The sequence below is a fragment of the Streptomyces sp. BV286 genome, assembly GCF_019090165.1.
Lineage (GTDB): Bacteria > Actinomycetota > Actinomycetes > Streptomycetales > Streptomycetaceae > Streptomyces.
Map to the genome: position 1 here is coordinate 1 of NZ_JAHRIB010000006.1, position 41,904 is coordinate 41,904.

The 41,904-nt window shown below is 71.1% G+C and carries 38 protein-coding genes, 5 tRNA genes and 1 pseudogene; 14 read left to right on the forward strand and 30 right to left on the reverse strand.

The window, feature by feature from the left end:
• The 3 genes from KUF83_RS00830 to KUF83_RS00840 all read right to left on the reverse strand — a co-directional run.
• Window positions 1–2,727 (reverse strand): AAA family ATPase (locus KUF83_RS00830; protein WP_217452531.1); only part of this gene is annotated, 2,727 nt, incomplete at its 3' end.
• A gap of 216 nt (window positions 2,728–2,943) precedes the next feature.
• Window positions 2,944–3,147: a hypothetical protein gene (locus KUF83_RS00835; protein ID WP_107021972.1), complete on the reverse strand. Its 204-nt coding sequence runs from the start codon at window positions 3,145–3,147 to the stop codon at window positions 2,944–2,946.
• Window positions 3,148–3,537: 390 nt separating this feature from the next.
• Window positions 3,538–3,819: an acylphosphatase gene (locus KUF83_RS00840; protein ID WP_217452532.1), complete on the reverse strand. Its 282-nt coding sequence runs from the start codon at window positions 3,817–3,819 to the stop codon at window positions 3,538–3,540.
• A 131-nt stretch (window positions 3,820–3,950) separates the two neighbouring features.
• Between KUF83_RS00840 and KUF83_RS00845 the strand changes: the two genes are divergently transcribed.
• Together KUF83_RS00845 and KUF83_RS00850 are read left to right on the forward strand one after the other, a co-directional pair.
• Window positions 3,951–5,081, forward strand: coding sequence for a CAP domain-containing protein (locus KUF83_RS00845; RefSeq protein WP_217452533.1), 1,131 nt, complete (start codon window positions 3,951–3,953; stop codon window positions 5,079–5,081).
• 150 nt (window positions 5,082–5,231) lie between these two features.
• Window positions 5,232–5,621 (forward strand): helix-turn-helix domain-containing protein, encoded by a 390-nt coding sequence (locus KUF83_RS00850; protein ID WP_217452534.1) that lies wholly within the window; start codon window positions 5,232–5,234, stop codon window positions 5,619–5,621.
• Here KUF83_RS00850 and mutM read toward each other — a convergent pair.
• From mutM to recG, 8 genes and pseudogenes are all read right to left on the reverse strand, one after another.
• Complete coding sequence (mutM, locus tag KUF83_RS00855) at window positions 5,594–6,454, reverse strand: bifunctional DNA-formamidopyrimidine glycosylase/DNA-(apurinic or apyrimidinic site) lyase (protein WP_217452535.1); 861 nt, start codon at window positions 6,452–6,454, stop codon at window positions 5,594–5,596. The two genes, KUF83_RS00850 and mutM, sit on opposite strands and share 28 nt — an antisense overlap.
• Before the next feature lie 262 nt (window positions 6,455–6,716).
• Complete coding sequence (gene rnc / locus KUF83_RS00860) at window positions 6,717–7,607, reverse strand: ribonuclease III (protein WP_217452536.1); 891 nt, start codon at window positions 7,605–7,607, stop codon at window positions 6,717–6,719.
• Window positions 7,608–7,614: 7 nt separating this feature from the next.
• Complete coding sequence (gene rpmF / locus KUF83_RS00865) at window positions 7,615–7,788, reverse strand: 50S ribosomal protein L32 (RefSeq protein WP_006139588.1); 174 nt, start codon at window positions 7,786–7,788, stop codon at window positions 7,615–7,617.
• Window positions 7,789–7,790: 2 nt separating this feature from the next.
• Window positions 7,791–8,438: a DUF177 domain-containing protein gene (locus KUF83_RS00870; protein WP_217452562.1), complete on the reverse strand. Its 648-nt coding sequence runs from the start codon at window positions 8,436–8,438 to the stop codon at window positions 7,791–7,793.
• A 129-nt stretch (window positions 8,439–8,567) separates the two neighbouring features.
• Entirely contained in the window at window positions 8,568–9,647 is a 1,080-nt protein-coding gene (locus KUF83_RS00875) for an ATP synthase F0 subunit B (protein WP_217452537.1), read from the reverse strand.
• 110 nt (window positions 9,648–9,757) lie between these two features.
• Window positions 9,758–10,237, reverse strand: a complete 480-nt coding sequence (gene coaD / locus KUF83_RS00880; protein ID WP_217452563.1) for a pantetheine-phosphate adenylyltransferase — start codon at window positions 10,235–10,237, stop codon at window positions 9,758–9,760.
• Between the two features lie 26 nt (window positions 10,238–10,263).
• Window positions 10,264–10,860 (reverse strand): annotated as a pseudogene (gene rsmD, locus KUF83_RS00885) (16S rRNA (guanine(966)-N(2))-methyltransferase RsmD); the annotation flags it as partial.
• A gap of 159 nt (window positions 10,861–11,019) precedes the next feature.
• The gene (gene recG, locus KUF83_RS00890) at window positions 11,020–13,230 is read right to left on the reverse strand and encodes an ATP-dependent DNA helicase RecG (protein WP_217452539.1); all 2,211 of its coding nucleotides are present in this window, start codon (window positions 13,228–13,230) and stop codon (window positions 11,020–11,022) included.
• Between the two features lie 164 nt (window positions 13,231–13,394).
• Between recG and KUF83_RS00895 the strand changes: the two genes are divergently transcribed.
• Window positions 13,395–15,233, forward strand: coding sequence for an HSP90 family protein (locus KUF83_RS00895; protein ID WP_217452540.1), 1,839 nt, complete (start codon window positions 13,395–13,397; stop codon window positions 15,231–15,233).
• A complete protein-coding gene (locus KUF83_RS00900; RefSeq protein WP_254643181.1) occupies window positions 15,230–18,259 on the forward strand; it encodes a tetratricopeptide repeat protein in 3,030 nt (1,009 codons plus the stop codon). Before KUF83_RS00895 ends, KUF83_RS00900 begins: the two co-directional genes overlap by 4 nt.
• 122 nt (window positions 18,260–18,381) lie before the next feature.
• Here KUF83_RS00900 and KUF83_RS00905 read toward each other — a convergent pair whose 3' ends face one another.
• A complete protein-coding gene (locus tag KUF83_RS00905; protein WP_217452541.1) occupies window positions 18,382–20,166 on the reverse strand; it encodes a DAK2 domain-containing protein in 1,785 nt (594 codons plus the stop codon).
• Window positions 20,167–20,414: 248 nt separating this feature from the next.
• On the opposite strand from KUF83_RS00905, the gene rpmB reads away from it, so the two are divergent.
• Window positions 20,415–20,600: a 50S ribosomal protein L28 gene (gene rpmB, locus KUF83_RS00910; protein ID WP_079164833.1), complete on the forward strand. Its 186-nt coding sequence runs from the start codon at window positions 20,415–20,417 to the stop codon at window positions 20,598–20,600.
• 135 nt (window positions 20,601–20,735) lie between these two features.
• On the opposite strand, the gene thiD is transcribed toward rpmB, so the two are convergent.
• Entirely contained in the window at window positions 20,736–21,554 is an 819-nt protein-coding gene (gene thiD / locus KUF83_RS00915; RefSeq protein WP_217452542.1) for a bifunctional hydroxymethylpyrimidine kinase/phosphomethylpyrimidine kinase, read from the reverse strand.
• The gene (locus tag KUF83_RS00920) at window positions 21,551–22,516 is read right to left on the reverse strand and encodes a thiamine-phosphate kinase (protein WP_217452543.1); all 966 of its coding nucleotides are present in this window, start codon (window positions 22,514–22,516) and stop codon (window positions 21,551–21,553) included. The genes thiD and KUF83_RS00920 overlap by 4 nt, the downstream gene beginning before the upstream one ends.
• Before the next feature lie 233 nt (window positions 22,517–22,749).
• On the opposite strand from KUF83_RS00920, the gene KUF83_RS00925 reads away from it, so the two are divergent.
• Entirely contained in the window at window positions 22,750–22,983 is a 234-nt protein-coding gene (locus tag KUF83_RS00925; protein ID WP_217452544.1) for an Lrp/AsnC family transcriptional regulator, read from the forward strand.
• Window positions 22,984–23,003: 20 nt separating this feature from the next.
• A complete protein-coding gene (locus KUF83_RS00930) occupies window positions 23,004–23,513 on the forward strand; it encodes a DUF3515 domain-containing protein (RefSeq protein ID WP_217452545.1) in 510 nt (169 codons plus the stop codon).
• 79 nt (window positions 23,514–23,592) lie between these two features.
• On the opposite strand, the gene KUF83_RS00935 is transcribed toward KUF83_RS00930, so the two are convergent.
• The 3 genes from KUF83_RS00935 to KUF83_RS00945 all read right to left on the reverse strand — a co-directional run bounded on the left by KUF83_RS00935 (window position 23,593) and on the right by KUF83_RS00945 (window position 26,684).
• Entirely contained in the window at window positions 23,593–24,750 is a 1,158-nt protein-coding gene (locus tag KUF83_RS00935; protein ID WP_217452546.1) for a D-alanine--D-alanine ligase family protein, read from the reverse strand.
• Window positions 24,751–24,852: 102 nt separating this feature from the next.
• Window positions 24,853–25,872, reverse strand: coding sequence for an NAD(P)H-dependent glycerol-3-phosphate dehydrogenase (locus tag KUF83_RS00940; RefSeq protein ID WP_217452547.1), 1,020 nt, complete (start codon window positions 25,870–25,872; stop codon window positions 24,853–24,855).
• Window positions 25,869–26,684, reverse strand: a complete 816-nt coding sequence (locus tag KUF83_RS00945; RefSeq protein WP_217452548.1) for a 1-acyl-sn-glycerol-3-phosphate acyltransferase — start codon at window positions 26,682–26,684, stop codon at window positions 25,869–25,871. The genes KUF83_RS00940 and KUF83_RS00945 overlap by 4 nt, the downstream gene beginning before the upstream one ends.
• Before the next feature lie 146 nt (window positions 26,685–26,830).
• On the opposite strand from KUF83_RS00945, the gene cofC reads away from it, so the two are divergent.
• Both cofC and KUF83_RS00955 read left to right on the forward strand, forming a co-directional pair.
• Complete coding sequence (gene cofC / locus KUF83_RS00950; protein WP_217452549.1) at window positions 26,831–27,463, forward strand: 2-phospho-L-lactate guanylyltransferase; 633 nt, start codon at window positions 26,831–26,833, stop codon at window positions 27,461–27,463.
• A gap of 147 nt (window positions 27,464–27,610) precedes the next feature.
• Window positions 27,611–27,817 (forward strand): hypothetical protein, encoded by a 207-nt coding sequence (locus KUF83_RS00955; RefSeq protein ID WP_217452550.1) that lies wholly within the window; start codon window positions 27,611–27,613, stop codon window positions 27,815–27,817.
• A gap of 66 nt (window positions 27,818–27,883) precedes the next feature.
• On the opposite strand, the gene KUF83_RS00960 is transcribed toward KUF83_RS00955, so the two are convergent.
• The 4 genes from KUF83_RS00960 to leuC all read right to left on the reverse strand — a co-directional run bounded on the left by KUF83_RS00960 (window position 27,884) and on the right by leuC (window position 31,206).
• Window positions 27,884–28,540: an HU family DNA-binding protein gene (locus KUF83_RS00960; protein WP_217452551.1), complete on the reverse strand. Its 657-nt coding sequence runs from the start codon at window positions 28,538–28,540 to the stop codon at window positions 27,884–27,886.
• Window positions 28,541–28,678: 138 nt separating this feature from the next.
• Window positions 28,679–28,909 carry a hypothetical protein gene (locus tag KUF83_RS00965; protein ID WP_217452552.1) on the reverse strand — a complete coding sequence of 77 codons (231 nt, stop codon included), beginning with the start codon at window positions 28,907–28,909 and terminating at the stop codon, window positions 28,679–28,681.
• Between the two features lie 267 nt (window positions 28,910–29,176).
• Window positions 29,177–29,770: a 3-isopropylmalate dehydratase small subunit gene (gene leuD / locus KUF83_RS00970; protein ID WP_217452553.1), complete on the reverse strand. Its 594-nt coding sequence runs from the start codon at window positions 29,768–29,770 to the stop codon at window positions 29,177–29,179.
• 5 nt (window positions 29,771–29,775) lie between these two features.
• Window positions 29,776–31,206: a 3-isopropylmalate dehydratase large subunit gene (leuC, locus tag KUF83_RS00975; RefSeq protein WP_217452554.1), complete on the reverse strand. Its 1,431-nt coding sequence runs from the start codon at window positions 31,204–31,206 to the stop codon at window positions 29,776–29,778.
• Between the two features lie 192 nt (window positions 31,207–31,398).
• Here leuC and ndgR point away from each other — a divergent pair, with 192 nt between their 5' ends.
• Window positions 31,399–32,115 carry an IclR family transcriptional regulator NdgR gene (gene ndgR / locus KUF83_RS00980; protein ID WP_007384919.1) on the forward strand — a complete coding sequence of 239 codons (717 nt, stop codon included), beginning with the start codon at window positions 31,399–31,401 and terminating at the stop codon, window positions 32,113–32,115.
• Between the two features lie 142 nt (window positions 32,116–32,257).
• Here ndgR and KUF83_RS00985 read toward each other — a convergent pair.
• From KUF83_RS00985 to KUF83_RS01025, 9 genes are all read right to left on the reverse strand, one after another.
• Window positions 32,258–32,330 (reverse strand) — tRNA-Glu (locus KUF83_RS00985).
• Between the two features lie 21 nt (window positions 32,331–32,351).
• Window positions 32,352–32,423: transfer RNA gene (locus KUF83_RS00990), tRNA-Gln, on the reverse strand.
• Between the two features lie 21 nt (window positions 32,424–32,444).
• Window positions 32,445–32,517, reverse strand: a tRNA-Glu gene (locus KUF83_RS00995).
• A 62-nt stretch (window positions 32,518–32,579) separates the two neighbouring features.
• Window positions 32,580–32,652 (reverse strand) — tRNA-Glu (locus tag KUF83_RS01000).
• Window positions 32,653–32,693: 41 nt separating this feature from the next.
• Window positions 32,694–32,765: transfer RNA gene (locus tag KUF83_RS01005), tRNA-Gln, on the reverse strand.
• A gap of 90 nt (window positions 32,766–32,855) precedes the next feature.
• On the reverse strand, window positions 32,856–33,623 hold the full coding sequence (locus KUF83_RS01010) for an HAD family hydrolase (RefSeq protein WP_217452555.1): 768 nt from the start codon (window positions 33,621–33,623) through the stop codon (window positions 32,856–32,858).
• Window positions 33,624–33,817: 194 nt separating this feature from the next.
• The gene (gene gltX / locus KUF83_RS01015; protein ID WP_217452556.1) at window positions 33,818–35,293 is read right to left on the reverse strand and encodes a glutamate--tRNA ligase; all 1,476 of its coding nucleotides are present in this window, start codon (window positions 35,291–35,293) and stop codon (window positions 33,818–33,820) included.
• On the reverse strand, window positions 35,286–36,074 hold the full coding sequence (locus tag KUF83_RS01020; protein ID WP_217452557.1) for a fumarylacetoacetate hydrolase family protein: 789 nt from the start codon (window positions 36,072–36,074) through the stop codon (window positions 35,286–35,288). The genes gltX and KUF83_RS01020 overlap by 8 nt, the downstream gene beginning before the upstream one ends.
• 103 nt (window positions 36,075–36,177) lie before the next feature.
• The gene (locus tag KUF83_RS01025; RefSeq protein WP_217452558.1) at window positions 36,178–36,375 is read right to left on the reverse strand and encodes a hypothetical protein; all 198 of its coding nucleotides are present in this window, start codon (window positions 36,373–36,375) and stop codon (window positions 36,178–36,180) included.
• 599 nt (window positions 36,376–36,974) lie between these two features.
• Between KUF83_RS01025 and KUF83_RS01030 the strand changes: the two genes are divergently transcribed.
• The 4 genes from KUF83_RS01030 to KUF83_RS01045 all read left to right on the forward strand — a co-directional run.
• Entirely contained in the window at window positions 36,975–40,784 is a 3,810-nt protein-coding gene (locus KUF83_RS01030) for a nitrate- and nitrite sensing domain-containing protein (protein ID WP_217452559.1), read from the forward strand.
• A gap of 9 nt (window positions 40,785–40,793) precedes the next feature.
• On the forward strand, window positions 40,794–41,207 hold the full coding sequence (locus tag KUF83_RS01035; protein ID WP_044471908.1) for a roadblock/LC7 domain-containing protein: 414 nt from the start codon (window positions 40,794–40,796) through the stop codon (window positions 41,205–41,207).
• 104 nt (window positions 41,208–41,311) lie between these two features.
• A complete protein-coding gene (locus KUF83_RS01040; RefSeq protein ID WP_217452560.1) occupies window positions 41,312–41,710 on the forward strand; it encodes a DUF742 domain-containing protein in 399 nt (132 codons plus the stop codon).
• The coding region (locus KUF83_RS01045; RefSeq protein ID WP_217452561.1) for an ATP/GTP-binding protein at window positions 41,691–41,904 on the forward strand (214 nt) is incomplete at its 3' end. The genes KUF83_RS01040 and KUF83_RS01045, both read left to right, overlap by 20 nt.

Here is a 41,904-nt window from a genome sequence, read left to right on the forward strand (position 1 = left end):
TTCGCGTTCGGCGCGTGCGGCCCGGTCGAGCGAATCGGCCCGCCCGGCAAGGCCCTTGACCCGTTCCTCGTGCGTACGCGCCTGGAGCCGGGCCTCCATCTCGGTCTGCCGCGCGTTGGCGCCGTCGGCCGCGAGCCGGTCCCGTACGGAGGTGTCGGGCTCCTCCTCCACCGGCATCTCCTCGGCGACGGCGAGCCGTTCGGCCAGCTCCTGCGCCTCTTCGACGGCCCGGTCGAGGGCTTCCTGGGCCCGTGCGGCCGCCGCGGCGCTCCGCTCGGCCTCTCCCGCCGCGCCCCGCGCCTGCCCGGCCAGCCGTCCGAGCTGCTGCGCGACCTGGGACCGCTCCCGTTCACCGGCCCGGCGCCGCTCGCCCAACTCCTCGACGAGAGCGACCCGTTCCCCGCGCACCTCCGTGGCGTGACGCTGCGCCTCCGTCAACTGCTCGCACAACACGCTCAGTTCGGCGAGTTCGGCGGCCGCCTCGTCGACGGAGGCCTGCACTTCGAGCAGACTGGGCGCCCCGGCGGAACCGCCCTGTGCGAAGTGCGCCCCGAGCAGATCCCCCTCCGCGGTCACCGCGGTCAGCCAGGGCCGCGCGTAGACGAGATCCTCGGCGTCCTCGAGTGTGCCGACCACGACAATGCCCCGCAGCAGCCGCCGTACGGCAGGCATCAGGTCCGAGGGGCCGCGGACGAGATCGGCGGCGAACGGCGGACCGTCCGCCCGCGCCTGCCCGTGTCCGTCGCCGTCGCCGGTGCCAGTGCCGGTGCCGGTGCCGGTGCCGGTGACGTCGGGAGCGGCCCCCGAGTACCTCTCGTCGGCTCCCTCACCGGACGGCCTTCCGGCTCCTCCGCCACCCCCGGCCCCACGTCCGTCCACGCCGACGGCTCCGGACCCGTGTACGCCACCTGATGTCCGGCTCCCCGCGAGCGTGTCCGGCGCCGGAGCGTGCCCGGTCCCGTCGGCGGTCGAGGAAGCCGGGCCTCCCGGCGCGTCCGTCGGCTCTGGAGCTCCGGCGAGCAGGAGCGCCGCCCGCCCGGCGTCCTGCTTGCGGAGCATGCGGATGGCCTCCGCCGCCGAGGCGGGCGTGGTCACCGCGATCGCGTCCGCCGCCGCGCCGAAGGCGGCCGCCACCGCGACCTCGTGGCCGGGAGTCACCGAGAGCAGCCCGGCCGCGGGGCCGAGGAGGCCCGACAGCCGGTCCTTCGCCGCGAGCAGCGCCCCTGAACCGTCCTTGCGGCGCAGACCCAGGGCCAGGGCCTCGCGGCGGGCGTGCGTGGCGGCGCGCCTGCGCTCGGCCGAGGTGACCGCCTCACGCGCCTCGGTCAGCGCGGACTCGGCGTCGGCGAGGGCGCTCCTGGCCGCCTCGTGCCGTGCGGCGAGTTCCTCGTCGCCCGCGTCCAGACCGTCGACCTCCGCCTTGAGCTGCTCGTACTCCTCCTGGGCGGCGACCGCGCGGTCCTCGGCCCCGTCGCGGGCGGCGGCCAGCCGGTCGATCTCGGACTGCGCGGAGGCGGCGCGCGAACGGGCCGCGTTGACCTGCCCGTTCAGCCGGGCCAGCCCTTCGCGGCGGTCGGCGATGGCCCGGGCCACGTCCTTCAGGCGCCGCTCCTCCACCGCCAGCTCGCGCTCCAGCTCGGCCCGGTGCTCGACCGTGTCCCCCAGCGCGTGCTCGGCCGCCTCCAGAGCCGCTTCGAGCTCGGCCTCCTGCTCCCGCACCCGCGCGGCCTCGCGCTCCATGTCCTCGGGATCGCGTCCGCGCCGCTCCTCCGGCGGCTGGGCGGTGGCGCTCTTCACCCGCGCGTCCGCCAGCGAGATCGTCCCGCGCACCCGCTCGGCCAGCTGCGACAGTTCGTACCAGGTCTGCTGGGCCCGCTGCAGGCGCGGGGCGAGCCGCCGCACCTCGTCCTCCAGCAGCGCCTCCTGCTGCAGGGCCTTCTTCAACTCGGCCTCGGCGGCCTCCTTGCGCTCCTTGAGGGCGGCCTCGTCGGCCACCTCGGCCCGGAGCGCGCCCCTCAGCCGTACGAGGTCGTCGGCGAGCAGCCGGAGGCGGGCGTCCCGCAGGTCGGCCTGGATCACGGCGGCCCGGCGCGCGACGGCCGCCTGCCGTCCGAGCGGCTTCAGCTGGCGGCGCAGCTCGTCCGTGAGGTCCTGCACGCGCGCGAGGTTGGCCTTCATCGCGTCCAGCTTCCGCAGCGCCTTCTCCTTGCGCTTGCGGTGCTTGAGGACGCCCGCGGCCTCCTCGATGAAGGCGCGGCGGCCCATCGGGTCGGCGTGCAGGACGGAGTCGAGCTGGCCCTGCCCGACGATGACGTGCATCTCGCGGCCGATGCCGGAGTCGGACAACAGCTCCTGGATGTCCAGCAAGCGGCACGTGTCACCGTTGATCTGGTACTCGCTGCCGCCGTTGCGGAACATGATCCGCGTGATGGTGACCTCGGCGTACTCGATGGGCAGCGCGCCGTCGGAGTTGTCGATCGTCAGCGAGACCTCGGCACGGCCGAGCGGGGGCCGCCCGGTGGTGCCGGCGAAGATGACGTCCTCCATCTTGCCGCCGCGCAGCGACTTGGCGCCCTGCTCGCCCATGACCCAGCTGAGGGCGTCCACGACGTTGGACTTGCCCGAGCCGTTGGGCCCCACGACACACGTGATGCCCGGCTCGAACCGCAGGGTGGTCGCCGAGGCGAACGATTTGAACCCACGCAGGGTCAGGGCCTTGAGGTGCACGCGGCCGGACTCTACCTTCCGGGTCGGTCTCACTCCATGAACGCGCGGTTTCACCCATGAACGTGCAGGGCACACCAGACGTTAAAGAGAGTGAAGAGCGAGTGAAAGAGCGCGCGGGGACAAGAAAGAAGGGACGCCGAAGCGTCCCTTGCAACTGTGTTAGCGGCTGACACGGGCAGCCTGTTCACTGGTGGTGGTGACTGTGCTGTTCAGTGATCAGGTGAGCGCAGGCTCCGCCTGGGGTACGTCGATGCTCTCGAGAAGCGAGTCGTGAGAAGCGGCAGCCGCGAGCGCGTCGTTCTCGGCCTGGATCCGTCCGAGCTCGGATTCCAGATCCTGGACGCGCTGCTGGAGCCGTCGCATCTCGGCAATGAGTCGCGGGTCGGAACCGCCGACGTAACCGAGAAGCGCCTTTGCCATGATGGATGGTCCTCCACACTGATGACCGACCGAAGCGGTGTGGGTCGTGAGGGAATCGCACCCGCGATGCTTGGCACTGTCGAGTTGTGTTGCCGCTCTTACATGCCAAACAGCTAAGGTGCGCGGGGACTTTCAGCGTCTCACCAAAAAGTTTGACGGTCAACACGATCACGCCCCGTATTGGGGGGCAACCCTGGGCGCGCGGCCTGAGAAGGGGCGGCGCGGCCTCGCTTTCGGGGCCCTGGGGGCGTGGAGATCATTCTTATCGGCGGAGCCTGTCACGGCAAGGGGTTCTTGGCAACCACCAGGTGCTTTCTGCCTCTGGCAGGTGCCCGGCGCACGCCCCGCGCTCACGACCGGGGTGCCGCGAGCGGAGTGGCGGAGTGGATCTCACCGGATGGCGAAGCCCTCGTAGCCGCCCCGGGGCGTGTCCCAGATCTCAGTGACTCCGTCGACCCGGCCCGGCGTGTCGTCTCCGGCCAGCCAGTCGAGCAGCCCCTGGCACCCACTTCGGGGGCCCTCCGCGACCACCTGGACCCGTCCGTCCCCCAAATTGAGAGCAAAACCACTCAGGCCGCCGATCTCCAAAGCCTTGGCTCGCGTGTACCAGCGGAAACCCACACCCTGCACCCGTCCGCGTACCCAGGCGACCAGCCTTGCATCCTCGTTCATGGCTGCACGCTAACCGGCCAATTGCACTCGTAACACTTCCCCCCCTTGCGCCATGGGGTACCGTCCCGACCCAATGAGCCTCACTCGTTCGGGTGAGGAACGTTGACCGCAAGGATGAGGAAGGCCAGGAGATGGGACGCCACCGACGCTCCGCCGCCGGCCGCGCCGCCACAGGCCGCGCCACCGGGGTCACGCAGACGTACGACACATACACGGGCGGCTACGCGACGGACGGCTCGGGCCACGACGCGAGCCTGGGCGACTACGCCACCGCCGGTGACCACCGCACCGCAGGGGACTACCTGACCGGCGGTCCGTACTCGACCGCGGGGATGTACGACTCGCCGGGCGGCATACACGAGACGGGCGACGTCTACGCGAAGAGCGACGCCTACCTCTTCGAGCCGGACGACGCCTCCGCCCACGGTTCGGACGGTTACGCCCCCGACCGCGGCGCCCGGCGCGGCCAGCGCCGGCGCAGGAAGGGTGTGACGCCCGTCCGTACCGGTCTGCTCGGTGTCTCGGCGGCCGTCGCGATGGGCGCCGTCGCCGTGGCCTCCGGGCTGATCCCGGGCAGCGACAGCCTCTCGATCGGCGGCGGCGCGGACAAGGTGCGCGCCCAGGACACTCCGAGCGACGTGGAGACCCAGGGCGGCACGGACGGCACCGCGGACGACCGCGCGGACTCGGGCACGAGCCGCGACCTGGAGCGCTCCGCGTCCCCGTCGGTCTCGCCGACGAAGGCCCCGGAGAAGACCGAGAAGAAGAAGCCCTCGGCGAAGCCGTCGACCAAGGCTCCGGTAAAGGAGTCGAAGACGCAGGCGGCCCCGAAGGCTCCTGCGACGAAGGCACCCGACACCACATCGTCGAAGGCCGCGTCCACGGTCTCCACCGCCGAGGCCCAGGTCCTGACGCTGGTCAACCAGGAGCGGGCCAAGGCCGGCTGCAGCCCGGTGACCGCGTCCGGCCCGCTGGCCGCGCTGGCCGAGGCCTTCAGCGAGGACATGGCCGCGCGGGGCTTCTTCGACCACACGGACCCGGACGGCGCCTCGCCCTGGGACCGCGCGGAGAAGGCCGGCGTCTCGGACCTCGGCGGAGAGAACATCGCCCGCGGCCAGGCCGACGCCGCCGCGGTGATGGAGGCCTGGATGAACAGCCCCGGCCACCGCGCGAACATCCTGAACTGCGACTTCAAGACCCTGGGCGTAGGCGCGCACTTCGCGTCGGGCGGCCCCTGGTGGACGCAGGACTTCGGCTACTAGCCAGGACGTACGGCTGTGCCCCGGCCCGGAAGCCCCGGACCGGGGCACAACCGTGTCCGGCTCCGGCTCCGGTCCGGCTCCGGTGACCGTCGGCCCGATTCTGGTTAGCGCAATCCATGAGACAGCGCTGTCCAGGAGTAGGCTCGGGGCATGGACCTCACGGATCGGCCCGACCTCGCGTTCGACGTGTTCTCCAGGGCGTGCCCGTCCCGGGGCACCCTTGAGCACGTCACGGGGCGCTGGGGCGCGCTCACGCTGGGAGCGCTGTACGAGGGCTCGCTGCGCTTCAACGAACTGCGCCGGCGTGTGGACGGCGTCAGCGAGAAGATGCTCTCCCAGACGCTGCACGCGCTGGAGCGCGACGGGCTGGTGCACCGGGAGGCCCAGCCGACGAACCCGCCGCGGGTGGACTACGAGCTGACGCCGCTCGGCCGCGAGGTCGCCGGGCGGCTGCTGGCCCTCATCCACTTCGTGGAGGGGCGCATGGCGGACGTGCTCGGGGCGCGTGAGCGCTACGACACCGCGCGCGGCGGACGCTGACAGCGCGGGCAGAAGTAGCTGGACCGGTTCATCCAGGGCCTGCGCCGCATCACGGTGCCGCAGCGCCGGCACGGTTCCCCCTCACGGCCGTACGCGTCGAGCGAGCGGTCGAAGTAGCCCGACTCCCCGTTCACGTTGACGTAGAGGCTGTCGAAGCTGGTGCCGCCGACGGCGAGGGCCGCGTTCATCACATCCCGTACGTGGCCCAGGAGTTCGGCCGTGCGCGGGCGCGTGAACCCGGTGGTGAGACGCTCGTAGTGGAGCCGCGCACGCCACAGTGCCTCGTCCGCGTAGATGTTGCCGACACCGCTGATCAACGACTGGTCGAGCAGGGCGCGTTTGACGGTCGTGCGCCGGCGTCGCAGCGCTTCGTGGAACGCGTCGTCGTCGAACAAGGGGTCCAGGGGGTCGCGGGCGATGTGCGCGATGACGTCGGGCAGCCCGTCCGACGACGTCTCGTGCAACGAGAGCCCGCCGAAGGTGCGTTGGTCGACGAAGCGGAGTTCCGTGGCGAGGTCGTCCGCGAACCGGACGCGGATGCGCAGGTGCTTCTCGTCTGCGGCGTCCTGCGGCTGGACGAGGAGTTGTCCGCTCATCCCGAGGTGGGCGAGCACGGCGGTCGCGGAGTCCGCGAGCGGCAGCCAGAGGTACTTGCCGCGGCGCTGGACCAGTCCGACGCGGTGGCCCTTCAGCCGGGCTCCGAAATCCTCACCGCCGGCGATGTGCCGGCGTACCGCGCGGGGGTGCAGCACCTGGACGTCCGCGACGATCCGGCCACTGACCCACCGTTCGAGGCCCCGCCGTACGACCTCGACCTCGGGCAGTTCGGGCACGGTTTCTCCTCCGGAGCGGCAGCCGATTGGGCGGGCGGCATGGTTGCGGCGCGCGCCCGCAGCGTACCTCCGGGGGCGCGGGACAGGGTCGCCCACCCCTGCCCCGCGACGGCGGCGGCGTCGTCGTCGGCGGACCGGTGAGGGCTGGTCGCGCGGCCGACAGGGGCGCGGCGGATCCACCACGGGACCGGCCCGCCGATTTCCGTGCCGGTGAACGACTTCGCCCGCCCCCGGTGACCGGGAGCGGGCGAAGGTCGGTTCGTCAGGCCGAAGCCGGATCGGACGCCGTCGGTGAGGAGGCGTCGACCGCCTCGTCCTCGACCGGCTCGACCGGCTCTGCAACCGTCGGGGCCTGAGCCTCGGCGGCCGCCGCAGCAGCGGCCCGCTCGTCCGCGGCGGAACGGATGGCCCGCCAGGCGGACTCCGCGGCCTGCTGCTCGGCCTCCTTCTTGCTGCGGCCGGTGCCGGTGCCGTACGAGACGCCTCCGACGCGGGCAGCAGCTGTGAAGGTCTTCTCGTGGTCCGGGCCGGTCTCGGTGACCAGGTACTCGGGAACGCCGAGCCCTTCGGTCGCCGTGAGCTCCTGGAGACTGGTCTTCCAGTCCAGGCCCGCGCCCAGATTCGAGGATTTCTCGATCAGCGGGTCGAAGAGACGGTGGACGAGTTCGCCCGCCGATTCCAGACCCTGGTCGAGATAGACAGCGCCGATCACCGCTTCAAGGGTGTCGGCGAGGATGGACGCCTTGTCCCGGCCGCCCGTGCCCTCTTCGCCCCGGCCGAGCCGGATGAAGGAGCCGAGGTCGAGCTCACGGCCCACCTCCGCAAGCGCACGCGAGTTGACCACCGCGGCCCGCAACTTGGCCAGCTGGCCTTCGGGCAGGTCGGGGTGGGTGCGGTACAGCGTGTCCGTGACCACGAGGCCGAGTACGGAGTCCCCGAGGAACTCCAGACGCTCGTTGGTCGGCAGACCGCCGTTCTCGTACGCGTACGAACGGTGGGTCAGTGCACGCACCAGAAGGGCGGACTCGAGCTTGTACCCGAGCCGCCCTTCCAGAAGCGTGTGGGACGAGGCTGTGTTCTCCGCCTTTTTCTTGGCGTTGACGTCCGCCTTGGCGTCGTCTGCCTTCTTGGGGCTGGACACAGTGCCTCTCACCAGCCGCTCAGACCTCGAGGACCTGGCGCTTGTTGTAGGTGCCGCAAGCAGGGCACGCGATGTGCTGCAGCTTGGGCTCGTGGCAGCGCTCGCACGCAACCAGGGTGGGGACCGCAGCCTTCCACTGCGACCGGCGGTGGCGCGTGTTGCTGCGCGACATCTTCCGCTTCGGAACAGCCACGGCTACTTCTCCTGCTTCTCGTCGACGCCTGCTTCGGCGCCGCTGATCTCGTCCTTCTCGCCATCTTCGAGTGAACCGGCGAGTCCCTGCAGTGCCGCCCAACGGATGTCGACGGCGTCATGGTGGTGGTCCGGGTCGTCCGCGAGCCGGGCTCCGCACTGGGAGCACAGGCCGGGGCAGTCGTCCTGGCACACCGGCTGCATCGGCAGTGCGAGCACCACCGCATCACGCAGCACTGGTTCGAGGTCGAACAAGCCGTCCTCGATGAAGAGCGTGTCCTCGTCTTCTGCGGATCCCTCGGCGTCGTCGGCCGGCTCCGCTTTCACACGGCCCCGGTCGTCGGCGTCAGGGTACGAGAACATCTCCTGGAAATCCGTTTCGAGCTGCTGCTCGATCGGCTCCAGACACCTTACGCACTCCCCCTTGGCCAGTGCACGAGCGGTGCCTGTGACAAGCACCCCTTCCATGACCGACTCAAGACGGAGCTCGAGCTTCATCGGCGCGCCTTCCGGCACTCCGATGACTCCCTGGATACCGAAGTCCTTGGGAGCGTCGATCTCACGGGTCAGGCGCTGCAGCGCACCGGGACGCCGCCCCAGCTCGTGTGTGTCGAACACGAGAGGGTTGCGGTGGTCGAGGCGGGCGTTCAGAGCCGTTCCTGCTTTCGATCTAGTAACTCGGGAGACTGCCCCCGACGTTCCAGGGCAGCGGTGATCGCGGACGTACACGCGACCGAAGAGCCAGGATACTGGACCTTTCGCTCTCGGCCCAATCCGGCGTCAGCGCCCCTGTTCGTACGCCCTCAGCTGCTCCGCGCTGATCATGGTGGTGTCGAAGAGGCTGGTCTCGTCGAGCGTGTTCCCCTGCGCCTGGGGCGTCTGGGGGGCCGGCGCGTAGGCCTGCTGCTGGCCCTGGTCGTACGCGGCCTGCTGGTCGTACCCCTGCTGCGGGTAGGCGGCGTACGGGTCGGCCTGCTGGTAGCCGTACCCCTCCTGCTGCGCGTACTGCTGCTGGTAGCCGTAGGGGTCGGTGGCCTGCTGCTGGTAGGCGTAGGCGTCCTGCTGCGCGTACTGCTGCTGGGCCGGGACCGCCGGGGGCTGGGGCTGGGCGGCGGGCCGGCCCCGGGCGGGCTGCTCGGCGATCTCCGCGAGGCCCTCCAGGTACTCGGCGTCGGTGGTGTGCCCCGTCGTCCCGTCCTCCCCGAAAGTGCCGAGCTCGCCCAGGTCGTCGCTGGCGATCCTGCCGTGCAGCTTCTGGCGGCCGCGGCCGACGGCGTCCAGGGTCTTGGCGAGGACGGCCTCGAAGGCGCCGAGCTTGACGTCGACGTACTCGTCGGCGTTGCGGCGCAGGGTCTCCGGGTCGTGGCTGCGCTCGGGGGCGTCCTCGTCCTCGTAGCCCCGCTCGTCGGTGCCGGGTCCGGTGCCGAGGAGCTTCTCGCGGCCCCGGCCGACCGAGCCGAGGGTCTTGGTGAGGACGACCTCGAAGTTGGCGAGCTTGGAGTCGACGTACTCGTCGGCCTCGGCCCGGACGTCCTCGGCCTCCTTGCGGGCCTCGGCGAGGATCCGCTCGGCCTCGCTCTGCGAGCGGCGGGCGACCTCGGTGTCGGAGATCAGCGAACCGCGCTCGGCGTGCGCCGACTCGATGATCCGCTCGGCCTCCAGGCGGGCCTGCTCGACCATCTGCTCGCGGCCGCCGATCAGCTCCTGGGCCTGGGCGAGAGAGCCCGGCAGCGCCTGGCGCACCTCTTCGAGCAGGGAGAGGAGCTCAGCGCGGTTGACCACGCACGAGGCCGACATGGGCATGGAACGGGCGCTGCCGACCGCCGAGACGATCTCATCGAGCTTCTTCTGCACGTCCACCGTGTGCTCGCCACTCTCTACAGCTGTGATGGAGACGGACGGTTCGACTGTACGACCACTCCTGCCCCGCCCGACACCGGATGACGGACTGTCAGGCACACGGGGACTCCTCAGTCCTTCCTGAGGCGCTCGGAGAGCGCTTCGAGGACCAGCGGCGGCACCAGGTGGGAGACGTCTCCGCCCCAGGTCGCGACCTCCTTGACCAGCGAGGAGGAGAGGAAGCTGTAGGTGGGGTTGGTCGGGACGAAGAGGGTCTCGACACCGGAGAGGCCGTTGTTCATCTGGGCCATCTGCAGCTCGTAGTCGAAGTCGCTGACCGCCCGCAGCCCCTTGACGATGGCCGGGATGTCGCGCTCCTTGCAGAAGTCGACGAGCAGGCCGTGGAAGGCCTCCACCTCGACGTTCCCGAATTCGGCGGTGACCTGACGGATCAGGTCGATCCGCTCCTCGATCTCGAAGAGGCCCTTCTTGGACTGGTTGATCATCACCGCGACGTGCACGACGTCGTACAGCTTGGAGGCTCGGGCGATGATGTCGAGATGTCCGTTGGTAATCGGGTCGAACGACCCGGGACAGACGGCGCGGCGCACTTCAGATCCCTCGCTCTCCGGTCCGGTCATCGTGCGTCTTCGCACGTAGAGGCGGCGCGACCGTACCAAAACGTTCCCTCGCCGTAACGACGGGATCGCAGTGCCTCGAAGCCGTCGGGCCACCGGAATTCGCCGCCTCTTGTACTGCGTTCAACGGTGACGAGTGCGTCGCCCGTGAGCCAGCCCCCGGCGCGGAGTGTGAGCAGAATCTCTCGAAGATCGTCATCCGTGACCGCGTACGGCGGATCGAGGAACACCAGGTCGTACGGGGCCGTCGGCTCGCCGGTACGGATGATCTGTTCCGCTTTGCCTGACCTGACCTCGGCGCCGGGCAGACCCAGCGTTTTGACGTTCTCCCGGATGGTGCGGGCCGCTCGGGCGTCGGCCTCCACGAGGAGGGTGTGTCCGGCGCCGCGGCTCAGCGCCTCCAGGCCGACGGCGCCCGAGCCCGCGTACAGGTCGAGGACGCGGTCGCCGTCCAGCGGGCCGCCGAGCAGGGACTGCCAGGTGGAGAAGAGCCCCTCGCGGGCCCGGTCCGAGGTGGGCCTTGTGCCGGTGCCCGGCGGGACTGCCAGGCGTCGTCCGCCGGCGGTGCCGGCGATCACGCGGGTCATCTGGGGTCCTTGGTCGAGGGGGTGGTCACGGGTTCAGTCTGGCAGGTGGGGGACGGTTCGCGTGGTGGGCGGCCGCGGGGCCCTTCCCGATCGCCCGCGCCCGCCGGGAGCCGCACGCGCAGGCGGCCTTTCGCCCGGAGGGGCGCCCCGGACGGCCCGCCCCGTCACTCAGCCCTTTTCCAGGTACTGCTCCCTCTCCTCGTCCAGCAGGGCCTGGAGGGCCGTGCGCAGGCCGGGCAGGTGCTCCAGCTCGGGGTCGGCGGTGACCACCGCGGTCGCCTCCTCGCGGGCCTCGGCGATGATCTCCTCGTCCTCGATGACGGCGAGCATCCGCAGTGAGGTGCGGGCGCCGGACTGGGCCTGGCCGAGGACGTCGCCCTCCCGCCGCTGTTCGAGGTCGATGCGGGAAAGCTCGAAGCCGTCGAGCGTGGACGCCACCGACATCAGCCGTTGGCGGGCCGGGCTCGCCTCCGGCATCTCGGTGACGAGGAGGCACAGGCCCGCGGCGGAACCACGGCCGACGCGGCCGCGCAACTGGTGGAGCTGGGAGACGCCGAACCGGTCGGCGTCCATGATCACCATCGCTGTCGCGTTCGGTACGTTCACTCCGACCTCGATGACCGTCGTGGCGACCAGGACCTGCGTCTGCCCCGCGGCGAAGCGGCGCATCACCGCGTCCTTGTCGTCCGGGGGCATACGGCCGTGGAGCACCTCGACCCCGAGACCCTGGAGCGGGCCCTTCGCTAGCTGCTCGGCGACGTCGAGGACCGCGAGGGGCGGACGCTTCTCGGCCTCGTCCTCGGGAGACGGCTTCTTCCTGGACTTCTTCGGGTCGTCGTCCTCGTCACCGATGCGGGGGCAGACGACGTACGCCTGATGTCCGTTGGAGACCTCCTCCCGGACGCGCTCCCACGCGCGGGAGAGGAAGTGGGGCTTGTCGGCCGCCGGGACGACATGGCTGGCGATGGGTGAGCGCCCGGCGGGGAGCTGGTCCAGGACCGAGGTCTCCAGGTCACCGAAGACGGTCATGGCGACCGTGCGGGGAATGGGCGTGGCGGTCATCACGAGGAGGTGCGGCGGCTGCTTGCCCTTGCCGCGCAGGGCGTCGCGCTGCTCGACGCCGAAGCGGTGCTGTTCGTCCACCACGACCAGCCCCAGGTCGTGGAACTGCACCTTGTCCTCGATCAGCGCGTGCGTGCCGATGACCAGCCCGGCCTCGCCCGTGACCAGGTCCAGCAGCGCCTGACGGCGGGCGGCCGTCCCCATGGAGCCGGTCAGCAGCACCACCTTCGTGGAGTCCTCGGCGCCGCCGAGCATGCCGCCCTCGGCCAGCTCACCCATCATCTCGGTGACCGACCTGTGGTGCTGCTGGGCGAGCACCTCGGTGGGCGCCAGCATCGCCGCCTGCCCGCCCGCGTCGACGACGGCGAGCATGGCGCGGAGGGCCACCAGCGTCTTCCCGCTTCCGACCTCTCCCTGGAGCAGCCGGTGCATCGGGTGGTCCGTGGCCAGGTCGTCGAAGATCTCCTTGGAGACCTTCCGCTGGCCCTCGGTGAGGGTGAAGGGGAGCTTGGCGTCGAAGGCGGACAGCAGTCCGTCCTTCTTGGGCTTTCGTGCCACGGCGGGCAGTTGGGCGTCCGCGTGACGGCGGCGGGCGAGGGCCACCTGGAGGACGAACGCCTCGTCCCACTTGAGGCGGGAACGGGCGTCTTCGATGTCCGCCTTCGTGTGCGGGCGGTGGATCTTCAGCAGGGCCTCGGGAAGGGAGACCAGGCCCCGGCCGGACCGGAGCGGGTCGGGCAGCGGGTCGACGGCCTCCTGGGCGCTCGGCAGTACGGTCTGCACCGCCTTGGCGATCTTCCAGGACTCCAGCTTGGCCGTCGCGGGATAGAGCGGGATCAGAGCTCCGGCCCAGGTGTCCACCGTCTCCGACTCGTCGTCGCCGCGCAGCAGCTCGTACGCGGGATGGGCCAGCTGGAGGCGGCGGTTGAAGACGGAGACCTTGCCCGCGAACAGCGCGCGGGTGCCGGGCAGGAGCTCCTTGTGGGGCTTGTGCACGCCGTTGCCGAAGAAGACCAGCTTGAGCTGGCCGCTGCCGTCCGTGATGGTCACTTCGAGGCGCTGGCCCTTGCCGCGGGGGGCCTTGGGCGAGGCGAACGTGAGCAGGCGGGCGTCGGCGACCTGGGCGACCACCGTCGCGTGCTCGTCCAGAGGGAGGTCGGCGAGGTGGGTGAGCTGTCCCCGCTCCTCGTACCTGCGCGGATAGTGGTGCAGCAGGTCGCCGACGGTGTGCAGGCCGAGATGCTCGGCCATCACCTTCGCGGTGGCGGGTCCGAGCACCTTCTTCAGTGGTTCTTCGAGCACGGGCACGAGATCCATTGCACACCACGGCACTGACAATGCCGTATACGTCCCGGAAATCCGCTGGTCAGACGGCTCGTTCGGGGCCTAGGATGTCCCGCTCCGGCCCTGTTCGCGGTCATCTCGTCCCGGGACCGCCCGACCCCGCGCCGTCGCACGTCCCCCCACCGGCGCAGCGACGTATGGACTCCCAGACCTCACAGTCATCTCAGGCATCCCAGTCACCTCGTACGTTCCAGGTCGACCTGCGCGGCCTCGTGGACCTTCTCTCCCATCACCTCTACTCCAGCCCCAAGGTCTACCTGCGGGAGCTGCTGCAGAACGCCGTGGACGCGATCACCGCCCGCCGCGCCGAGCAGCCGGACGCGCCTGCCCTGGTGCGGCTGTTCGCCGGGGGCGGCACCCTGCGCGTGGAGGACTCCGGGATCGGGCTCACCGAGACCGACGTGCACAGCCTCCTGGCGACCATCGGCCGCAGCTCCAAGCGGGCCGACGGCCTGGAGTCGGCCCGTTCCGACTTCCTCGGCCAGTTCGGCATCGGCCTGCTCGCCTGCTTCGTGGTCGCCGAGCGCATCCGCGTGGTGAGCCGCAGCGCGCGCACGCCCGACGCGCCGCCCGTCGAGTGGACGGCGACCGACGACGGCTCCTACACGGTCCGTACGCTGCCGCACGCGGCCCGCGCCGAACCGGGCACCACCGTGTACCTGGAGGCCCGCCCGGGCGCCGCGGACTGGCTGGCCGAGGAGCGGGTGCTGTCGCTGGCCCGGGACTTCGGGTCGCTGCTGCCGTACGACGTCCGGGTGGGCGACGAGACGGTGACGGACCTTCCGGCGCCCTGGGACCGCTCCTACCCCAGTCCCGCCACCCGGAGGGTGGCCCTGGCCCGGCACTGCCACGACCTGTTCGGGTTCACGCCGCTGGACTCGATCGAGCTGAACGTACCGCTGGCCGGGATCCGCGGGACGGCGTACGTGCTGCCGTCCGCGGTCAGCCCCGCCCAGCGCGCCGGTCATCGTGTGCACCTGAAGGGCATGCTGCTCACCGAGCGGGCCGAACAGCTGCTGCCCGACTGGGCGTTCTTCGTGCGCTGTGTCCTCGACACGGACAGCCTGCGGCCCACCGCGTCGAGGGAGTCGCTGTACGAGGACGAGACCCTGGCGGGAGTGCGGGAGGCGCTGGGCGAGCGGATCCGGGCCTGGCTGACGGGGCTCGCGGCGGGTGATCCGGAGCGGCTGGCCGCCTTCCTGTCGGTGCACCACCTGGGGGTCAAGTCCCTGGCGCGGCACGACAGCGAGATGCTGCGCACGATGCTGCCGTGGCTGCCCTTCGAGACCACCGACGGGCGTCTGTCGCTGGAGGAGTTCGCCCAGCGGCACCCGGTGGTGCACTTCACGCGGACCGTGGAGGAGTACCGCCAGGTCGCGCCGATCGCGTCCGCGCAGGGCGTGGGCGTGGTCAACGGCGGCTACACGTACGACAGCGAGCTCGTCGAGGCGCTGCCCTCGGTGCGCCCGGGGACGGTCGTGGCGGAGCTGGACGCCGACACGGTGACCGCGCATCTGGACGCGGTGGATCCCGCCGAGGAACTGGCTCTGTCGGCCTTCCTGGGAGCCGCGCGGGCCAAACTCGACCCCCTTGGGTGCGATGTCGTCCTGCGGGCCTTCCATCCGCTGTCCGTGCCCGCCCTGCACCTGGACGACCGGTCGGCCCGCCACGAGCAGGCCCGCGCGGACGCCGAGGAGCAGGCCGAAGACCTGTGGGCGGGCATCCTCGGCTCCCTGCGCGGCAGCGCCCCGCGCGCGCGGCTGGTGCTCAACCACCTGAACCCGCTGATCCGGCGGATCAGTTCGCTCGACGACCGCGAACTGATCGGCACGGCCACGGAGTCGCTCTACGGGCAGGCCCTGCTGATGGCGCAGCGCCCGCTGCGGCCGGCGGACTCGGCGCTCCTGAACCGGGCGTTCATCGGGCTCCTGGAGTGGGCCACCCACAGCAACCCCCCGGAGGAGGGCCCCCGATGAGCCGCCCCATGGACACAGGCATGGACTTCGAGACGCTGCGCCGGGCGATGCAGGACAACTACGAGCAGCCGGAGGGGCCCGCCCGCAACGCGCGCGCGGAGCAGTTGCTCGCCGAGGCCGAGAAGCTGAACATCCCGCTGGCCGTGATCGAGGCGCTCGGCCACCAGCTGAAGGTCTACAACTACAGCTCCGAGAAGGACAGGATGTTCGTCCCCTTCGCGCGCCTGCTGCGCATGTGGGACGAACGGCCCGAGGACTTCGACGAGTACGAGACCCACTCCCTGCACTGGGTCTTCAAGTGGGTGTCCTCCGGCATGCTCGGCCAGCCGCACATCCCGCTCGCCTCCATCGAGAAGTGGCTCGGCGAGATGGAGCACCGCTACCGGCTCGCCGGGCATTCGGAACGGGCGGTCCGCAGTACCGAGTTCACGGTGGCGCGGTCCATCGGGGACATGGCGCGGGCCGAGCGGGCGTACACCGCGTGGCTGGCCGCGGACCGGGACCGGATGGCCGACTGCCACGCCTGTGAACTGCACGACCAGGGCTGGTGGCGGGCCGAGCGGGGCGCCGACGCCGAGGCCCTGGAGCTGTGGCGGCCCGTCCTGGAGGGCGAGTACACGTGCGCCCACGAACCGCACGCGGTCCTCGCTTCCTCTCTGCTGCCCCTGCTGCGGCTCGGCCGCCTGGACGAGGCGCGGGCCCACCACCTGCGCGGTTTCCGGCTCGTGCGCCCCATGGAGAGCATGCGCGGCGCGTACGCGGACCACGTGGAGTTCTGCACGCTCACCGGGAACGAGGCACGTGCCCTGGAGCTGCTCGCGGAGCGTCCCGCGTACTTCACGGACAGTGGGGAGCCGCGCAGCCGGATGGACTTCCTGGCCGTGGTCGCCCTGCTGGCGGACCGCCTGACCGCCCTCGGGCTCGGTGCTCAGAACGTGCCGGGTCCGGCCGGCCGCACCTGGACCGCGGGCGAACTCGCCGCCCACGCGCGCGTGGAGGCCCTTTCCCTGGCCGGGCGCTTCGACGAGCGCAACGGCACGGCGTACGTGAGCGGGCGGGTCCGCCGGCGCATGGACCAGCGGCCTCTGGTGGAGCGCCTGCCGCTGGGTGTCCGTGCGGCACGGACCGTGACCGCTGCCGTCAGGCCCGTGCCGGCTCCCGCGGCCGCCACCGGGCCGGATCTGCCCGCGCTGCTCACCGAGGCCCGCCGGCTGTCGGAGGCCCTGCACCCGGAGTCCGTCACGGCGTGGGCGGCGGTGGCCGAGGCGCTGGGGGACGAGGAACTGTCCGCGCGCGACCGCGCCGAGATGACCGACCACCAGGCGATGGGCCTCGGCCCCGAGGGCGTGGAGCTGTTCGCCCGCGCCGCCGAGCTGTACGAGGAGGCGGGCGACCCGGGCGAGGCGCTGGCCACGCGCGCGCGTGGCGCGTACGTACTGGCCCTGTCCGGCCGGAGCAAGGAGGCGCTGGCCGCGGTCTCGGAGCCGTACGAGCTGGTTCTCGCGCTCTTCGCGGAGGGCGGCACCGGGGTGCGGCAGGCCGCTTCCGTGCTGGTGGGACGGGCCCGCATCCTGCTGCAGCGGGTGCAGGAGGCGGCCGGGACGAACGGGGCGGGGGACGGTTCCAGGGCCCTGGCCGCCGCGGAGACGGCCGCCCGGGAGCTGCTGGCCCTCGCCGAGCCCGAAGCGGGGAACGATCTCCTGGTGGCCTCACGCGCCGCCGAGGCCCAGGCCATGCTCGGGATGCTCGCGGCCCACTCCCAGGACGCGGAGAGGGCCGCGGAGCTGCTCACGCGGGCCTCTGAGGCGTTCGTCGCGGCCGGGCTGCCGTGGTTCGCGGTGGAGTACGAGGCGCGGCTCGCCGGGCTCGCGCGCCATCTGGGCGACGCCGAGGCGGCCGAGCGGGCGGCCCGGGCGGCGCTGGCGCACGGGGCGCCCTACATGGAGGCGGCCGGCCAGGCACAGCTGCACCTCCAGCTGGCCGAGACGCTGGGCGCCACCGGACGGTTCGGGCCTGCCGCGGACCACGCGCTGGAGGCGTCGCACTGGGCCGACGAGGGTGGCGAGGGGGCCACCCTGGGCGCCTGGGCCAGGCATCAGCTCGGTGGCTTCCTGCTGCGTCAGGGGCGATGGGCGGAGGCCGCCGTGGTACTGGAGTCGGTGCTGCCGGAACTGGACGCGCGGACGCACGGCGACGGGGCCCTCGTGCAGACCCGGTGGTGGCTCGGCGACTGCCTCACCGAGCTCGGCGAGCACCGTGAGGCCGCCGAACACTGGCTGCGGGCCGCCGAGATCGCGCGGCGGTGGCCCGAGCAGCACGACCACGCGATGCTCGCCCATCTCGCCGCCGAGGCCCTGGGCCACGCCGGGCTGGATTCCGAGGCGGAGCAGGCGTACGAGCGCGCCGGTGACCTGTGGCGGTCCCTCGGCCACGTCCACGGACTGATCCGCTCGCTGCGGGCCCGCGCCTGGATCGTGGTGAGGGCGGACCGCTCGAACGGCGCCGACGACGCCGACCACTCCGACGACACGGACAGCACGGACAGCACGGACAGCACGGACGACGGAGGTGACAGGGAGGCCGCCGGGCTCGACGCGGCAAGGGAGTTGATGAGCGCGGCCGTCCGCGCGTGCGAGGCCGCGGTGCCCGAGGACGACGGCGCGCGCGAGCTGCTGGTGACCGAACTCGCCCACACGCACAGGCAGTTCGGCGACCTGGTCGCCCGTTCCGTACCCGGCGACGCCGACGACGACGCGATCCGCGCCCTGTTCGAGGAGGCGCTGGGCCACATCGCCCTGGCCGTCTCCGGCTTCCTCTCGCTCGGCGAGGACGCGCTCCACAGCCGTACGGGTGCCGAACTCGCCGCCGGCCGGCTGGAGGCCGACCTGGAGCATCCCGGCCGGGCGGCGGCACGCGCGCGTGCGGTACTCACCGCGTACGCCGGGCACGACGACGCGGACGAGACGGTGGCGGCCCGCCGGGCCGAGGCGGAGCGGCTGCTGCGGGAGACTGAGCCGGCCGCGTAGCACTCGGCCGCAGGGGCCGGTCGCCGGTCGCAGGGCCGGTCGCAAGGGCCTCGCGGCCGGGGCCGTTCCCCGGCCTCGGGTCGGCGTGGCCGGGCGCGCGGCTCCGCGCGCCCCTCGCGGGCCTACTCCACGCCGATCAGCAGCAGTGCTCCCTGGCGTCCGCCCCGGTACACGACCGTGTCCACCGCCAGGTAGGACTCCCGGACGCGGGCTTCGAGGTGGGCCGCGATGGTGTCCGGGGCCTCGTCGCCGAGGACCAGGGTGACCATCTCGCCGCCCGCCGAGAGCATCCGGTTCAGGACCGCCTCGGCGGTGGCCGTGACGTCGGAGCCGATCACGGCCACGTCCCCGTCGATGAGGCCGAGGACGTCACCGGCCTGGCAGATGCCGGCCATGGTCCAGGACTGCCGTTCCGCGACCTCCACCTCGGCGTGCCGGGTCGCTCCGGCGGCCGAGGTCATCGCGACCACGTCCTCGTCGAAGCGCCTCCCGGGCTCGTGCACCGCGAGTGCGGCGATGCCCTGCACCGCGGAGCGGGTGGGGATCAGCGCGACCCTGACGCCCTCGGCCCGGGCCTGCTCGGCCGCCGCGGCAGCGGTGTGGCGCAGCTCGGCGTCGTTCGGCAGGAGCACCACCTCGACCGCGTGGGCCCGCCGTACCGCCTCGACGAGCTCCCCGCTCGCCGGCGGCTCCCCCGGCCGGGCGAGGACGGTGGTGGCCCCGGCCTCGGCGTAGAGCCGCGCGAGACCCTCGCCGGGGACGACGGCCACGACCGCGCGCTGGGTCCTCTCCCGGACCGGCCGGGTGGTCGAACCCGTCGTGTGCGCGTCGTCCAGGCCGAAGTGCGTGATCCGGATCCGGTACGGCCGGCCGGCCTCGACGCCCGCCTCCACGGCCGCGCCCGCGTCGTCGACATGCACGTGGATGTTCCACAGGCCGTCGCCGCCGACCACGACGAGCGAGTCCCCGAGCGCGTCGAGCCGGCCGCGCAGCCGGGCCACGGCAGCGTCGTCCGCCTCCAGAAGGTAGATCACCTCGAACGCGGGGCCGCTCTCCTTCTGTTCGGGGCCGGCCGCGCACTCCCCCGCGTCGCCCGGCTCTGCGGGCGGCTCCGTCACGGCAGCGTCCACGCGCGCGTGCGGTGCGGTCCCGTCCGGTGCGCTGCCCACGCGCGCGGGGGACGCCAGCACGGGCACCGCTCCGGCCGCGGGGGCCTCGCCGGTGAACGTTTCCACCAGTGCCGCGAGCACGGCCACGAGTCCGCGTCCGCCGGCGTCGACCACCCCGGCCCGCTCCAGGACCGCCAGCTGCCCGGGGGTCGCCGCGAGGGCCGCCCGTGCGCCCTCGTAGGCGGCCCGCGCGACCACCGCGCAGTCCCCGTCCGCGCCGGAGGCCGCGTCGGCGGCGGCCGAGGCGACGGTGAGGACCGTGCCCTCGACCGGGCGCGCGACGGCCAGCCGGGCCGCGTCGGCGGCGTGCCGCAGGGCGAGCCCCAGGCCCGGGCCGTCGGCGTGGGCGGCGTCACTGTCGGCGGCGAGCACCTGGGACATGCCCCTCAGGAGCTGCGCGAGGATCGTCCCGGAGTTCCCCCGGGCCCCGATGAGCGCGCCGTGCGCCATGGCGTGCACGGCGTCGGCGAGCGAGGGCCGATCGGCCGCCGGCACCCCGGGGACGGCGCCGGACGCCGGGCGGGCGGCGGAAACGGTGGCGTGGCCCGCGAAGACGGCCTCGACCGCCGCGGCCGCCGATTCCACGGTCAGATAGAGGTTGGTTCCGGTGTCCCCGTCCGCGACGGGATAGACGTTGATCGCGTCGATCTCCTCGCGCGCGCGGCCGAGGGCCGCCAGCGCGAATCCGCACCAGGCACGTACCGCGGATGCGTCCAATGTCTGCGGCACCTGCGGCACCTGCGCCTCCTTGAGCAGCCGAATCCCGGACGCAGCGTAGACCCGGAGCGGGTTTCCGCCGGAAGAGGGCCGGGGCGGTCGCCCACCCCGGCCATGGTAGTTTCGTTGTACGGACGCAGTCGTTGTATGCTGCTCCGGTTGCCCGATCTCATCGGGCCTTCCCCCTGGCACCGCCACTCAGATCCTAGATCTTGATCTCGGCATGCCGGGATCAACCGTAAGAGCATCTGAAGTCTTTGGAGTGACCCGTGGCTGCCAACTGCGACGTCTGTGGCAAGGGGCCGAGCTTCGGCAACAACATCTCGCACTCTCACCGCCGTACGTCCCGTCGCTGGAACCCGAACATCCAGCGCGTCCGTACCGTGATGGGCGGGACGCCGAAGCGCGTGAACGCTTGCACCTCTTGCATCAAGGCCGGCAAGGTTTCGCGCTGACGTTCTGCCAGCGCGCGGCCACTGCTGGTTCGCTGCTCAAAGCCGGTCCACCTCGCGGTGTGCCGGCTTTTTGCTGTGCTCGGACGCGGGGACGACCGCAGTCGCGTCCCGGCACGCGAGCGGGCGCGTAAACGCTTACGTGCCCTTGGTCCCGGAGCTGCGGGCCGCCCTGAACCGCCACCCGTGATCCACCGGCCCGATCCCGCCCCCGAGGGCGAATCCGGCCTCGATCGCCCCGGTGACGTACTCCTTCGCCGCCACGACCGCCTCCGGCACCGCCGCTCCCTTCGCGAGCTGCGAAGCGATCGCGCTCGCGAGCGTGCACCCCGTGCCGTGGGTGTGGCGGTTGTCGAGCCGGGGCGCTCGCAGCCAGAGCTCCTCGGAGCCGTCGGTGAGGAAGTCCACGGCGTCCCCGCGCAGGTGACCGCCCTTGATCAGCACCCAGGCGGGCCCGTACGCGAGCACGGCCGCCGCCGCCCGCCGCATCCCGTCCTCCGACTCGACCCGTACGCCCGTCAGCTGGGCCACCTCGTCGAGGTTCGGCGTCGCCACCGTGGCCACGGGCAGCAGCTTGGTCCGTACGGAGTCCAGCGCGGACGGGGCGAGCAGGGAGTCGCCGTGCTTGGAGACACCGACCGGGTCGACGACGGCGGGCGCGTCGGTGCCGCCGATCAACTCGGCGACGGTCTCGGCGAGTTCGGCGGAGGAGAGCATGCCGGTCTTGACCGCCTGCACGCCGATGTCGTCCACCACACTGCGGTACTGGGCGCGCACCGCCTCCACCGGCAGCTCCCAGGCACCCTGCACACCGAGGGAGTTCTGCGCGGTGACGGCGGTGAGCACACTCATGCCGTGCACGCCCAGCGCGAGCATGGTCTTCAGGTCTGCCTGGATCCCGGCCCCACCACCGGAGTCGGAACCCGCGACCGTCAGCACCCGGGGCGGGGCGCTCATGACTCGATGTCCCCGAAGTGGTCCCAGCCGCCCTTGCTGGTCCACGGCGCTCCGTCGACCGTGACCTGCGGCAGCGCCGAGGGGTTGAGGACCTCGCCGATCACCTTCCACCGGGCGGGCAGCTTCACGTCGGCCGGGAAGGTCGCGACGATCGCGTGGTCCTCGCCGCCGGTGAGCACCCACTGGATCGGGTCGACGCCGACGGCCTGCCCGATGTCGTTCATCTGCGTGGGGATGTCGACGGCACCCGAGCGGACGTCGATGCGCACCTTGCTGGCCTCCGCGATGTGCCCGAGGTCGGCGATCAGCCCGTCGCTGACGTCCGTCATGGAGGTCGCGCCGAGTCCGGCGGCCGCGGGACCCGCGTGGTACGGCGGTTCCGGGCGCCGGTGGGCCTCGACGAAGGCCCGCGGTGAGCGGAAGCCCCGGGAGAGCACGGCGTGCCCGGCCGCGGACCAGCCCAGCCAGCCCGTCACGGCCACCACGTCGCCGGGCTGCGCGCCGGCGCGGGTCACCGGCTCGTGGTTGCGCAGATCGCCGAGCGCGGTGATCGCCACGGTGATCGTGTCGCCGCGTACGACGTCGCCGCCGACCACGGCCGCACCGGCGACCTGGCACTCGTCGCGGATGCCGTCCATCAGCTCGGAGGGCCAGGTGGCGGGCAGCTCGGCCGGCACGACCAGGCCGAGCAGCAGCGCGGTCGGCACGGCGCCCATGGCGGCGATGTCCGCGAGGTTCTGCGCGGCCGCCTTGCGCCCGACGTCGTACGCCGTGGACCAGTCGCGCCGGAAGTGCCGCCCCTCCAGGAGGATGTCAGTGCTGGCCACGACCCTGCGGTCGGGGGCGGCCACCACTGCGGCGTCGTCGCCCGGCCCGACGCGTACCGCCGGGGTGGTGGTGAGCCGTGAGGTGAGCTCCTTGATGAGCCCGAACTCCCCCAACTCGCCCACGGTTCCCTTCACCGAGTCTCACCTGTTCCCTTCGTGCACATGAACCGAGTCGTCTCCTGCTGTTCCTGCGCCCGGTCGCGGGCGGTCCCCGACCTCGGTACGGTCGAGTCGACCGTCAACCAGCGCGCTCCGTATACCCCAACGCGTAAGCCCCGCCCCCCGCGGGTCTCCCCGCGGTACGCGGCGACGCGATACCGTGGCGTTCCTTTTCCCCACATGATCCTCGTGGCCGCCCTGGAGGTTCCGTGGTACAGGCGTACATCCTGATCCAGACGGAGGTCGGCAAGGCGTCGACCGTCGCCGACACGATCAGCAAGATTTCGGGGGTGATCCAGGCCGAGGACGTGACAGGGCCCTACGACGTGATCGTGCGGGCCCAGGCCGACACGGTGGACGAGCTCGGCCGCCTGGTGGTCGCGAAGGTCCAGCAAGTGGACGGCATCACCCGTACCCTGACCTGCCCGGTCGTGCACCTGTAGCCCCCGTCTACCCTGGGCCGGTGGACTTCTTCCGTCACCGGCGTGCTTCTTTCATCGGGTCGCCCGCCCTCGTCCTGCTGATCGCTGCCACGGGCTGCTCCCCAGCAGACGACAACGCATCGGCTGCGGTTCCCAGTCCGGGCACCAGGGCCACCAAGCTGTGTCAGAACCTGGACAAGTCGTTGCCACGGAAGGTGGACGGCCTCGACCGGGAGGATCCCGAGCCCCGGTCGGCGCTGACCGCGGGCTGGGGAAGCCCGGCGATCATACTGCGCTGCGGCGTGTCGCGGCCCGCGAAGATGGTCGACCCCAAGGTGGCCGTCGGGAGCGATCCCGATGCCATCGGGGGTGGCGTGAACGGGGTCGGGTGGCTGATGGAGGAGCAGGGGGACGGAGTGACTCGCTTCACCTCCGCCCGGCGGAGCGTGTACGTCGAGGTGACCGTGCCCTCCGGGCGGGACACGTCCTCCGTGCTGGTCGATCTGGCCGGGGCCATCAAGAAGGCGGTCCCTGTGGGGATCGCGGACTGATGGCCGCGGCCGGACCGTTGCCGGGTGCGGGAGCGCCGTGGCTGGTCGCGCAGTTCCCGGCGCCCCTGCGGGGCACGTCCTACCGCAGGCCCGTCCGCCTGCGCAGCGCCGCCTGGATCAGGCGGTCCACCAGCTCCGGGTAGGACACTCCCGTCGCCTCCCACATCTTGGGGTACATGGAGATCGGCGTGAAGCCGGGCATCGTGTTGATCTCGTTGATCACGAACTCGCCGTCCTCGGTGAGGAAGAAGTCCGCGCGGACGAGACCTTCGCAGGAGGCGGCCTCGAAGGCGTCGACGGCGAGGCGCCTGACCTCGGCGGTCTGCTCGGGCGTCAGCGGGGCGGGCACGATGCCCGGGGTCGAGTCGATGTACTTCGCCTCGAAGTCGTAGTACGCGTGCGACTGCACCGGCGGGATCTCGGCCGGTACCGAGGCCCGGGGGCCGTCCTCGAACTCCAGGACCCCGCACTCGATCTCCCGGCCGCGCAGCAGCGCCTCCACGAGGATCTTCGGGTCGTGGTGCCGGGCCGCCGCGATCGCCTCGTCGAGACCGGACAGGTCGTCGACCTTGGTGATGCCGATCGACGAGCCCGCGCGCGCGGGCTTCACGAAGAGCGGCCAGCCGTGCTCCCCGGCGAAGTCGATGATCTTCTTCCGGGACGCCGACTCGTCCTGCTCCCACTCACGGGGACGGATCACCACGTACGGGCCGACGGGCAGCCCGAAGGAGGTGAACACCCGCTTCATGTACTCCTTGTCCTGGCCGACCGCCGAGGCGAGCACACCGGACCCGACGTACGGGACGCCGGAGAGCTCCAGCAGGCCCTGGAGGGTGCCGTCCTCGCCGTACGGGCCGTGCAGCACCGGGAAGACGACGTCGACCTCGCCGAGCGCCTTGGGCACCGAACCGGGCTCGCTGTAGACCACTTCACGGTTGGCGGGGTCGACGGGCAGGATCACGCCGCCCTCGTCCGACTCCGCGAGCTGCTCGACGTTCGGCTGGCGCCGGTCGACGATCGCCATCCGCTCCGGGTCGTCCGCGGTGAGCGCCCAGCGGCCGTCCTGAGTGATGCCGATCGGCAGTACGTCGTACTTCGTACGGTCGATGGCACGCAGGACCGCGCCGGCGGTGACCACGGAGATTCCGTGTTCGGAGCTGCGGCCGCCGAACACGACGGCCACGCGCGGCTTGCGGAGCTGCTGCTCGGTGTTCTGGGGGAGGTTCTCGGTGCTCATATCGGGTTGAGAGTACCCGTTGGTACGGCGCTGAGTCAGCGTCCGTGGGCCCCCGTCGCTGAGCGTCGCGCGGCCGGTCGCTCAGCGTCGCCCGGGCCCCGCTCAGCGCCGTTCGGGCTTGGCGCTGCGGGACATCATCTCCTTGAGGGCGACGACCGGCGGCTTGCCGTCGTGGACGATGTCGACGACGGTCTCCGTGATGGGCATGTCGACGCCGTGCCGGCGCCCCAAGTCCAGCACGGACTCACAGGACTTGACGCCCTCGGCGGTCTGCTTGGTGACGGCGATGGTCTCCTGGAGGGTCATGCCCCTGCCGAGGTTGGTGCCGAAGGTGTGGTTGCGCGAGAGCGGCGAGGAGCAGGTCGCCACGAGGTCACCGAGGCCCGCGAGCCCGGAGAACGTCAGAGGGTCGGCGCCCATCGCGAGGCCGAGCCGGGTCGTCTCCGCCAACCCCCGTGTGATGAGGGACCCCTTGGCGTTGTCGCCGAGGCCCATGCCGTCCGCGATGCCGACGGCGAGACCGATGACGTTCTTGACGGCGCCGCCGAGTTCGCAGCCGACCACGTCGGTGTTGGTGTACGGGCGGAAGTACGGGGTGTGGCAGGCGGCCTGCAGTCGCTGGGCCACGGCCTCGTCGGTGCACGCGACGACGGCGGCGGCCGGCATGCGGGCGGCGATCTCACGGGCCAGGTTGGGGCCGGTGACCACGGCGATCCGGTCGGCGCCGACCTTGGCGACGTCCTCGACGACCTCGCTCATCCGCATCGCCGAACCGAGTTCGACGCCCTTCATGAGGGAGACGAGGACCGTGCCGGGAGCAAGAAGTGACGTCCACTGCGCCAGGTTCCCGCGCAGCGTCTGCGAAGGCACCGCCAGCACCGTGAAGTCGGCGTCATGGGCGGCCTCGGCGGCGTCCGTGGTGGCCCGCAGGTTCTCCGGGAGTTCGATGCCCGGCAGGTAGTCGGGGTTCGTGTGTGTGGAGTTGACCGCTTCGGCGAGTTCGGCCCGCCGTCCCCACAGCGTCACGTCGCACCCGGCGTCGGCGAGGACCATGCCGAAGGCCGTTCCCCACGATCCGGTCCCGAAGACGGCCGCCTTGACGGGCTTGCCGGATGTCGTCACTTGCCGTGCCCCTTTTCGTGCTCTGTCCTGGTCATTTCCCGCACGCCGACGTCCTGCGCGGCCTGTTCCTGTTCCTCCTGCGCCGGCGACCTGCGCCGCTGGTCGACGCGCACCTGACGCGGGTCGTACCGCGTCCCGGGCGCCTTCTCACCGCGGATCAGCTCGAGCTGCGCGGTGACCGCGGCCATGATGGCCTCGGTCGCCTCCTTCAGGAGGTCGGGAGTCATCTCCTTGTCGTAGAAACGCGACAGGTCCACGGGCGGGCCCGCGAGCACGTGGTGCGTCTTGCGCGGCAGGAGGTCGGGCTTCTTCGCGTACGGGGCCAGCAGCAGGTTGGCGCCCCACTGGGCCACCGGGATCACCGGGCACCTGGTCTGCAGCGCCACCCGCGCGGCACCCGTCTTGCCGACCATGGGCCACAGATCGGGGTCGCGGGTGAGAGTGGCCTCGGGATAGAACGCGACGCACTCGCCGCGCTCCACGGCGTCGATCGCGGCCCGGTAGGCGCTGAGCGCGTCGGTGCTCTCGCGGTACACCGGGATCTGCCCGGTGCCGCGCATCGCCGCCCCCACGAAACCGCTCTTGAAAAGCCCGCTCTTGGCCAGGAAACGCGGAACGCGGCCTGTGTTGTACTGAAAGTGCCCGTACGCGAACGGATCCGCATGTGAATTGTGGTTCACCGCGGTGATGAATCCGCCCTCGGCGGGAATGTTCTCGATTCCGCGCCAGTCCCGCTTGAGAAGAACCACCAGCGGCGGTTTGCAGAGGAACGCTGCGAAGCGGTACCAGAAGCCGATTCTGCGGCGGGACACGCGGTACACCTTCCTCTTGGGCCTGGGGGGCCGCACAAGTGTCGCCCCGGGCCGCCTGTCTGTCGAGAACACCGTACGCCCCGGCCTCGGGCCCGTTCCGGTGGCCGGGTGACAATGGGGCGCGACAGGAGAGGGACGGAGCGCTCGTGCAGTGGACCTTGGTCATACCCCTCAAAGCCCTTGCGCGGGCGAAGAGCAGGCTCTCGGACACGGCGGCCGACGGCCTGCGCCCGGGACTGGCCCTCGCCTTCGCGCAGGACACGGTGACCGCGGCTCTGGCCTGCCCCGGAGTCGCAGATGTGGCCGTAGTCACGGGCGATGTGCGAGCCGGGCGGGCGCTGGCCGCCCTGGGCGCCCGGATCGTCCCGGACGAACCCGGTGGTGGTCTGAACGCCGCACTGCGGCACGCGGCGGCAGCCGTACGCACCGCGAACCCCCACACCCCGCTGGCCGCCCTGAACGCCGATCTGCCCGCCCTGCGCCCGACGGAATTGGCGCGCGTCCTGTCCGCGGCGGCCGAATTCCCCCGCGCTTTCCTGCCGGACGCGGCCGGACCGGGAACAACTCTCCTGGCCGCATCGCCCGGCCGAGAATTGCTCCCCGCATTCGGTACGGATTCCCGCGCCCGCCACCGTGCCTCGGGCGCCGTGGAACTCCTCCTGCCGGGCGTGCCCTCCGTGCGCCAGGACGTGGACACGGGCGCGGACCTGCGAGCGGCACTGGCCCTGGGCGTGGGCCCGCGCACGGCGGCGGCCGTGGAGCGCCTCAAAGCGGCCTGAGCCGCCCGGCCCACCGCGGACGCGCGCTTCCTCCGGAGGCCGGTCCCGTTCCCGGTGCACTGGGCGGCAGCCCGGCCGCCTCCGGCCCGCACATCGTCCACCGGCCGCGAGGACCCCTCCTGCGGACGGACCGCATACGCTTCCCCCATGCAGGCGACCGCGTACACATACGACCCCGAGACCCGCACCGGCCAAGTGCTGCTGGACGACGGCACCCCCGTGCCCTTCGACGCCCCGGCGTTCGACAAAGGCGGCCTCAGACTGCTCCGTCCGGGTCAGCGCGTACGGATCGAGGTCGAGGCCGAGGGCGGCGACCGGAACCGCATCACCCTGGTGACCCTGCAGACCTTCTGAAAACGCCGCGGGCCGGGCTCCCCCGTGGGAGCCCGGCCCGGCGCGTGTGTGCCTCTGCGCCCTTGTCTACCTGCGGGCGGTGGCCTTCTTGGCGGTGGTCTTGCGGGCCGCCGACTTCTTGGCCGGCGCCTTCTTCGCCGCCGCCTTCTTCGCGGGGGCCTTCTTCGCCGCCGCCTTCTTGGCGGTGGTCTTCTTGGCCGTGGTCTTCTTGGCGGCCGCCGAGGTCTTCTTGGCGGTCGTCTTCTTGGCCGTGGCCGTGGTCTTCTTCGCGGCCGGCGTCGTCTTCTTCGCCGTGGTCTTCTTGGCCGTGGTCTTCTTCGCGGCCGCGGTCGCCTTCCTGGCGGTGGTGGCCTTCTTCGCGGCGGCCTTCTTGACCGTGGCGGAGGAACCGCCGGTCAGGCTGCCCTTGGGTGCCTTCTTGACCGCGACGTCGTTCTTCGGGAGCTTCTTCGAACCGCTCACCAGGTCCTTGAAGCCCTGACCCGCACGGAAGCGGGGCACGGAGGTCTTCTTGACCCGAACGCGCTCCCCGGTCTGCGGGTTGCGGGCGTAACGGGCCGGACGGTCCACCTTCTCGAAGGATCCGAAGCCGGTGACCGAGACCCGGTCCCCGCCGACAACTGCACGGACGATGGCGTCCAGTACGGCGTCGACCGCGTCGGCGGCCTGCTGACGCCCGCCGACCTTGTCGGCAATCGCTTCTACGAGCTGCGCCTTGTTCACGTCTTCCCCTTCGGAGACATTGCCAGAACGAAAGTGTTCAAGCTTTTTCGCACGTTAGGCAGATATATACCGCAAATCAAACACGAAACGGGCTAATCACCCTTGTGCCGCAACGAACTAGAGCTGGCGCGAAGTTCCTCAGCGTTCCTCTTCGGGGATTCGGCCCTCGTCGAGGTCCGCCGTGAACCGCTCCAGACGCCTTGTCGCATCGGCGAGATCGTGCTTGGCCACGGCCGTAATGACCAGCAGCTTCCGGGTCAGCGCCATTCGTACGCCCTCCGGGACTTGCAGTGCGCGCACCCTTGTGTGCGCTTCCTTGAGTTGGGACGCGACCGCCGCATAGAGCTCGAGTTGGCCGTCGTGTTCCATGCACAGATTGTGCCATCTGGGGCGAGTTGTCGCCTGCGCAGGGGGTAACTACCGCCTCCCGAGGGCCTCCTGCACATCTCCCCACAAGGCTCTGCCGAGGTTCGGCTACCCCAGCAAGGTCCCTTGAAACAAGGGCAGTTGAGGCCAATCACAAAGGCCGGAACCCCTCTTCCGGCGGCAGACACAGATGTACCCCCAACCGTGCACGATTGGGGGTACAGGGGCCTGTTGTCCTGGCCGGAATCAGCCTTGCGGACCGGGGTCCGCTCAGACCTGAACGGTCCGCGGCTTGTAGGAGGGCCTCTTGGCCTCGTACGCGGAGATGTCCGCCTCGTTCTGCAGGGTGATGGAGATGTCGTCCAGCCCGTTCAGCAGACGCCAGCGGGCGTTCTCGTCGAGCTCGAAGGCGGCCGTGATGCCCTCGGCACGCACCTCACGGGCCTCCAGGTCGACCGTGACCTCGGCCTCGGGGTCCTTCTCGGTGAGCTCCCACAGCGCGTCCACGATCTTCTGCTCCAGAACCACTGTGAGCAGGCCGTTCTTGAGAGAGTTGCCGCGGAAGATGTCCGCGAAGCGGGACGAGACGACGGCCTTGAAGCCGTAGTTCTGCAGGGCCCACACGGCGTGCTCGCGCGAGGAGCCCGTCCCGAAGTCGGGTCCGGCGACCAGGACCGTGGCGCCCGTGCGCTCGGGCTGGTTGAGGATGAAGGACGGATCCTTGCGCCAGGCCTCGAAGAGCCCGTCCTCGAAGCCGTCCCTGGTCACCTTCTTGAGCCAGTGGGCGGGGATGATCTGGTCGGTGTCGACGTTGCTGCGCCGCAGCGGGACCGCCCGGCCGGTGTGCTTGGTGAATGCTTCCATGGCTCTCAGACTCCAGCGGGCGTACGGGCGTCGGTGTCGGACAGGTCGGCGGGCGACGCCAGATGGCCCAGCACCGCCGTGGCCGCGGCGACCTGCGGCGACACCAGGTGCGTACGGCCGCCCTTGCCCTGCCTGCCCTCGAAGTTGCGGTTGGAGGTGGACGCGGAGCGCTCACCGGGTGCCAGCTGGTCGGGGTTCATGCCCAGACACATCGAGCAGCCCGCGTGCCGCCATTCGGCGCCGGCCTCCTTGAAGACCACGTCCAGACCCTCGGAAACGGCCTGCAGACCGACACGCGCGGAGCCGGGGACCACCAGCATCCGTACGCCGTCGGCGACTTTGCGGCCCTCGACGATCGCCGCGACGGCGCGCAGGTCCTCGATGCGGCCGTTGGTGCACGAACCTACGAAGACGGTGTCGACGTTGATGTCGCGCAGCGGCTGTCCGGCGGTCAACCCCATGTATTCCAGGGCCTTTTCGGCGGCGTGGCGCTCCGATGCGTCTTCGTACGAAGCAGGGTCGGGGACCGTTGCCGAAAGCGGCGCGCCCTGGCCGGGGTTGGTGCCCCAGGTGACGAACGGCGCGAGGGAGGCGGCGTCGATGACGACCTCCGCGTCGAATTCCGCGTCCTCGTCCGACTTCAGGGTCTTCCAGTACGCGACGGCCGCGTCCCAGTCCTCGCCCTCGGGAGCGTGGGCGCGGCCCTTGATGTACTCGAAGGTGGTCTCGTCGGGGGCGATCATGCCCGCGCGGGCACCGGCCTCGATCGACATGTTGCAGATGGTCATCCGGGCCTCCATCGAGAGTTTCTCGATGGCGGAGCCGCGGTATTCCAGGATGTACCCCTGCCCGCCGCCCGTGCCGATCTTGGTGATGATCGCCAGGATCAGGTCCTTGGCCGTGACGTCCTCGGGCAGATCGCCGTCGACGGTGATGGCCATGGTCCTGGGGCGGGCCAGCGGCAGCGTCTGGGTGGCCAGCACGTGCTCGACCTGCGAGGTGCCGATGCCGAACGCCAGCGCGCCGAAGGCACCGTGCGTGGAGGTGTGGGAGTCACCGCACACGACCGTGGTGCCGGGCTGGGTCAGACCCAGCTGCGGTCCCACGACGTGGACGACACCCTGCTCGACGTCGCCCAGCGAGTGCAGGCGCACACCGAACTCGGCGGCGTTCTTCCGCAGCGTCTCCAGCTGGACGCGCGAGACCGGGTCCGCGATGGGCTTGTCGATGTCGAGGGTGGGGGTGTTGTGATCCTCGGTCGCGATGGTGAGGTCGAGACGACGCACGGGGCGCCCCGCCTGACGGAGGCCGTCGAAGGCCTGGGGGCTGGTCACCTCGTGCAGCAGGTGCAGATCGATGAAGAGAAGGTCGGGCTCGCCCTCCGCGCGCCGGACGACGTGGTCGTCCCAGACCTTCTCCGCGAGTGTCCTACCCATCGCTTTCCCTCCGGCCGGCCTGTGTGGCGCCGGCCCAACTAGAGATCTCCTGTGCGGGACGTCGTCCGTTACCCCTCGTACCGGACGTCTTCCGCCGGGCCCGTTGGTCCGCGGGCCGCTGTACTACCAGAGTGGCGCGTTCCACGGAAAATTGAACTTGCGTTTCACAGAGTGAGACGCGAGTATCGTTTCATGGACAACAGTAGCGGCGTCGGCGTTCTGGACAAGGCAGCCCTTGTCCTGAGCGCACTGGAGTCCGGTCCGGCCACCCTCGCGGGCCTGGTCGCGGCGACCGGACTGGCACGGCCCACGGCACATCGCCTCGCCGTGGCACTTGAACACCACCGGATGGTGGCGCGCGACATGCAGGGGCGTTTCATTCTCGGCCCTCGGCTGGCCGAGCTGGCCGCGGCCGCGGGCGAGGACCGTCTCCTCGCGACGGCGGGGCCGGTGCTCACCCACCTCCGCGACATCACGGGCGAGAGCGCCCAGCTCTACCGCCGCCAGGGCGACATGCGCATCTGTGTCGCCGCGGCGGAGCGCCTGTCGGGCCTCAGGGACACGGTCCCGGTCGGCTCGACGCTCACGATGAAGGCCGGCTCGTCGGCCCAGATCCTGATGGCCTGGGAGGAGCCGGAGCGTCTGCACCGCGGCCTCCAGGGCGCCCGCTTCACGGCGACGGCCCTGTCGGGGGTACGGCGCCGCGGCTGGGCCCAGTCGATCGGTGAGCGCGAGCCGGGCGTCGCGTCGGTCTCGGCGCCGGTGCGCGGCCCCTCGAACCGCGTGGTCGCCGCCGTCTCGGTCTCGGGACCGATCGAGCGTCTGACGCGCCACCCCGGCCGGATGCACGCCCAGGCGGTCATCGACGCGGCCGCGCGCCTGTCGGAGGCGCTGCGCCGGACAGGCTGACACCCGTCTCGACTCCCCGGCCGGTCGCTTCAACGCCGCAGCGAACGGCCCGAGTTGATGTCCTCATGGTGCGCAGCACGGAGCCGGCGGGAATCCGGCACGAAAAAAGCCCTCCCCTGGTGGGGAGGGCTTCTTCTGTGAGTACCCCCGACCGGATTCGAACCGGCGCTACCGCCTTGAGAGGGCGGCGTGCTAGGCCGCTACACAACGGGGGCCTGAGATCACGAATGATCCTGCTGGGCTACCAGGACTCGAACCTAGAACAACGGAACCAGAAACCGTCGTGTTGCCAATTACACCATAGCCCAATGGTGGTCTAGACCACCTTGTACCCCCGACCGGATTCGAACCGGCGCTACCGCCTTGAGAGGGCGGCGTGCTAGGCCGCTACACAACGGGGGCCCTAGCGATCCTGCATGAGAGTCAGCGGGTGCGACCCGAACTGTCCCCCTGGGAAGGATCTGTACCCCCGACCGGATTCGAACCGGCGCTACCGCCTTGAGAGGGCGGCGTGCTAGGCCGCTACACAACGGGGGCCTTGCAGAGCTGGTCTCTGCGATGCAGATAAGCTCTGCGAGCTGGCCTACCAGGACTCGAACCTAGACTAACGGAACCAGAAACCGTCGTGCTGCCAATTACACCATAGGCCACTGAAACTCAACCCCCGTGGGGATTTTGTTTTAGCTTGCGCCTCCGACCTGTGGCCTTTCGGCCCGCACTCCGGCGGCGCAGGAAGAACATTACCCGAAGGTGGACGGCGCTCCAAAACGGGTATCGGGCCGGAGGATCCCGGGGAGTTCGGCCAGCGAGGCGATCCGGCGCAGGCGGGCGAGCCGATCCGTCGGCTCGCCCGGTGCGGGGTCCGGACCGGGGGCCGTGACGGCACTCACGCCCCCGCGGTCGATCCACACCGAGAAGAGCCCGGCGTCGGCGGCGCCCCGCCCGTCGATCTCCGGGTGGTCCCCGACGTACGCGACCTGGTGCGGGGGCAGTGCCAGGGCCTCGCAGGCCGCGTGGAACGCCTCGGCGGCGGGTTTGGAGACGCCGAGTTCGGCCGCGCAGAGCACCGACTCGAAGCGTTCCCGGACCCCGAGGACGCGCAGTTTGTGGTCCTGGACGCGGAGGCTGGAGTTGGAGAGCACCGCGTGGCGGTGGCTGCCCGCCAGGAGGTCGAGGACGGGCAGGACGTCCGGGAACAGCGCCCAGGCCGCCTCGTAGTGACTCAGGTACCGCGCGAACCAGTCCTCCGCGTCCGTGTCGGTCAGGGGCTGGTCCAGGAACGCCCGCACCCGGTCCCGGCGGCCGCTCTCCCAGTCGCCCTCCCCCGCCGCGAAGCTCGCCCACTGCAGGTCGGTGAGCCCGCGCCAGCGGCCCAGGGCCTCCTCGACGGACGCGTACCGGCCGAGCAGGCCCTCGGCCGCCAGGTGTCCGCGCATGCCGGCGCGGTCGGCGGTGGTGTAGTCGAAGATCGTGTCGTCGACGTCCCACACCACGGCTCTGATCGTCATGCTCCGACGGTAACCAAAAGGTCCGGCCGTGTCCGTCGCGTCCACGGATCACTTCGCCCGTCACTTCGCCCGTCCCGGGGTTCCTGCGGGAGGCGGGATGCGGGTCGGACAGTGCTCCGGCGGCCGGCCCGGGGCATGCGGAAGGGGCGGCGTCCGCTTCGGACGCCGCCCCTTCGCGTGTTCCCGTGCGATGCCTACGCGGTCAGCTTCGCCAGCGCGGCGTCGATGCGCCGCAGCGACTTCTCCTTGCCCAGGATCTCCAGGGACTCGAAGAGGGGCAGGCCGATCGTGCGGCCGGTGACGGCGACGCGGACCGGCGCCTGGGCCTTGCCGAGCTTGAGGCCGTGGGCCTCGCCGGCGGCCAGCCCGGCCTCCTTGAGGGACTCGGCGGACGTCCAGTCGGCGGCGTCGAGCTTCTCGCGGGCCGTACGGAGCAGCGCGTCGCTGCCCTCCTTCATGGCCTTCGTCCAGGACGCCTCGTCGAAGGCCGGCTCCGGCAGGAACAGGAAGTCGACGTTGTCGGTGATCTCGGAGAGGACCTTGAGGCGGGTCTGGGCGTGCGGGGCGATCGCGTCCCACTTGGCCGGGTCGAAGTCCTCCGGCGCCCAGGGCGCGAAGGGGGCCCGCAGCCACGGCGCGCAGCGCTCGGCGAACTCCTTCACGTCGAGCAGCCGGATGTGGTCGGCGTTGATGGCCTCGGCCTTCTTGAGGTCGAAGCGGGCCGGGTTGGGGTTCACGTCCGAGACGTCGAAGGCGGCGACCATCTCCTCGACGGTGAAGATGTCGCGGTCCGCGGAGAGCGACCAGCCGAGGAGCGACAGGTAGTTCAGCAGGCCCTCCGGGAGGAAGCCGCGCTCCCGGTAGAGGTTCAGCGAGGACTCCGGGTCGCGCTTGGAGAGCTTCTTGTTGCCCTCGCCCATCACGTACGGGAGGTGGCCGAAGGCCGGGGTCTCCTTGGCGATGCCCAGCTCGGTCAGCGCCTTGTAGAGGGCGATCTGACGCGGGGTGGAGGAGAGGAGGTCCTCGCCGCGCAGGACGTGGGTGATCTCCATCAGGGCGTCGTCGACCGGGTTGACCAGCGTGTAGAGGGGCGCGCCGTTGGCTCGCACGATCCCGTAGTCCGGCACGTTCTCCGGGAGGTACGTGATCTCGCCGCGGACCAGGTCCGTGAAGGTGATCGCCTCGTCGGGCATGCGGAAGCGGACGATGGGGGCGCGGCCCTCGGCCTCGTACGCGCTCTTCTGCTCGGCGGTCAGCTCACGGCAGTGGCCGTCGTAGCCGGACGGCTTGCCGGCGGCGCGGGCGGCGTCGCGGCGGGCGTCCAGCTCCGGCGTCGAGCAGTAGCAGTGGTACGCGCGCCCGGCGTCCAGGAGCTTGCCGGCGACGTCCTTGTAGAGGTCCATGCGCTGCGACTGGCGGTACGGCGCGTGGGGGCCGCCGATCTCGGGGCCCTCGTCCCAGTCGAAGCCCAGCCAGCGCAGCGAGTCCAGGAGCTGCTCGTACGACTCCTCGGAGTCGCGGGCCGCGTCGGTGTCCTCGATGCGGAAGACGAACGTGCCGCCGGTGTGGCGGGCGTACGCCCAGTTGAACAGGGCTGTGCGGACCAGGCCCACATGGGGGTTGCCGGTCGGGGACGGACAGAAACGTACGCGGACGGAGCCGTTAGCCACGCTTGATCACCTTGTTGGTGAGAGTGCCGATGCCTTCGATGGTGACGGCGACCTCGTCGCCGACACTGAGCGGGCCGACCCCTGCCGGGGTGCCCGTGAGGATGACGTCGCCGGGGAGCAGCGTCATGGCCTCGGTGATGTTGACGATCAGATCCTCGATGGAGTGGATCATCTCGCTGGTGCGGCCCAGCTGGCGCTGTTGGCCGTTGACCGTGCACTGGATGGTGAGGTCGGACGGGTCGAGGTCCGTCTCCACCCAGGGGCCGAGCGGGCAGGAGGAGTCGAAGCCCTTGGCCCGGGCCCACTGCTTCTCGCGCCGCTGGACGTCGCGTGCGGTGACGTCGTTGGCGCAGGTGTAGCCGAGGATGACGTCCTTGACGCGTTCGCGTGGGACCTCGCGGCACATGCGGCCGATGACCACGGCGAGCTCGGCCTCGTGGTGCAGCTCCTCCGAGAAGGAGGGGTACGCGATGTCGTCGCCGGGGCCGGTCACCGAGGTGGACGGCTTGAAGAAGGCGAACGGGGCGTCGGGCACCTCGTTGCCCAGCTCCCTGGCGTGCTCCGCGTAGTTGCGGCCGAAGGCCACGACCTTGTTCGGGAGCACGGGCGGCAGGAGCCGGACCTTGCTCAGCGGGACCTTGGTCCCGGAGAGCTCGAAGTCCGCGAACGGGATGCCCTTGATGATGTCGAGCACGAGCCCGTCGGTCGATCCAGGAGGGCTCTCGCCCTCGACCGCACCGAACGCGACGTTGCCGTCGATGGAGAACCTGGCGATGCGCACGGGATCCTTGCGCCCCTCACTGAGCTGGCCGGAGTCTGACGCTCCAGGCTAACGCGGCAAGGGGCGGCCCTCTCGCGCATCGGGACCGGGGCCCGTGGGAGGCTTACTCCGCGATCGCCGCCGCGACCGGGACGTCCATCAGGATCGTGCGCCGGGGGTTGGCGGTCTGCGCGGGGAGCTCGGTGAACTCGACGGACTGCTCCTGCCGCTCCGGCATCCGCAGCTCTTCGGCGTCCTCGAGATGCGCCAGCGTGGTGCGTCGCGGGTTGGCTATGTTGAGGAACATCGTCGTCGTCTTCATCTGGGGTTACGGGCCCTGTTCGGTAGGGCGCCAGGCGGGTTCAAGGACCCTCACACAGGCGCGGGTTGTCGGATTTGCCATCCCTGTAAAGCGTCAGGCTAAACATGCGCTTCCCTGTCGAAGCCGTGAAGACGCCGTGATCGTCGTGTGAGTTTCCTCACTTACTAACAGGCAAACCGGTCAATCCGGACCCTCAACCGCCTGTATCAAAACAGGCATTTCACCATGGAAGACATCATTCCGCTCCTGATCATGGCGACTGGGACACCGCTTACCTGCGAGGGACTCGTCCGTATGTGTCCTTTATGGATGAGGTCTCGCTCTACGTCTCGTGACTCCGCCCTCACAACGTGTCACGGTGATCACAGCATGACCCATGGGCCTTGTTGGAGATCCGGCACTGTGCTGGAATTCCTCGGACCGCCGCAGGAACGAACCGGCGCGCAAGGGCGCAACGCAGCGCCGAGTGGCGGCGGAAAGGGGAAACCTGCGCCGGTCACTCACGACCACCATGGGAGCGCATTCAGGGCGCTTCCAAGACGCCGACACCGTCTCGCCGTTCACGCGGAGAGGCGCCTGGTCCAGAGGTTGCGACGCTAGTGCAGGGACGTTTCAAGAGGGATGGCAGCGCTTCGGCGGAGCCGGAGCCGCAAGGCGGGACTGGCTCCAGGGCAGTCGGCTCCTCGCCCCAGCACGCCCAGAACCCGGGACCGGCGCAGGCCGGTGACAGTGGCTCCTCGCGCCCCGGCGCGCCCAAGGGTGGCCAGGGCAAGGGCGGCCCGAACGGGGCGAACGGTGCTCCCGGCACCTCGTCCTCCGCGCCACCGAAGCCCAAGGCTCCCAGTGGGCCCGGTTCGCGAATAGCCCTGCGCAACTGGCGCATCTCCACGCGTCTGGTCTCGCTGCTCGCGCTGCCCGTGGTCGCCGCGACCTCGCTGGGCGCGCTGCGCATCAGCGACACCATGGACGAGATCCAGCAGCTCGAGAACATGAAGCTGCTGACCGACATGACCAAGCAGGCGACCGAGCTCGCCGCGGCGCTCCAGGAGGAGCGCGACAAGTCGGCCGGCCCGCTCGCCAACGGCACCAAGGCCACCGACGTCTCGATCAAGGGCCTCCGCGACAAGACGGACCGTGCGCGTGCCGCCTTCATGGAGGGCACCCACGAGCTCGACGACGCGGACAACAACGAGAACCTCGACGGTGTCCGGGACAACGTGGTGGCCATCGCCACCCAGCTGAACACCCTCAGCGGCATCCGCAACAACGCCTTCCAGGACGAGAAGAACGCCTCCCAGACGGTCGAGGCGTACCACCGGCTCATCGAGCAGCTGCTCGGCCTCTCCCAGGACATGGCCGAGGCGACCAGCAACCCGGAGATGATCCAGCGCACGCGCGCCCTGGCGGCCTTCTCCACCGCCAAGGAGTACGCGTCCATCCAGCGCGCGATCATCGCCGCGGCCCTGCCTGCCACGGACAAGACGACCGGCGAGCTCTCGCCGAACGACCGGCAGTACGGCCTCTCCGCCTTCGAGAACCAGCGGTTCGAGCTCACCAGCTTCGCCAGCATCTACGAGGGCAACGCGGCGCAGATCACCAAGCCCCTCGACGAGCCGAGCCCGACCATCAAGGACGCGGACGGCTACCTGGGGCGTGTGCTCCAGCGCAACAACGGTCTCCAGCTGCAGGCCAAGCGCTCGTACCTGGACTGGGTCGACGCCGACTCCTCCAAGATCCTGGAGATGTCGAAGATCGAGCTCACGCTCCTCGACCAGATGGAGCAGAAGGCCCGCGAGCTGCGCAACGAGGCCGAGCAGGAAGCGATCATCTCCGGTGCGCTGATCCTGCTGGTGCTCGGTGTCTCGCTGGTCGGCGCGTTCGTCGTGGCCCGCTCGATGATCCGCTCGCTGCGCCGTCTGCAGGACACCGCGACGAAGGTCGCCCAGGACCGGCTGCCCGAGCTGGTCAAGCAGCTCTCCGAGTCGGACCCGCAGGACGTCGACACGTCCGTCGAGTCGGTCGGTGTGCACTCCAAGGACGAGATCGGCCAGGTGGCCGCGGCCTTCGACGACGTGCACCGCGAGGCCGTACGACTGGCCGCCGAGCAGGCCCTCCTGCGAGGCAACGTCAACGCGATGTTCACCAACCTCTCGCGCCGCTCCCAGGGCCTCATCCAGCGTCAGCTCTCGCTCATCTCCGAACTGGAGTCCCGCGAGGCCGACCCGGACCAGCTGTCCTCGCTGTTCAAGCTCGACCACCTCGCGACCCGCATGCGCCGTAACGGCGAGAACCTCCTCGTCCTCGCCGGTGAGGAGCCCGGCCGCCGCTGGACCCGTCCGGTCCCGCTGGTCGACGTGCTCCGTGCCGCCGCCTCCGAGGTGGAGCAGTACGAGCGCATCGAGCTCTCCTCGGTCCCGACCACCGAGGTCGCGGGCCGCGTGGTCAACGACCTCGTGCACCTGCTCGCCGAGCTGCTGGAGAACGCCACCTCGTTCTCCTCCCCGCAGACCAAGGTCAAGGTCACCGGTCACGCGCTGCCCGACGGCCGCGTACTGATCGAGATCCACGACACCGGCATCGGCCTCTCGCCCGAGGACCTCGCGGCGATCAACGAGCGGCTCGCCTCGCCGCCCACCGTGGACGTCTCCGTCTCGCGCCGCATGGGTCTGTTCGTGGTCGGCCGTCTGTCGCAGCGTCACGGCATCCGCATCCAGCTGCGCCCGTCCGACTCCGGTGGTACGACCGCGCTGGTCATGCTGCCGGTCGACGTCGCGCAGGGCGGCAAGAAGGTTCCCGGCAACAAGCAGGGCCAGGGCGCTCCCGGCGTCGGCGGTCCGGCGGCGGCGCAGGCCGCGGCCGGTGTCGCGGCGGCCCGCAGGGGCGGTGCCGGAAGCGGTCCCGCCCTCGGTGGCGGCGCTCCGCAGGGCAACGGCGGCCGGCTGAACTCCGGCCCGCAGCGTGGACAGGTCGCCTCCGGTACGGGACCGCGGGCCGCGCTGCCCAGGCCCGACGCGGGCGGCCGTCCGGGTGGGCCGGGTGCGCCCGGTGGGCCGCGCAACCCGCAGGCTCCGCAGCCCCCGCAGGGCAGGCCGGCCTCCGCCGGTGCCCCGCAGGGCCTCCAGTCGACGGGCACGGGCGGACCGCAGGCCTTCAACGACTTCAGCAACGACTCCGGACGGCAGGACGCGTTCGGTGGCGGGCGCCAGGACACGATGGGCGGCAACCGCGGCCCCGTGCCTCCGCAGCCCCAGCAGCGGCCGGCCGGCAACGGCGAGCAGGGCCGCCGGCCCCAGCAGCAGTCGCCGCAGCTGCCGCCCCGTGGCGGTCCGCGCGCCGAGCTGCCGGGCGGCAACCCGCAGCCGCGCGTGCCCAGCTGGAGCGACGACAACGCGCAGCCGCCGGTGCCGCGTTCCGCGCCGGACGCCCCGCGCGGTCACGACGAGCCGGACGCCACCTCGCAGCTGCCGCGCATCAACGACCGGCCGGGCGGACCCGCGTCCACCTCCGGGTTCCAGCGGCCCGAGCACGACACCCAGCGCCCCGGCGCCGGTGCGCAGCAGGGCAGCGGGCAGTTCGTCCGCCCGGACGTGTTCGGCACGCCGAATCCTTCCGGTACGGGGCAGGCCCCGCCGGCGGGCGGCCAGTACAACCGTCAGGACCCCGCAGCCACCGGCCAGTTCGCCGCGTCCGGCTACGACAGTGGTTCCAATGGTCAGTACGCGGCGCCGCGCCAGGATGCTCAACAGGACACCGGTCAGTTCCCGGCGCAGGGCTACGGCGAGCGTCAGGGCGGTGGCACCGGGCAGTTCGAGCGGCCCGCCAACGGCAACGCCAACGGCAGCCGGCCCCCGCAGGCCCGCCGACGCCCCGCGCTCCCGCAGGAGCCGGACAACAGGGGCGCCGCGCAGCGGCCCGACGAGGGGCGGAGCCCTTCGGACGGCTGGGAGCTGCCGCCGGCGGGTCCCGGTGACGGGCGCACGCCGCTGTACGACACCCTGGAGACCAACTGGTTCAACCAGGCTCAGGGCGGCGACGGCGCCCAGAACGAGCAGGCACCGCAGCAGCCCGTACCGGCTCCCGCGGCACCGCAGCGTCCGGCGCCCGCCGGCGCTTCCGCCTCCTGGCGGAGCACCCCCAATGACGAACTCGGCCGTCAGGCCGAGCGGGTACGCCAGCCCTCCGCGGGTGGCGTGACCGTCTCGGGTCTGCCGCGCCGGGTTCCCCGCGCGAACCTCGTCGCCGGGACGGCTCAGCAGCAACAGCACCAAACCGGTCCGCAGGTCTCGCGTGCGCCTGATGACGTACGCGGCCGGCTGACCAATCTTCGTAGGGGCATCCAACAGGGTCGCCAGGCCGGTACCGGCCAGACCGGAAGCTTCCCCAGCCCCACTCACCAGCAGGAGCGTTAGTTGAGCCAGATGAGCCAGGCGGCACAGAACCTCAACTGGTTGATCACCAACTTCGTTGACAACACCCCCGGGGTGTCCCACACCGTCGTCGTTTCCGCCGACGGACTCCTTCTGGCGATGTCCGAGGGCTTTCCGCGCGACCGCGCCGACCAGCTCGCGGCCGTCGCCTCCGGACTCACGTCCCTGACCGCCGGCGCCTCCCGGATCTTCGAGGGCGGCACGGTGGCCCAGACCGTCGTCGAGATGGAACGGGGTTTCCTGTTCCTGATGTCCGTGTCCGACGGTTCGTCCCTCGCGGTCCTCTCCCACCCCGACTGCGACATCGGCCTCGTCGGGTACGAGATGGCTCTGCTCGTGGACCGTGCGGGCGCTGTGCTCACACCGGATCTGCGCGCCGAGCTCCAGGGCAGCCTGCTCCACTAGCAAGGCAAGACCGAATGTAGGAAAACCCGTCCGGCCGCCCTCCCCCCACCGGCCCCGTCAGACGGCACGACTGACCGACTTGCTGTCCCGCCCGGAGGACTTACATGACCCCGCCCACCGCCTCTCATGATCCGTACGCGCATACGTACGAGGATGAGGGCGACCAGCCGCTGGTACGTCCGTACGCGATGACCGGCGGCCGGACCCGGCCGCGCTACCAGCTCGCCATCGAGGCACTGATCAGCACCACGGCCGACCCGGCAGCGCTCATGGGACTGCTCCCTGAGCACCAGCGGATCTGCCACCTCTGCCGTGAAGTGAAGTCGGTGGCCGAAGTGTCGGCCCTGCTGTCCATGCCCCTGGGCGTGGCACGGATTCTCGTCGCGGACCTCGCGGAGGCCGGACTCGTCGCGATCCACCAGCCGGGTGGCGACGAGGGCAACGGCGGCGCCCCGGACGTGACACTGCTCGAAAGGGTGCTCAGTGGACTTCGCAAGCTCTGACGGAGGGCGGGCGACCACCTCCGCGAAGATCGTGGTGGCGGGTGGCTTCGGCGTCGGCAAGACCACGTTCGTGGGTGCCGTCTCCGAGATCAACCCGCTGCGCACCGAGGCCGTCATGACGTCCGCCTCGGCGGGCATCGACGACCTCACCCACACCGGGGACAAGACCACCACGACGGTGGCCATGGACTTCG

Bases quoted from the DNA above. Each gene is read 5' to 3' on its own strand.
- KUF83_RS00835 (WP_107021972.1), bottom strand. From the start codon at position 3,147: ATGGCAAAGGCGCTTCTCGGTTACGTCGGCGGTTCCGACCCGCGACTC.
- KUF83_RS00840 (WP_217452532.1), bottom strand. From the start codon at position 3,819: ATGAACGAGGATGCAAGGCTGGTCGCCTGGGTACGCGGACGGGTGCAG.
- KUF83_RS00845 (WP_217452533.1), top strand. From the start codon at position 3,951: ATGGGACGCCACCGACGCTCCGCCGCCGGCCGCGCCGCCACAGGCCGC.
- KUF83_RS00850 (WP_217452534.1), top strand. From the start codon at position 5,232: ATGGACCTCACGGATCGGCCCGACCTCGCGTTCGACGTGTTCTCCAGG.
- recG (WP_217452539.1), bottom strand. From the start codon at position 13,230: ATGGATCTCGTGCCCGTGCTCGAAGAACCACTGAAGAAGGTGCTCGGA.
- KUF83_RS00895 (WP_217452540.1), top strand. From the start codon at position 13,395: ATGGACTCCCAGACCTCACAGTCATCTCAGGCATCCCAGTCACCTCGT.
- KUF83_RS00900 (WP_254643181.1), top strand. From the start codon at position 15,230: ATGAGCCGCCCCATGGACACAGGCATGGACTTCGAGACGCTGCGCCGG.
- thiD (WP_217452542.1), bottom strand. From the start codon at position 21,554: ATGAGCGCCCCGCCCCGGGTGCTGACGGTCGCGGGTTCCGACTCCGGT.
- KUF83_RS00935 (WP_217452546.1), bottom strand. From the start codon at position 24,750: ATGAGCACCGAGAACCTCCCCCAGAACACCGAGCAGCAGCTCCGCAAG.
- KUF83_RS00955 (WP_217452550.1), top strand. From the start codon at position 27,611: ATGCAGGCGACCGCGTACACATACGACCCCGAGACCCGCACCGGCCAA.
- KUF83_RS00965 (WP_217452552.1), bottom strand. From the start codon at position 28,909: ATGGAACACGACGGCCAACTCGAGCTCTATGCGGCGGTCGCGTCCCAA.
- leuD (WP_217452553.1), bottom strand. From the start codon at position 29,770: ATGGAAGCATTCACCAAGCACACCGGCCGGGCGGTCCCGCTGCGGCGC.
- leuC (WP_217452554.1), bottom strand. From the start codon at position 31,206: ATGGGTAGGACACTCGCGGAGAAGGTCTGGGACGACCACGTCGTCCGG.
- ndgR (WP_007384919.1), top strand. From the start codon at position 31,399: ATGGACAACAGTAGCGGCGTCGGCGTTCTGGACAAGGCAGCCCTTGTC.
- KUF83_RS01010 (WP_217452555.1), bottom strand. From the start codon at position 33,623: ATGACGATCAGAGCCGTGGTGTGGGACGTCGACGACACGATCTTCGAC.
- KUF83_RS01025 (WP_217452558.1), bottom strand. From the start codon at position 36,375: ATGAAGACGACGACGATGTTCCTCAACATAGCCAACCCGCGACGCACC.
- KUF83_RS01035 (WP_044471908.1), top strand. From the start codon at position 40,794: ATGAGCCAGGCGGCACAGAACCTCAACTGGTTGATCACCAACTTCGTT.
- KUF83_RS01040 (WP_217452560.1), top strand. From the start codon at position 41,312: ATGACCCCGCCCACCGCCTCTCATGATCCGTACGCGCATACGTACGAG.